Genomic DNA, 57,471 nt, shown 5'->3' with positions numbered 1-57,471 from the left:
CGGCAGCTCGGTGCAGGGCAGCAACCCCTCGCCGCGCTCGCCGCCGGCCCCGTCGATCAGCAGCAGGCCGAGCCGGTCGGGACGGGCCCCGGCGCACAGGGAGGCCGCGATCGAACGGAGCAACTCCGTACGCCCGCTCCCCGGCGGTCCCTCGATGAGCAGGTGCGGGCCGTCGTGGACCAACTCCACCCCGACGGGGCCGCGCCGGCCGGCACCGAGCACCGCCTCCGCGAGCCCGCCGACGGTCTGGCCCTGCCCGGTGGCGGCGGCCCAGCGGGCCATCAGGGACGCCGGGGTGGCCCGGGCCAGGCCGAGCTCGTCGAGCAGCCGGCAGGTCTGGGGCAGGCTGGCGGCGGCCGGACGGTAGCCGCCGGCGGCGACCGCCTCGGCGCGCAGCGGGGCCAGGGCGCGGGCGAACCGCTCCGCCCAGGCGGCGGAGACGGCGTCGGCGACGGCCGTCGTGCCGGGGCGGACGGGTGCGCCGCCGTTGACCGGGAAGGTCCGTACGGCGGTGGCGACCTCGCCGCTGAGCACGGCGACCGCCCCGCAGGACCGGAAGGCGGGGGTGCTCGCGCAGGCCGCCTCGTACGTCTCGGCGAGCGGGCTCGCGGGGGTGGCGGCCGGGGCCTCGGCGAGTGCCAGGAGGTGGATGCCGGCGGCGGGGCCGTGCGAGGCGAGCCGCGCGGTCACCTCGCGGAGGGCACCGGTTCCGGGGTCGCCATCGAGGACGACGAGGGTGTACGGGCCCTCGTACGCGGACGCGGCCCGGCGGACCGCGTCGGTGCCGGCCGTGGCCCAGCCGGTGCCGAGGGGGCTGTCGTCGAGGCGCCGGGTCAGCTCGCCGGTGCGGGCGGCGGCCTGCTCGCGGTCGTGGGCGAGCAGCAGACGGCAGTGCTGGCCGTGGGCGGGGCGGACGTGCGGGAGCCAGCCGAGCCAGTCCCAGTCCGTGGCCGGATCCATCGCGAGCAGCACGATCTCCAACTGCGCGGGGGAGTGGAGGGCGGCGAGCTGGGCGATCACGGAGCGGGCCACCCCGGTGAGGCGGGGGCGCGGCCCCGCGATGCCGAGCGCGCCGGCCTCGCGCAGGTCGACGCGGCTGCCGGCGCCGAGGCCGACGTCGAGGGCGCCGGGCGGGCGGGACCAGAGCCGGCCGGTGGGCCCGAGCGCGGCGAGCAGCAGCGCGGCGGGGTCGTCGGTGGCGGGTGGGGCGACGGGCGGCGCCTCGGCCTCGACGGCCGGCTCGGCGATGTCCTCCCCGCGCACCCACTTGCGCGCCCAGGCGCCGATCCCGCGCCGGCGACCGGCTCCGGCGGGCACAGCCGAACCGCCGGGCGTGGGCCACACCGCGGCGGGAGCGCCCACCCGAGGCGTCCCGCCGCCGACGGACAGGTGGTCGGGCCGTCCACCGGCGCCCTGGGTTTCCGGCCCTTGCGGGGCGGGGGAACCGTGAGCGGGGGTGGGCCAGGCCGTACGGGGGGCCTCGCCGTGAGGGACGTGCGCGCTGCCGGGCCGGGCGCCGGGCCCGGCCGGGGCGGACCGAGCGGCCCCACCGTCCGGGCGGGGCCCGGTGCCCGGCGCGGGGACGCCGTGGGCGCCGGGGTAAGAATCTCGGCCGGACCGGCCGTGCGCCGGGTCCGGCGCGGGGACGCCGTGGGTGTCATGGCGCGGGACGCCGCCGGGCTGCGCTCCCGGCCCGTCCGCGAGGTTCGGCGCCGCGGGGCCGTGGGCCCCCGGGTAGGGGGTTTCGCCGGACGGGCCGGGCCCGGGGTCCGACGCCGGGACGCCGTGGGCGCCCGGGTAGGGGGTCCCGCCGGGCCGGGCTTCCGGCCCGCCGGCAACGGCCGACCAACCCGTGCGGGGGGCGCCGGGGTGGTGCGTTGCGGAGGGGTGCGGTGCGCGGGAGGTGTCCGGCCGGTCGGGGTCGGGCCGGCCCGTTCCGGGCACGCCGGGGTGGCTTGCGTCGGAAGCGGCGGGGGCGGCGGCGGGCCGGTCCGAACCGGAGGCGCCGGGGTGGCTTCCGGCTGACGCGTGCCGTGCGCCGGGGTGCCCGCCGGCGGGAGGGCGTGGTGATCCGCCGGACCCCGGCCTGTCGGGGGCGTCGGCCGCCCAGCCCGTAGTGGGCTGCGCCGGAGCGGCGCGGTGCCGGCTCGCGGTGTCCTGCCCGGCGGTGGGCCACGCCGTGCCGGAGGCGCCGGGGTGGACGCCACCGCCCTGGCCGCTCCCCGCGCGCGGGACCTCGGGGTCGTGGGCCGCGCCCCCGCTTCGGGAAGGGGTGGGGTGGGGGATCAGCCCCGCATGGCCACCCCGCCCCGCGCTCCCGACCGCCTCGGCGCGGTGGCCGTACGCCCCCGCCCCCGGAGTGCCCTGACCGCCCGCGGCCGGCAGATCCGCGCCCGGCCCGTCCGCTTCGCCGTAGGCGCCCGCGCCTGGGCCGTCGTAGCTGCCGGTGCTCCTCGTGGACCCCGTACCGGAGTCGCCGTAACCGGCGTATCCCGCGTATCCGGTCGTCCCGGCGGCCGACGCTTCGTACCGCCCATCCGCCTCCGCGCCCGGCCCCCGGACACCGTCGGAGACCCCCGGCAGGGCCAGGTGTCCCTCCATGTCCGGCGTCAGCGGCAGGACGGGCTCCGTGTTGCCCGCGGCCAGTCGGAGGGTCGATTCGCCGACGCGCAGCAGCGAGCCGGGCGCCAGCGACACCGCCCGCGCGCCCACCGGGGCCCCGTCCAGCGTCGTGCCGTTCGTCGAGTCGAGGTCCGCCACCGTCACCCGCCCGTCCGGCAGGACCGTCACCGTGCAGTGCAGCCGCGACACGTCCGGGTCGTCGAGCGGTACGTCCGCGTCCGAGGACCGCCCGATCCGGACCGCCCCCGGGTGCAGCAGGTGGACCCCGCCCGCGTCCGGTCCGGCCACGACCCGTAGTTGCGGGGCGTCCAGACCCTCCTCGGGCAGCACCGGCACGACGTCCGGCACCGGCATGTGCAGCGCCAGCACGGCCCCGTCCACCAGCGGCGGCTCGCCCAGCATCCGGCGCTGGGGGTCGAGCCGTTCTGCGCCCGCGTACAGGACCACCGTGCCGCCCGTGTCGGGGCCGCCCACGGTCGCCGCGAGCGCCGAGGCGACCGCGGCCAGCGCGGTACCCGCGGGCGCGGTGACGAGCACGTCACAGCCGGCGGGCGCGGTCGCGGTCTGGTGGCCGCTGCGCGACCCGAGGACGGTCAGCCGGATCTGCATCGCCGTCAGCGGTCCCTTCTGCGCGGAGCGCAGTGCACGGTGCGCGCGCCCGGGAAAGGGGACGGCCGGGCGAGCCCGCCCGATCACCCCCCGCCCGGCACGGACGCGTCGTCCGGTCAGGTCTGCCGGAAGGCAGGGCTCCCGTCCCGGCCGTTCCGTACGGGTGCATCCTCGCACCTGTCACGGACAACACGCCCGGACCCCGGCAATAAATGATCTTGATTGATCATCGTCCCACGCGCGCATCGCACACATACGGTCAACGGCCTGCCGAAAATCGCCTCCGGCATACCCCGCAAACCTCACCCTTCGCACATATGTGCGGCAACCAACCTCCGCCGCTCGGCGTCTTCCCTCGGTACACCCCCTAGAGTGGGCCGGAAAACACAGCTCGGAATCATCCGAAACCAGACGACAGAAACACGACAGCAGGGGAGCGCGAGACGTGCGGCCAGTGGGCAGCAAGTACCTGCTTGAGGAGCCCCTCGGGCGCGGCGCCACCGGTACCGTCTGGCGGGCCCGCCAGAGGGAGGCCGCCGGCGCCGAGGCAGCCGTCGCCGGACAGCCCGGCGAGACCGTGGCCATCAAGGTCCTCAAGGAGGAGCTGGCCCAGGACCCGGACATCGTCATGCGCTTCCTGCGCGAGCGTTCGGTCCTGCTGCGCCTGACGCACCCCAACATCGTCCGCACCCGCGACCTCGTCGTCGAGGGTGACCTGCTGGCCCTGGTCATGGACCTGATCGACGGCCCCGACCTGCACCGGTACCTCCGCGAGAACGGCCCGTTCAGTCCCGTCGCCGCGAGCCTGCTGACCGCCCAGATCGCGGACGCGCTCGCCGCCAGCCACGCCGACGGCGTCGTGCACCGGGACCTGAAGCCCGCCAACGTCCTCCTCGACGAGCGCCACGGCCAGATGAAGCCGATGCTCACGGACTTCGGCATCGCCCGCCTCGCCGACTCTCCGGGCCTGACGCGCACGCACGAGTTCGTCGGTACCCCCGCCTACGTCGCGCCCGAGTCCGCCGAGGGCCGCCCGCAGACCTCCGCGGTCGACATCTACGGCGCCGGGATCCTGCTCTACGAACTGGTCACCGGCCGCCCGCCGTTCGCCGGCGGCACCGCGCTCGAAGTGCTCCACCGCCACCTCAGCGAGGAGCCGCAGCGCCCGCCGAGCCTTCCCGAGCCGGTCTGGACGGTGATCCGGCACTGCCTGAGCAAGGAGCCGGACGAGCGCCCCAGCGCCGAGAGCCTGGCCCGCGGCCTGCGCGTGGTCGCCTCGGGCATCGGCGTGCACTCCTCGCCCGCCGAGGTGGAGGCCGCGCTGGGCGTGGGCGCGCTGCTGGCGCCCGACCCCTCGCCCGCGCCCGTACCGACGGCGCCGGGGGGCGCCGACGCGACCCAGGTGCTGCCCGCGGGCGCGTCGTCCCCGATGGGCGGCGCCTATGACCCCAACGCCATGACCAGCGTGATGCCCCCCGTCGGCGGGGCCGACGCGACGACCGTGCTGCCGAGCACCGGGGCGCCGGCCGCCGACGCGACGTCCGTCATGCCGCCGGTGGAGCGGCCGGACCAGCCGCACCCGTGGCAGTCGCAGATGCGCGCGGCCCGCGACCGCAACGAGCAGACGCAGATGCAGTACCTCAGTCCCGACGACGACCCCCTGCGCCGCCGCCCGCAGCGGCAGGCGCCCCCGCCGCCCCAGCAGCCCCCGTACCGGCAGCAGCAGCAGTACCAGCAGCCGCAGCAGTACCAACCCCAGCCGCCGCAGTACCAGCAGCCTCCCCAATACCAGCCCCAGCAGCAGCAACCCCAGTACCGGCAGCCCCAGCACCAGCCCCAGGCCCCGCAGCAGCCCCAGTACCGGCAGCAGCCGGTCCGGCCGCAGGCGCCGCCGCCGCAGCAGCCGGCCCCCCGGGAGCCGCGCGAGCCGCGCCGCCGCAGCGCCAACCCGGTCCGCATCCCCGGGCTCGGCTGCCTCAAGGGCTGCCTGGTGATGATCCTGCTGTTCTTCGTCGCGGGCTGGTTGGTGTGGGAGCTGACCCCGCTCCAGGAGTGGATCGGCACCGGCAAGGGGTGGTGGGACCAACTGTGGACCTGGGGCCGGGACGCCGCCGACTGGGTCTCCACCCTCGGCGACTCCACCGGCGGCCAGGGCTCCTGATCCACCGTCACGACCGGCTCGGCACCGACTTCGTGGATTTGTCGACTTCTGGGACGTGATTTCGCCCGCAGAAGTGAAGGTCGCCGCGAATCGGACCCCCTACTGGCCTAAAACCCGCACCCGGCCGCGTAGCTTTGGTGCGTACGCCAGCCGCTGAGGGAGCAGTCGTGGCACGGAAGATCGGCAGCCGGTACACCGCGCACCAGATCCTTGGGCGCGGCAGCGCGGGCACGGTGTGGCTGGGCGAGGGGCCGGACGGGCCCGTCGCCGTCAAACTGCTGCGCGAGGACCTCGCGTCCGACCAGGAGCTGGTCGGACGCTTCGTCCAGGAGCGCAGCGCGCTGCTCGGCCTGGACCACCCGCACGTCGTCTCCGTCCGCGACCTCGTCGTGGACGGCGACGACCTCGCCCTCGTCATGGACCTCGTCCGCGGTACGGACCTGCGCACGCGCCTCGACCGGGAGCGGCGGCTGGCCCCCGAGGCGGCCGTGGCCATCGTCGCGGACGTCGCCGACGCGCTGGCCGCCGCCCACGCGGCGGGCGTCGTGCACCGCGACGTCAAGCCGGAGAACGTCCTGCTGGACATGCAGGGCCCGCTCGGCCCCGGCGGCGCCCACCCCGCGCTGCTGACCGACTTCGGCGTCGCCAAGCTGATCGACTCGCCGCGCCGGACCGCGGCGGGCCGGGCGTCGGCGCCCAGCACCCGGATCATCGGCACGCCGGACTACCTGGCCCCGGAGATCGTCGAGGGGCTGCCCCCGCGGGCGGCGGTCGACATATACGCCCTGGCCACGGTGCTCTACGAGCTGCTCGCCGGGTTCACCCCCTTCGGCGGCGGCCACCCCGGCGCAGTGCTGCGCCGGCACGTCACCGAGACCGTCGTGCCGCTGCCCGGCATCCCGGACGAGCTGTGGCAGCTGATGGTGCAGTGCCTGGCCAAGGCCCCGGCGTCACGGCTGCGGGCGTCCGAGCTGTCGGCCCGGCTACGGGACCTGCTGCCGCTGCTGGCGGGGATGCCCCCGCTGGACGTGGACGAGCCGGACGACGCGGACCAGGAGCCCGTGGAGGCCGAGGAGACCGTCCCCGCCGACCTGACGCGGCGGCGGGGCGTGGTGCCGCTCGTCCCGGGCTCGGCCACCGACTCCAACCGGGACACCCACACCTCGATGCGGGTGCCGGGACCGGAGGAGCTGGCGGGCGGCGCGCTCGGCACGGCCCGGGTGCCGCGCCCGGCCGGCGGCCACCGGCCGGGCTCCGCGCGGCACCGGGCCGAGGCGGTGCGCAGGCGCCGGCTGATGCTGTCGGTCTCGGCGGTGACACTGGCCGCGGCGGTCGGCGTCGGCACCTGGCTCGCGGTGTCGGGCGACTCCGACGGCGCCCCGGCCCCTCAGGACGCCAAGCACTCCGCGCCGGCCCGGCCGTAACCTCGGGGCCGCCCTTAGCCGGCCGCCGGCCGCCGCCGGTAGACCGGGCCCGGCCGTCAAGCCACGGGCCGGCCGTAGGACCGACCGGCCCGTGGGACCCGGCCTACGCCGAGACCAGCTCGGGGTGCCAGCGGCGCGCCACCTCGGGGTGGGCGCGGACCCAGCCCTTGAGCTCGTTGCGGCCGTACTCCGCGTGCAGCGGGTTCGACGCGTCGTGCGCCACGCCCGGCGCCGCCCGCAGGTAGTCGCCCGGCACCGTCTCCACCACCGCGTCCAGCCGCGGGTTGTAGAAGAACGGCACCGAGAACCGCTCCACCGCCCCCGGCGGGCTCACCACCCGGTGGTCGGTGGCCGTGAAGTAGCCCTCCGTCGCGATTTCCAGCAGCTCGCCGAGGTTGACGACGAACGCCCCCGGCCGCGGCGGGATGTCGACGTAGCCGCCGTCCCGCACCACCTGGAGTCCGCCCACCGAGTCCTGGAGCAGCAGCGTCAGGAACCCGTAGTCCTTGTGCGCGCCGACTCCCTGGTCCGCGCCGGAAGGGTCCGACCCCGGGTAGCGGATCAGCTTCGTATGCAGGTGCGGCCGGTCGGCGAAGGCCGCGTCGAAGAAGTCCGGCGGGGCGCCGATCGAGGCCAGCAGCTCCTGGAGCAGTCGGTGGGCGACGGAGGCGAGCCGCGCCTGCCAGTCCAGCACCACCTCGCGCAGCTCCGGCAGCGCCTCGGGCCACTGGTTGGGCCCCTCCAACCACAGGTACGCCGGGTCGTCCGGCCCCAGCTCCGGCGCGGGCCGCTCCGCGCCGACGTCCAGTTGGTCCCGCCAGTCCGAGGCCCCGCCGGTCAGCTCGTGCCCGATCCGGGTGTAGCCGCGGAAGTGGGGCGAGTTCAGGTTGCTGACGGCCAGCCGGTCCGCCTCGGGAAGCTCGAAGAAGGCCCTGGTCAGCTCCAGGATGCGGGCCGTCTCGGCCTCACCGATGCCGTGCCCGGTCAGGTACAGGAACCCGGTGTCGCGGGCGGCGGCGTGCAACTGCTTGAGGAAGTCGGCGCGCTCGGCGGGGTCGTCCGCCCGGGACAGGTCGATGACCGCGAGCGAGGGGACGGAGGAGGCCGGGGAAGCGGAGGAAGACGAAGGAGAAGGGTGCGCGGACGGCATGACGGCTCCGTTTCGGATGTCACGGGGTCCTGTTCCCCGGAGGTGGCGGGGGCAGCGGGTGGGGAAGGCCGTCGGCAAGGGTGGCGCCGGGAGGCCGCGTAGCCGCGTACAGGACCGAAGTCGGATCGGGTTTGATCAGGCTTGTGCGAGGTCCGGCGGCAGACAGCTCGTGGTGGTGACACGCATGTGATCCACATGGCGGCGCTTCACGAGTAGAACGGTCATACGGTGAGCGTACGCCCGTACCCACCGTGATCTGTACGGGCCGATCCGGCCTGGCCGGAGAGTGCCGCCGGCGGACCGGCTACGCTGGACCCGTGGCAGTCGTCGATGTTTCCGAAGAGCTGAAGTCCCTCTCCTCGACCATGGGGTCGATCGAGGCCGTCCTGGACCTCGACAAGCTGAGGGCAGATATCGCCGTGCTCGAGGAGCAGGCAGCCGCGCCGTCCCTGTGGGACGACCCGGAGGCCGCCCAGAAGATCACGAGCAAGCTTTCGCACCTCCAGGCCGAGGTGCGCAAGACCGAGACGCTGCGCGGGCGCATCGACGACCTCGCCGTGCTGTTCGAGCTCGCCCAGGAGATGGACGACGCGGAGACCCTCGCGGAGGCGGAGGCCGAGCTGGTCTCCGTGCGCAAGGCGCTGGACGAGATGGAGGTCCGGACCCTGCTCTCCGGCGAGTACGCCGAGCGCGAGGCCCTGGTCAACATCCGCGCCGAGGCCGGCGGCGTCGACGCCTCCGACTTCGCCGAGCGCCTCCAGCGCATGTACCTGCGCTGGGCGGAGCGGCACGGCTACGCCACCGAGGTGTACGAGACCTCGTACGCCGAAGAGGCCGGCATCAAGTCGACCACCTTCGTGGTCAAGGCCCCGTACGCCTACGGCACCCTCTCCGTCGAGCAGGGCACGCACCGCCTCGTGCGGATCTCGCCCTTCGACAACCAGGGCCGCCGCCAGACGTCCTTCGCGGGCGTCGAGGTGCTGCCGGTCGTCGAATCGAGCGACCACGTCGAGATCGACGAGGGCGAGCTGCGCATCGACGTGTACCGCGCCTCCGGCCCCGGCGGCCAGGGCGTCAACACCACGGACTCGGCGGTGCGCATCACGCACCTGCCGACCGGCATCGTCGTCTCCTGCCAGAACGAGCGCTCGCAGATCCAGAACAAGGCCAGCGCGATGAACGTGCTCCAGGCCAAGCTGCTGGAGCGGCGCCGCCAGGAGGAGCAGGCCAGGATGGACGCCCTCAAGGACGGCGGCAGCTCCTGGGGCAACCAGATGCGGTCCTACGTCCTGCACCCGTACCAGATGGTCAAGGACCTGCGGACGGAGTTCGAGGTCGGCAACCCGCAGGCGGTCCTCGACGGCGAGATCGACGGCTTCCTGGAGGCCGGCATCCGCTGGCGCAAGCAGCAGGAGCAGACCGCGTAACCCACCCGGACGTGGCGAGGGCCCGGACACCCGACGGTGTCCGGGCCCTCGTCGTTCGCACGGTGCGGTGACGTCCGATCGGGACGCGGCGCGGCTACGCGGCCTTGGCCACCACCGCGAGGGCGGCGACCAGCACCACCAGCAGCGCGATGAGCGCCATCGGGTTCATGCCTGCGAAGGGGCTCTCCTGCTGGAGGCGCTCCCGGTTCGCCCGGCACACAGGGCAGCGGCCCTGGCTCACGGGTGCGGCGCAGTTCGCGCACACGAGCCGGTCATATGTCATGCGCTCCTCCTCTCGTCCCCTGGTACAGCCGGTACGACCACCGGTACGACGCTCACCGGTATGACCACTACCGGTACAACGGCGCGGGGAACGAGTCCGTTCCCCCTACCACTGTGCCGGCTCCGGCGACATTCGGCGCGGCCCGTCCGGGCAATCACCGTCCCGCCCGCCCCGCGACCCGTGGACATATCGGGCAACTGTGGTGGCCGCGCCCACACCCCGCGCCCGTTCGCGTATGGTCACGCACACCTACTCCCGGCGACCGTGGTGCACCCGTGATCCGATTCGACAACGTCTCCAAGTCCTACCCGAAGCAGAGCCGCCCCGCACTCAGAGATGTCTCGCTGGAGATCGCGAAGGGCGAGTTCGTCTTCCTCGTCGGCTCCTCCGGCTCCGGCAAGTCCACGTTCCTGCGGCTGGTGCTGCGCGAGGAGCGGGCCAGCCACGGACAGGTCCACGTCCTGGGCAAGGACCTCGCCAAGCTCTCCAATTGGAAGGTCCCGCACATGCGGCGCCAGTTGGGGACCGTGTTCCAGGACTTCCGGCTGCTGCCCAACAAGACGGTTGCGGAGAACGTCGCCTTCGCGCAGGAGGTCATCGGCAAGCCGCGCGGCGAGATCCGCAAGGCCGTCCCCCAGGTCCTGGAGCTGGTGGGCCTGGGTGGCAAGGAGGGCCGGATGCCCGGTGAGCTGTCCGGCGGCGAACAGCAGCGCGTCGCCATCGCCCGCGCCTTCGTCAACCGCCCGGCCCTGCTGATCGCGGACGAGCCGACCGGCAACCTCGACCCGCAGACCTCCGTCGGCATCATGAAGCTGCTCGACCGGATCAACCGGACCGGCACCACGGTGATCATGGCGACGCACGACCAGCAGATCGTGGACCAGATGCGCAAGCGCGTCATCGAACTCGAACAGGGCCGTCTCGTGCGCGACCAGTCGCGCGGCGTCTACGGCTACCAGCACTGAAAGGACGCCATGCGCGCCCAGTTCGTCATGTCGGAGATCGGCGTCGGTCTCCGTCGCAATCTCACCATGACCTTCGCGGTCATCATTTCCGTGGCCCTGTCGCTGGCCCTGTTCGGTGGCTCCCTGCTCATGCGCGACCAGGTCAGCGCGATGAAGGGGTACTGGTACGACAAGGTCAACGTCACCGTCTACCTCTGCAACAAGAGCGACGCGGAGAACGCCGCCGAAGCGCAGAAGGACGCGGAGGCGCAGAAGAACGACCCGGGGAAGTCGGGGAGCGGCGGGACCGCCGGCGGGAGCACCACGTGCGCCAAGGGGGCGGTGACCCCCGAGCAGCGGCAGCAGATCGGGGCCGACCTCAAGAAGCTGGACGTCGTGCAGAGCGTCACGTACGAGTCCTCGGACGAGGCGTACAAGCACTACAAGGAGCGGTACGGGCAGACCGCGCTGGCCTCGGTCGTCACCCCCGACCAGATGCCGGACTCCTTCCGGGTCAAGCTGAAGAACCCGGAGAAGTACCAGGTCATCACCTCCGCGTTCGCCGGCCGGGACGGTGTCCAGTCGGTGGCCGACCAGAGCTCCGAGGTGGACAACCTGTTCAGCCTCCTCGGCACGCTCAACATCGCGGCGCTCGGCATCATGCTGATCATGCTGATCGTGGCGCTGCTGCTGATCGTCAACACGGTGCGCGTCTCGGCGTTCAGCCGTCGGCGCGAGACCGGGATCATGCGGCTCGTGGGCGCCTCCGGCTTCTACATCCAGGTTCCCTTCATCATGGAGGCGGCCGTCGCCGGCGTGATCGGCGCGGGTCTCGCGTGCGTGATGCTGGGCCTGGTGCAGTACTTCGTGATCGACCACGGGGTGGACCTGCGGCACAAGCTGGAACTGATCAACTTCATCGGCTGGGACTCCGTCTTCACCAAGCTGCCGCTGGTGTTGGTCGTGGGCCTGCTCATGCCGTCGCTGGCGGCCTTCGTCGCGTTGCGTAAATATCTCAAGGTGTGACGAGCCTGAAGGTGTGACGAGCGCCCCGTGTGAGGTGCGCCCAACGCGGCGTGCGCGCGCGGGCCTTGTCCTAGACTCGGGCCATGCCGGGTCCCCCCGTCCACTGTCCCCGGCCCCGCGACCTGCGTCGCGGGGCCGCTTTGACGTTGGCCTTCCTCGCGGCGGTCACCGTGGGCGCCGGTACCGGGTGTTGGGGTGCGGGCGAGGCCGCCCCGCGGTCGCCGGCCGACACCCGCCCCGCGGCCGCCGCCGCCGAAGTCCCCCGGGACGGGCCACCCACCGCAGACCGGGACGCGGTGGCCCGGGCCGTCGCCGAGGCGGTGGCCGGGGGCAGGTCGGGCAAGCGGGCCGCCGAGGAGGAGGTCAGCCGCAGCGGTGACCGCTGGGGCGCCGTCTACGACCCGGACGAGTACGCCGCCTTCACCGAGGACCTCGACGGCCACTGGACCGGCGTCGGGGTGTGGGCCGGGCGCCGCCGCGACGGCCGCATCGAGGTCGACAGGGTCCAGCCCGCAAGCCCCGCCGCCCGGGCCGGCCTGCGCGCCGGGGACCTGCTGCTCGACGTGGACGGCCGGGCCGTCACGGGGTGCTCCGTCGCCGAGGTGGTGGCGATGCTGCGCGGCACGGCGGGGACCCCGGTCGTGCTGCGCGTGGGCCGGGACGGCGTCGAGCGCACCGAGACGGTCCGCCGCGAGGAACTGAGCGCCGACCCCGTGACCGTACGGCGCCTCACCGACGGCACCACCGTCATCAAGGTCGCCTCCTTCACCCGGGGCTCGGGGGACCGCGTCCGGGACGCCGTCCGCGCGGCCCCGCCCGGCGCGGGCGTCCTGCTGGACCTGCGCGGCAACCCGGGCGGCCTGGTCGCCGAGGCCGTGACGGCCGCCTCCGCCTTCCTGGACGGGGGGCTCGTGGCGACGTACGACGTACGGGGCTCCGAGCGCGCGCTGTACGCCGAGCCGGGCGGCGACACCGCGCGGCCCTTGGTGGCGCTGGTCGACGGGGGCACGATGAGCGCGGCCGAGCTCGTCACCGGCGCCCTCCAGGACCGGGGCCGGGCGGTCACGGTCGGCACCCACACCTTCGGCAAGGGCGCGGTGCAGATGCCGACGCGGCTGCCGGACGGCTCGGTCGCGGAGCTGACCGTGGGCACGTACCGCACACCGGAGGGCCGCAGCATCGACGGGAACGGCATCGCGCCCGACCTGACGGCGGGCGACGGCGTCGAAGACCGGGCCCGTCGGGTATTGGGTGGCCTCGGGGTGGGTCCGTAGTGCGAAAATGACCGCACTATGGCAAAGGAAAAAGGGCGGAAGCTGATCGCCCAGAACAAGAAGGCGCGGCACGACTACACGATCATCGACACCTACGAGTGCGGTCTCGTGCTCACGGGCACCGAGGTCAAGTCCCTGCGCCAGGGCCGGGCCTCGCTCGTGGACGGCTTCGTGTCGGTGGAGGGCAACGAGGCGTGGCTCTACAACGTCCACGTGCCGGAGTACAGCCAGGGGACGTGGACCAACCACAGCGCCCGGCGAAAGCGCAAGCTCCTGATGCACCGGGAGGAGATCGACAAGCTGGAGCGCAAGGCGGACGAGTCGGGTCACACGATCGTGCCGCTCACGCTGTACTTCAAGGACGGTCGGGCGAAGATCGAGATCGCGCTGGCGAAGGGCAAGAAGGAGTACGACAAGCGCCAGACGCTGCGCGAGAAGCAGGACACCCGCGAGACGAACCGCGCGATCTCGGCGATCCGCCGCAAGCAGCGCGGCACGGTGTAGGCCGCCCGGCGGTCGTGTGGTGGGGCGTGCGGCGGCGCGGGTTTAATCACCTGGCATCCCGTGGTCCACTTCGCGTACCATGGGGTTCAGCACCGCACCGCCCCCGGGTGGCGCGGTTTGTCAAAAAAACATGGGGATGATCGGTTTCGACAGCGGATGTCGATGCAGGGGAAGCGAGCCGAGGAAGCGGCAATGATCTCGTTAACCCTATGTCGCAAAAAATAATCGCCAACACCAAGAGCGATAACTCCCGCTTCACCCTCGCTGCCTAATAACAGTGAGCTGAAGCCTCTGTGAGGAGCGTCAGCCCGGAAGTGGTCCCGGTCCGGATCCTGGCGTCAACTAGGGATCTAAACCTCTAGCCCCGGTCACGGGGGCCTGAGGGAAACCAAACAGTGACTGAGCCCGTCGGAGACTTGTCCGTGTGATCTCCGGGGCCGAGAAAAGCGCAGCGGACTGCGCTCGGAGAAGCCCTGCTTCTGCACCGTTGGACGCGGGTTCGATTCCCGCCATCTCCACTCATCCCATGTGGGCGAAGGCCCCGCAGTCATCGGACTGCGGGGCCTTCGTCATGCCATGCCAGCCATGCCAGGCCCGGCCCGGCCCGTCTGCGCCGCGCCACGCGGCAGCCCGACCGCTCCGGCCCAAGGGTCAGTAGTGATAGCGGGCCTTGAGGATCTTCACTTCCTCCTCGTCGGCCCGGTACACCAGACGGTGTTCGTCGTCGATCCGGCGGGACCAGTAGCCCGACAGTTCGCCCTTCAGGGGCTCGGGTTTACCGATGCCGGTGAACGGATCGCGCTGGATCTCCCCGCTCAGGCGGGTGATCCGGCGAGCCATCCTCCGGTCGGAGGCCAGCCAGAAGAGGAAGTCCTCCCAGGCGTCGGCGTCGAAGTGGACACTCCTCACTCCTCGCCCCCGGCCAGCTCGCGCAACTCGTCCATCGTTTTGGCGACGACGGGGGCCGCTGCCCGGTCGCGTGCGACGGCTTCCATCAAGCGCTGGGCGTTGGCCGGCGAGCGCAGGAGGTAGACGGTCTCCTGCCAGGAGTCGTAGTCGTCGGCGGACATGAGGACGGCGTCCCCGTGGCGAGAGGTGATGCGCACCGGGTCGTGATCGGTGTTCACGCGCTCGATGAGCGGGAAGAGGCTCGCGCGTGCTTCGCTGGCGCTTATCGACATGGTCCACACCCCTGGTTCACTCGTACCGGTATGCGGTACAGCTTACGTACCGGAAGGCGGTACGGCTAGTGGGGCCGCTGACGGCGGACCGCGATGAAGAGGGCCGAGAGGGCCGCGGCGGCCGGGAGGGCGTAGGCCGTCGGCGGGCCGAGGTGGTCGATCACCTGGCCCGCGGTGGCCGAGCCGAGGGCGATGCCCCCGAGGATCGCGGTGACGGCGACCGTCATGCCTTCGTTGAGGCGGCCGGGCGGGGTGACGGCCTGGACGCGGGACATCGCCGTCACCATCGTCGGGGCCGTCGCCACGCCGGCCGTCAGCAGGGCCGTCGCCAGCAGCGGCAGCGAGCCCGTCGTGGCCGCCGCCCACGGCAGTGTCATCGCCGCGGCCAGCGCCAGGAGGCAGGCGGTCAGGGACCGCGGGCGCACGGCCCCGTAGCGGAGACCGGCCACGCAGGAGCCCAGGGCCTGGAGGGCCAGGACCGGCCCGGAGGCGGCGCCGAGGCCCAGGGCGCCGAGGTGCGCGATCGAGGTGACCTCCATCGCGCCGAACATCGTGCCGAGCGCGAGGAACAGCGGCAGCAGCGGAGCCACCGCGCGCAGCGCCGAGCCGGGCGGGCGCAGGGCGGACACCGGTGGCTCGGTGGCCCGCCGGGACGTGAAGAGCAGCATCCCCGTGAGCAGCAGGGCGGCCCCCGTGAGGGTGCCGGCCTCGGGGAAGACGGCCGAGCAGAGGAACGCCGCGACGACCGGGCCCAGCATGTAGCACAGTTCGTCCGCGGCCTGTTCGAAGGACATCGCCGTGTGGTGTTCGGCGGGGCGCTCGCGCAGCAGGTGGGTCCAGCGGGCGCGGGACATGCCGCCGATGTTGGGGGTGGTGGCGGTCGCCGCGTACGAGGCGAACAGGGTCCAGGCCGGTGCGTGGGCGCGGACGCTCAGCACCAGGGCCAGCGAGCCCAGCACCGCGATCAGCGTGGCCGGGACGGCGATCCGGGCCTGGCCGTGGCGGTCGACCAGCCGGGCCGTCCACGGCGCGACCAGCGCGGTCGCCGCCATCCCGGTCGCCGTGACGGCCCCGGCCAGCGCGTACGAACCCCGCTGGCCGGCGATCATCATCACCGCGCTGATCCCGAACATCCCCATGGGCAGCCGGGCGAGCAGGTTCCCGGCGGTGAAGGCGCGGGCCCCGGGCACGGCGAACAGCCGCCGGTACGGGCCGGGCCGGCGGGCCGGCCGGGCGGCCTCGGGCGCCCGCGCCCCTCCTTCGACGGACGGAGTCCGGCGCAGCGGCCCGAAGCCCGCGAGGCCCGCCGGGGCCGAGTGGTGCGAGGGGCGCGTCGAGACGGGAAAGCGGTGCGAGGGGCGCGGGAAGGGGGCGTGCACGAGGGTGGAGCCGGAGACGGTCATCAGGGGGCTGCGGGTCGGGGTCGCGTACGGCATGGGAACAGCCTCCGGCCGCCCGGCCCACGGGGTCCAACACCTGTTCCGGGGCCATTCACCGCTTCCTGTTGTTAGTCTCCCGGGGTGATCCCCCGTGATGTGGAACCCCGGCTGCTGCGCGGGTTCGTCGCCGTCGCCGAAGAGCGCCACTTCACCCGCGCCGCGGCCCGCCTGTACGTGGCGCAGCAGGCGCTGAGCCGGGACGTACGACGGCTCGAACAGCTCCTCGGCGCCCCACTGTTCCTGCGTACCACCCGCGCCGTGGAAATCACCGCGGACGGGGAGCGGCTGCTGGCGCCCGCCCGCAAGGTGCTCGCCGCGCACGAGGAACTCGCCGCCGCCTTCGCCGGACCCCGGGCCCTGCTCGTCGACCTGAACACCGACGGCCCGAGCACCGCCCGCACCGTCCTGGAACACGCCCGCGAACTGGCCCCCGCCTGCGAGCTGATGGCCCGCTTCGAGAGCGGGCTCACGCACGCCGCCGCCGAGATCGCCGCCGGGCGCCTGGACGTGTCCTTCGGGTACGCCGACGGCCTGGCCCCCGCGCTGCGGGCCCGCCTCGCCCATCGGCCCGTCCGGTACGAGCCGCTCGCCGTGCTGCTGCCCGAGGGGCACCCCCTGGCCGCGCGCGGCGAGGTGCCGCTCGCGGCGCTGGCCGGGGAGACCGTGTACGCCGGGGCCGGGAACCCCCGCACCTCGGAGTGGACCGGGCTCGCCCGCGAACTCTTCGCCGGGCGGGGCATCGCACTGGCGCCGCCCGCGCCCGCGGCCGTCGGGAAGGACGAGTTCCGCCGGGTCATGGCCAAGACCCGCAACCCCGTCCTGGTCACCGTCGACTTCCCCGACCTGCCCGGCTGCGCGAAACGGCCGCTGGTCGATCCCGTGCCGCTGTCCCCGCTGTCGATGGTGTGGCGCAAGGGCTTCGCCCACCCAGGCCTCGACGCCCTCCGCGAGGCCGCGTCCGCCGGCGCCGCCGCCCGCGGCTGGCTGGAGGTACCCCCCGGCGCCTGGCGCCCGGCCGCGCTCACAGGCGCTCCCGGCGGCGGGTGAGAGCAAGGTTTCCCGGCGGTCATCAGCCGGGGACCGGGGCCGAAACGCGCCGTTCCTACGGTCGTCACCACGGACGCGACAGCTGTGGAGGCGTGTGATGACCACCGGTACGACCGCACCGCGCGAAAGGGGCCGCTGGATCGAGCGGTGGGACCCCGAGGACGAGACGTTCTGGAAGGAGACCGGAGAGAAGACCGCCAAGCGGAACCTGCTCTACTCGGTGTTCTCCGAGCACATCGGGTTCTCCATCTGGTCCCTCTGGTCCGTGATGGTGCTCTTCATGGGACCCGGGTACGGGATCGACCCCGCCGGGAAGTTCTTCCTCATCGCGACCGCCACCGCCGTCGGCGCGCTGGTACGCATCCCGTACACCTTCGCCGTCGCCCGCTTCGGCGGCCGCGACTGGACCGTCGTCAGCGCCCTGCTGCTCCTCGCGCCGACCGTGGCCGCGCTCGTGGTGATGGAACCCGGCACCCCCTACGGGGTCTTCGTCGCCGTCGCCGCCCTGACCGGCGTGGGCGGCGGCAACTTCGCCTCGTCCATGACCAACATCAACGCCTTCTTCCCGCTGCGCAAGAAGGGCTGGGCGCTCGGCCTGAACGCGGGCGGCGGCAACATCGGCGTACCGGTGGTACAGCTCGTCGCCCTGCTGGTCATCGGGACCGCCGGGGCCGGGCACCCACGGCTGCTGCTCGCCGCGTACGTCCCGCTGATCCTCGCCGCCGCGGCGCTGGCCCTCGTCCGCATGGACAACCTGGCGCCGGTGCGCGGCGACGGCGGCGCCGTACGGGACGCGGCACGCGACCCGCACACCTGGATCATGGCGTTCCTCTACGTGGGCACCTTCGGCTCCTTCATCGGCTACAGCTTCGCCTTCGGGCTGGTCCTGCAGACGCAGTTCGGCCGGACCCCCCTCCAGGCCGCCTCCCTCACCTTCATCGGACCGCTCCTCGGCTCGCTGGTCCGCCCGGTGGGCGGGGCGCTCGCCGACCGGCTGGGCGGGGCGCGGATCACCCTGGCGACGTTCGTCGCGATGGCGGCGGCGACGGGGGTGGTCGTACTGGCCTCGGTCCGTGAGTCGCTGCCCGTGTTCCTCGTCGGTTTCGTGGCCCTGTTCGCGCTGAGCGGTCTCGGCAACGGCTCCACGTACAAGATGATCCCCGGGATCTTCCAGGCGAAGGCACTGGCCCGCGGGATGACGGGCGAGGACGCCGCCGCCTGGGGACGCCGGCTCTCCGGGGCGTCCATGGGACTGATCGGCGCCGTGGGAGCCCTCGGCGGGCTCGGCATCAACCTGGTCTTCCGGCAGGCGTTCACGGACGGCGGATCGGGCACCGCCGCCTTCGTCACCTTCCTCGGCTTCTACGCCGTGTGCTGCGCCGTGACCTGGGCGGTATACCTTCGCCGACCGGCCGCCGCGGAACAGCCGGTGGCCGGGACGGCGGCGAAGCAGCAGCTCACCTCGGTGTAACGGCGGTTAACGACCGCGAAATACGGCGGAACCGAGTCCGTCACGGCGATTTGGCAGGCTCGGTTCCCGTTGAGCGACACACGTGACAACCCCATGCGCGAGGCAGGACACCACTATGGACGACGACGCCGCCACGGAAACGGCCACCGGCCCTCTCTCCGGGTTCACGGTCGGGGTCACCGCCGCCCGCCGCGCCGACGAGCTGATCGCCCTGCTGCGCCGGCGCGGCGCGACCGTGCTGCACGCGCCGGCCCTGCGGATCGTGCCACTCGCCGACGACGGTGAACTCATGGAGGCCACCAAGGAGTTGATCCGACGCACCCCGGACGTGGTGGTCGCCACCACCGCGATCGGGTTCCGCGGGTGGATCGAGGCCGCCGACGGCTGGGGGATCGGCGAGGAACTGCTCGATCGGCTGCGGGCCACGGAACTGCTGGCGCGCGGGCCGAAGGTCAAGGGCGCGGTACGCGCCGCCGGACTGGTGGAGGCCTGGTCGCCGGGGTCCGAGTCCCTCGCCGAAGTACTGGACCGGCTGCTCGCGGGGGGAGTGGCCGGGCGGCGCGTCGCGCTCCAGTTGCACGGCGAGCCGCTGCCCGGGTTCGTCGAGACGCTCAGGGCGGCCGGGGCGGAGGTGGTGGTCGTACCGGTGTACCGGTGGATGCCGCCGGAGGACCCGGCCCCGCTGGACCGGCTCCTGGACGCCGTCGCCACCGGCGGGGTCGACGCCCTCGCCTTCACCTCCGCCCCGGCGGCGGCCTCGCTGCTGTCCCGGGCGGACGGGCGGGGAATGCGGGAGGCGGTGCTGGAGGGGCTGCGCGGGGACGTGCTGTCGGCGTGCGTGGGGCCGGTGACGGCGCTGCCGCTCCAGGCGGAGGGGGTGCCGACGGTGCAGCCGGAGCGGTTCCGGATCGGGCCGCTGGTGCAGGTGCTGTGCCAGGAGCTGCCGGGCCGGGCCAAGGTCCTGCCGGTGGCGGGGCACCGACTGGAGATCCGGGGCCACGGGGTGCTCGTCGACGCGGAGCTGCGGCCGGTGCCGCCGGCGGGTATGGCGCTGCTGGGGGCGCTGGCGCGGCGGCCGGGGTGGGTCGTGGGGCGGGCGGAACTGCTGCGGGTGCTGCCGGGGGCGGGGCGGGACGAGCACGCCGTGGAGACGGCGATGGCGCGGCTGCGGGCGGCGCTGGGGGTGCCGAGGCTGATCCAGACGGTGGTGAAGCGGGGGTACCGGCTGTCGCTGGACGCGGGCGGGGACGGGTACGGGGTCCCGCCGGGGGTGTAGCGGGTCCGGCGGAGCCGGGGCCCGCCCGCGGGTCGGGGGCACCGGGATCGGGTGCGGCGCCGGCGCGCTGCGCGGCTCCGGCCGCGCCGCGCTTTCCGGGGCTCGCTCCGCCCCGAGCCCCGCGCCTCGATCACCCCCGTACTCCGGCCGGGGGTGCCCCTACCACCAGGCTGGAACCGTGGGGCTGGTGTCGGGCGGGGGCGCGGGTTAGCGTGCCGGCGTGATGATCAACGGGGTGGAGATGAGGGGCGTCACCATGGATGACGCCGCGGGGTTGGCCGGGGCGCTCGCGCGGAACCGGGAGTACATGGCGCCGTTCGAACCGCGACGGCCCGAGGAGTACTACACCGAGGCCGGGCAGCGGGAGCGGATCGCGGCGCTGCTGGCCGACCGGGACGGCGGCCGGCTCCTGCCGTTCGTCCTCGTCGCGGGCGACACGCCCGTCGGCGTCATCAACCTCGGCGGCATCGCGCTCGGCCCCTTCCGCAGCGGCGGAGTGGGCTACTGGGTGGATCGGGCGCGGGCCGGGAAGGGGCTGGCCACCGCCGCCCTGGAGGAGGTCTGCCGGATCGCCCGTGACGAGGTCGGGCTGCACCGGATCGAGGCGGGCACCCTCGTCGACAACGTGGCCTCCCAACGGGTCCTCGCCAAAGCCGGCTTCGAGCCCATCGGCCTCGCCCCCCGCTACCTGCACATCGACGGCGCCTGGCGTGACCACCGCCTCTTCCAGCGGCTGCTCCACGACAACCCGCCGGACACCCCCTAGCGCTGTGACCGGGAGGGTCTACCGGGTAGCGCCGCCCGGCACGGCACCTGCCCGCGTTGTCGGACCGCGCAAGTACGTCCAGTACGAGCCGCGGCCCTCCGCCTTGCGATGCGCCGCACCGAACACCGCGACCCGGCATACCTTCGCGGCCACAGCACTAGCCGAACCCGCACCTGACGGGCACTCTGGGGAGGCGGCCCACGGCAACCGAGGCGGTGACCGGTATGTGGTTCGACTCCGGGCGGGTCTGCCTGGACCTGGTGGCCACCTTCGTGCCCCGGCGGGGCGCCGAGGGCATCCGGGACGGTGACGAGCTGCGGTTGTGGCTCGTCGGGGCCGGACTGGTGCCCGACCGGACCCCGCTCGGGCGGGTCGGGCCCGACTGGGTGGTGGCCTTCCGGGAGCTGCGGGGCGATGTGGAGAGCCTCGTACGGGCCGAGCTGCGCGGGGCCGCGCCCGACGAGGACGCCCTGGCCCGGGTCAACGCGGCGGCCGCCGGTCCACCCCCGGGGCTGTGTGCGGTGCGGGACCAAGAAGGGCACCTCGTACGGGAGTTGTGCGGCGGGGTCGAGTGCGCCGGGCTGCTCGCCGCGGTCGCCCGGGACGCCGTCGAGCTGCTCACCGACCCCGGCGACCGGGCGCTGTTGCGCGCCTGCGAGGGCGACGGCTGCGCGCGCGTCTACCTCGACACCTCGCGCGGCCACCGGCGCCGCTGGTGCTCCAGCGAGATGTGCGGCAACCGCGAGCGGGTCGCCCGCCACCGCCGGCGCGTCCTGGCGGCCGGATCCGCGTAGCGCGGGGGTCCGGCCGGGACGCCGTTCGCGGTGATCTCCACTGCGATCCGCGAACGGTCCCGGAACGGGCGTGCGGACCCGGCCCCGCTTCGCGTACGGTTGACGGTCGCCCATGCACGTCAGAAGGGGGCCTTGGTGGCCGCGCAGAATGCCGCTGTCGACAGCACGGCGGATTCCGTCCGCGATCGGGAGATCGCGGTCGAGCAGACGCATCTCGACCGGGTGTACCGACGCCTAGAGGAGAAGATCCACGAGGCCGAGTTCCTGATGAACGACGCCGCCCAGCGCGGTCAGGTCGGCACGCCCGGCGCGCTCGCCGAGCGCGACGCGCAGGTCTTCCGCGCCGGGATCCACCTCAACCGGCTGAACAACGAGTTCGAGGACTTCCTGTTCGGCCGCGTCGACCTGGTCCTGGGCAAGGACGGCGAACGCGGCCCCGACGGGGCGTACACCTCCGTCGAGCCCGCCGACGACGCCATCCGCGCCGACCTCACCGCCGACATCGCCGAGACCCTGCACATCGGGCGCATCGGCGTACTCGACTCCGACTACGCGCCGTTGGTGATCGACTGGCGGGCCCCGGCGGCCGCGCCGTTCTACCGGTCGACGCCGAAGGACCCGGGCCGCGTCGTGCGCCGCCGGGTGATCCGCTCCAAGGGGCGCAAGGTGCTCGGCGTCGAGGACGACCTGATGCGCCCCGAGGTCACCGCGTTCCTCGACGGCCAGGAGCTGCCCGTCATCGGCGACGGCGCCCTGATGGCCGCGCTCGGGCGGGCCCGTACGCACTGCATGCGGGACATCGTCTCCTCCATCCAGGCCGAGCAGGACCTGGTGATCCGGGCCCCCGCCGCGTCCGTCGCGGAGGTGGCGGGCGGTCCCGGCACCGGGAAGACGGCGGTGGCCCTGCACCGCGCCGCCTACCTCCTGTACCAGGACCGGCGGCGCTACTCGGGCGGCATCCTCATCGTCTCGCCGACGCCGCTGCTCGTCGCGTACACCGAGGGCGTGCTGCCCTCCCTCGGCGAGGAGGGGCAGGTCGCCATCCGGGCGCTGGGCTCGCTCGTCGACGGGGCCGAGGCGACCACGTACGACGAGCCGGCCGTGGCCCGCGTCAAGGGCTCGTCCCGGATGCCCAAGGTGCTGCGCAAGGCCGTACGGGGCGCCCTGGAGCTCGGCGGTGCCACCGGCCGCGCCCCCGACCGGCTGCGCGTCGTGGCCTTCGGGCGGCGCCAGGAGCTGGAGGCCGACGAACTGAACCGCATCCGGCAGAACGTGCTGGGCGGCACCGCGCCGGTCAACCTGCTGCGTCCGCGTGCCCGCAAGCTGCTGCTGGACGCCCTCTACGCGAAGTCCGGCGCCAACGGGCGCCACAGCGACCCGGAGCTGGCCGCCGAGCTGCGTTCCGCGTTCGACGAGGACATCTCCTCGGAAGACGCCTTCATCGACTTCCTGAACGCCTGGTGGCCCGAGCTGACCCCGCGCGCGGTGCTGGCCGCGATGGCCGACGAACGCAAGCTCGGCCGCTGGTCGCGCCGGGAGCTGAACCAGCGCGAGGCCCGCTCGCTGGCGCGTTCGCTGCGCCGGATCGGCCCGGACGGCAAGGGGCCGCTGTCGGTGCACGACGTGGCGCTGCTGGACGAGCTCCAGCAGTTGCTGGGCGCGCCCGCGCGGCCCCGCCGCAAGCGGGACCTGGACCCGTTGGACCAGCTCAGCGGGTTGGAGGAGCTGATGCCGACCCGCGAGGAGACCCAGTGGGAGCGGGCGGAGCGGATCGCGGCGGAGCGCAACGAGTACGCGCACGTCATCGTGGACGAGGCGCAGGACCTGACGCCGATGCAGTGGCGGATGGTGGGCCGGCGGGGGCGTCACGGCACCTGGACGGTGGTCGGCGATCCCGCCCAGTCGTCCTGGACGGATCCGCAGGAGGCCGCCGCGGCGCGGGACGAGGCGCTGGGCACCCGGCCGCGCCGCCGGTTCACGCTGACCGTGAACTACCGCAATCCGGCGGAGGTCGCGGAGGTCGCCTCCCGCGTACTGCGGCGGGCGATGCCGGGGATGGAGCCGCCCCGGGCGGTGCGTTCGACGGGCCTTGAGCCCCGTTTCACGGCTGCCGAGGGCGACCTCGGCCGGGCGGTGCGGGAGGAGACGCGACGGCTGCTGGAGCAGGTGGACGGCACGGTCGGCGTGGTCGTGGCCATGGACCGGCGCGCGGAGGCCGCGGGATGGCTGGCGGAGCTGGGCGGCAGGGCGGTGGCGCTGGGCAGCCTGGAGGCCAAGGGATTGGAGTACGACGCCACGGTGGTGGTCTCCCCGGCGGAGATCGCCGAGGAGTCGCCGGCCGGGCTGCGGGTGCTGTACGTGGCCCTGACACGGGCGACGCAGCAGCTGACGGTGGTCTCCACCGCCCGCGACACCCCCGACGCCTCGGGCGTGCCCGCGCTGCTGGCGCCGGACGGGGGCTGATCGCGGGCCCCGGCGGGCCCCGGCGGGCGCGACCGGCGGCCGATCCGGGCCACTGGGCCGGATGGCCCGCGGCCGGGGGTGTGGTGGCGTGGACAACCCCCGACAGGGGGATCGCTTTCGGCGATCCTTTGTTAGCCTGGGTTACGGCACCGGCTCGATCCAAGCCCCCGGGCCCAACCTTCGTCGCCTAGAGCGACCACTTGCCGCGAGGCGAGCATGGCGGGTCGGTGTTTCAACGTGAGAAAGCAGGTCTGCCCCTCCGCGGTCGCGGAGGGGCAGACCTGTTTTGCGTGACTCCCGGGGTTTCGCACTACTCTGAAATCTCGTATGGTGGAAGAGTTCTTCCGAAATTTGTAGCTGGTTACCTTGTACCGGCTGGTAGGTGGGACGATCGGACAACAGGTCCTGCCGCACCTGCCATCGTTGGGTGGGCCGCGCGGGGCCCTGTGTACAGAAAAACCAGGGACAGAAGAGGAACACGGCCATGGCAACGGCGCCCAGCGTCTCGTACTCGATGACGGTCCGCCTGGAAGTGCCCGCGAGCGGAACCGCGGTCTCCCAGCTCACCACCGCCGTGGAGTCGTCCGGAGGATCCGTCACCGGCCTCGACGTCACCGCGTCCGGCCACGAGAAGCTCCGTATCGACGTCACCATCGCCGCGACCTCCACCGCGCACGCCGACGAGATCGTCGAGAAGCTGCGCGGCATCGAGGGCGTCAGCCTGGGCAAGGTCTCCGACCGAACCTTCCTGATGCACCTCGGCGGCAAGATCGAGATGTCGTCCAAGCACCCCATCCGCAACCGCGACGACCTGTCGATGATCTACACCCCGGGCGTCGCCCGCGTCTGTACGGCCATCGCCGAGAACCCCGAGGACGCGCGCCGCCTGACCATCAAGCGCAACTCCGTCGCAGTCGTGACGGACGGCTCCGCCGTGCTGGGCCTGGGCAACATCGGCCCGATGGCCGCGCTGCCCGTCATGGAGGGCAAGGCGGCCCTCTTCAAGCGCTTCGCCGGGATCGACGCCTGGCCGATCTGCCTCGACACGCAGGACGCCGACGAGATCGTCGCCGTCGTCAAGGCCATCGCGCCCGGCTTCGCCGGCATCAACCTGGAGGACATCTCCGCGCCGCGCTGCTTCGAGATCGAGGCCCGGCTGCGCGAGGCCCTCGACATCCCCGTCTTCCACGACGACCAGCACGGCACCGCCATCGTCGTCCTCGCCGCGCTGACCAACGCACTTCGCGTGGTGGGCAAGGCAGTTGGCGACATCAAGGTCGTCATGTCCGGCGCCGGCGCGGCCGGCACCGCCATCCTCAAGCTGCTCCTCGCGGCGGGCGTGAAGAACGCGGTGAGCGCCGACATCAACGGCGTCGTGCACGCGGACCGCCCCGACCTCGTCGACGCGGCGCCCGACTCCCCGCTGCGCTGGATCGCCGACAACACCAACCCCGAGGGCTACACGGGCACCCTCAAGGAGGCCGTGGTCGGCGCCGACGTGTTCATCGGCGTCTCGGCCCCGAACGTCCTGAACGGCGACGACGTGGCCGCCATGGCGGAGGGCGCGATCGTGTTCGCGCTCGCGAACCCCGACCCGGAGGTGGACCCCGCGGTCGCCCGCCAGACCGCCGCCGTCGTGGCCACCGGCCGCTCCGACTTCCCCAACCAGATCAACAACGTGCTGGTCTTCCCGGGTGTCTTCCGCGGTCTGCTGGACGCCCAGTCCCGCACCGTGGACACGGGCATGATGCTGGCCGCCGCCACCGCGCTCGCCGACGTAGTCGGCGAGGACGAGCTCAACGCGAACTACATCATCCCGTCGGTGTTCAACGACAAGGTCGCGGGCGCGGTCGCCGGCGCCGTCCGCAAGGCGGCCTCCGCGCCTGTGACGGCAGCCACCTCCGCCTGATCCCGGCGCGTCGCGGGATGCGGGTCCGGTCGGGCGCCTCTAGGGTTGCGGGGATGCCCGCGGGGCCCGCGGTCCGCATCCACCGGAACGACGGGTGCGGACGGAGCGTCACCGCGGCGTGACTGTGGAGCTTTTCGTGTGACCCTGGCGGGTGCCGGATTGGCTTTCCCGCCGCTGGTGGGGGCAGGATGCGTAACCGGGCGAGAGGGTCTGACGTTCAGACCCGGGTCCGGGGACTGTCCGAGGGCCCTGGCAGCATCGGCTTCGATCTCACGCCTCTAAGGCAAGTTGAACACGGGAGTACAACATGAACCGCAGTGAGCTGGTGGCCGCTCTGTCCGAGCGCGCCGAGGTGACCCGCAAGGACGCCGACGCCGTTCTGGCCGCGCTCGCCGAGACCGTCGGCGAGATCGTCGCCAAGGGCGACGAGAAGGTCACCATCCCCGGCTTCCTGACCTTCGAGCGCACCCACCGTGCCGCTCGCACCGCGCGCAACCCGCAGACCGGCGACCCCATCCAGATCCCGGCCGGCTACAGCGTGAAGGTCTCCGCGGGCTCCAAGCTCAAGGAAGCCGCCAAGGGCAAGTAGTACCGCCCTTGTGCCGAGGGCCGCGCAGGCCCTCGGGACGGCAGTGGTACGTAGAACGACCAAGGGCGGCCACCCCCGTGCGGGGTGGCCGCCCTTCGGCCTTCCCGGGGCCCCTCGCGGGCCCCGGGACCGGTCGGTGCTAGACGAGGTCGCCGTTCGGCAGTTCGACCTTCGCGCCCAGCTCCACGAGCTTCTCCATGAAGTTCTCGTAGCCGCGGTTGATGAGGTCGATGCCGTGTACCCGCGAGGTGCCCTCGGCCGCCAGCGCCGCGATCAGGTACGAGAACCCGCCGCGCAGGTCGGGGATGACCAGATCGGCGCCCTGGAGCTTGGTGGGGCCGGAGACGACCGCCGAGTGCAGGAAGTTGCGCTGCCCGAAGCGGCACGCCGAGCCGCCCAGGCACTCCCGGTAGAGCTGGATGTGAGCGCCCATCTGGTTGAGCGCGGAGGTGAAACCGAGCCGCGACTCGTACACCGTCTCGTGCACGATGGACAGGCCGGACGCCTGGGTCAGCGCGACGACCAGCGGCTGCTGCCAGTCGGTCTGGAAGCCGGGGTGCACGTCCGTCTCCAGCGCGATCGCCTTGAGCGGGCCGCCCGGGTGCCAGAAGCGGATGCCCTCGTCGTCGATCTCGAACGCGCCGCCGACCCGCCGGAAGGTGTTCAGGAAGGTCATCATCGAGCGCTGCTGCGCGCCGCGGACGTAGACGTTGCCGCCGGTGGCCAGCGCCGCGGAAGCCCAGGAGGCGGCCTCCAGGCGGTCCGGGAGCGCCTTGTGGTTGTAGCCGGTGAGTTCGTCCACACCGGTGATCCGGATGGTCCGGTCGGTGTCCAGGGAGATGATCGCGCCCATCTTCTGCAGGACGCAGATGAGGTCTTCGATCTCCGGCTCGACGGCGGCGTTGCTCAGCTCGGTCACGCCCTCGGCCAGGACGGCCGTCAGGAGCACCTGTTCGGTCGAACCGACCGACGGGTAGGGCAGCCGGATCTTGCAGCCGCGCAGGCGCTGCGGCGCCTCCAGGTACTGGCCGCCCTCGCGCTTCTCGATGGTCGCGCCGAACTGGCGGAGCACGTCGAAGTGGAAGTCGATGGGACGGCCGCCGATGTCGCATCCGCCGAGACCGGGGATGAAGGCGTGGCCGAGGCGGTGCAGCAGCGGGCCGCAGAACAGGATCGGGATCCGGGAGGAACCCGCGTGCGCGTCGATGTCGGCGACGTTCGCGGCCTCGACGTACGTGGGGTCGAGGATCAGCTCGCCCGGCTCCTCGCCGGGGCGCACGGTGACGCCGTGGAGCTGGAGCAGGCCGCGGACGACCCGGACGTCACGGATGTCGGGCACGTTGCGCAGCCGGCTGGGCGAGCTGCCGAGCAGAGCGGCCACCATGGCCTTCGGCACGAGGTTCTTCGCGCCGCGGACACGGATCTCGCCCTCGAGCGGGGTACCGCCGTGGACAAGCAGGACATCGTCAGTGCCGGTCATGGATCTCGCGTTCCGAAGAGGGACTCCCCGGCGAACAGGGGAGTGTGGGCAGGGGCCAGTGAAAAGGGTAAGGGGCAGTACCCCCTTATTCGTATGGCTGACGCGGCCGTAGGACTGTCATCCATTAGGCACGGCACCCGCTTGGCACCCACCGTGCGCGCAGCATTGCGGAGTGTCGCCTTCCGGGCGGTTCGGAGCCGTTCCGGAGCGTGCCCGAGCGTTCCGGACCGTCCGCGACCGTCCGCGACGGTTCTGATCCGCCCGCGGGGGAGCCGTCCGAGGGGCTTTCGGCGGGCGTTCCCGTTGCCGCCGCGATCCGATGCCCTCCTCCGCTCCCCCTCGGGGGCCGATATGCGGGATCATGTCCGCATGACCGAGGTGTCCTCCCTCACAGGGCGGCTGCTCGTGGCCACCCCCGCCCTCGCGGACCCGAACTTCGACCGCGCGGTGGTGCTGCTGCTCGACCACGACGAGCAGGGCTCGCTCGGCGTCGTCCTCAACCGGCCCACCCCGGTGGGCGTCGTCGACATCCTGCTGCCCTGGGCGCCGCTGGCCGGCGACCCCGGGGTGGTGTTCCAGGGCGGCCCCGTGGGGCTGGACTCGGCGCTCGGCATCGCGGTGATCCCGGGCGAGGAGGGACCACTGGGGTGGCGCCGGGTGCACGGCGCGATCGGCCTGGTCGACCTGGAGACGCCGCCTGAGCTGCTGGCGGCCGCCCTGGGCTCGCTGCGGATCTTCGCCGGTTACTCCGGATGGGGCCCCGGCCAGCTGGAAGCCGAGCTGGGCGACGGCGCCTGGTACGTGGTGGACTCCGAACCCGGTGACGTGTCCTTCCCGGACCCCGAACGGCTCTGGCGGGCGGTGCTGCGCCGCCAGCGCAGCGACCTCGCCATGGTCGCCACCTATCCGGACGACCCGTCGCTCAACTGACCCGCGCGCGGGTCGGTACCCTGGATTTCATGAGCACTCTTGAGCCCGATCGCGGGACTGGTACGGGGACCCTCGTAGAGCCGACGCCGCAGGTGTCCCACGGCGACGGCGACCACGAGCGCTTCGCCCACTACGTCCAGAAGGACAAGATCATGGCGAGTGCGCTCGACGGGACCCCCGTCGTCGCGCTGTGCGGCAAGGTCTGGGTCCCGGGTCGCGACCCGAAGAAGTACCCGGTCTGCCCGATGTGCAAGGAGATCTACGAGTCCATGGGCGCCGGCGGCGACAAGGACAAGGGCGGCAACGACAAGTAGGCCCCACCGCGCCGTAGGGGGAGCGCCGCCGCCGCCTGCGGGGCCGCTCCAGGGCGCGTGCGACCACGTAGGCCCACGACGCCCCGGCGCTTCCGGGGGCCCGTCGCATCCCAGTAGGGTCGGCCCGACGGGCGCTCGGCGCGGCGGTGTCGCGCGGGGTGCGACGCGCTGTCGCGAAGGGCCGAGCATGGACCTGATCCCCCTACCCCGGCATGCCGAGTTCCGCGACGGGCCGCGCCTGAGGCTGGGGCCCGGTACGGCCTTGGCCGCCGGGCCCGGCACCGAGGGGGTGGCGGGCTGGCTGCGGCGGGAGCTGGGGGCCGCCACCGGATTCGCCTTCCCGGACGCGGCGCCGGACGCGCCCGGCGCCGTACGACTCGCGCTGGACGGCGGCCTGGCCGGCGAGGAGTACCGGCTGGCGGTCGACGCGGACGGGGTGCGGTTGGCGGGCGGGTCGGCGGCCGGCGTGTTCTGGGCCGCCCAGACGCTGCGCCAACTCCTCGGCCCCGACGCCTACCGCCGGGCCCCGCTGCCCCGGCGGGTGTGGGAACTCCCGTACGGCGCGGTCGAGGACGGCCCCCGGTTCGGCTGGCGCGGGATGATGCTCGACGTCGCCCGGCACTTCATGCCCAAGGACGGCGTACTGCGCTACATCGACCTGCTCGCCGCGCACAAGCTGAACGTCCTGCACCTGCACCTGACCGACGACCAGGGATGGCGGGTGGAGATCAAGCGCTACCCGCGGCTCACCGAGGTCGGCGGGTGGCGGCCGCGCAGCAGGTGGGGTCACCGCGCCTCGCCGCTGTGGAACGAGACGCCGCACGGCGGTCACTACACCCAGGACGACATCCGCGAGATCGTCGCGTACGCGGCGCGGCGGCACGTACGGGTGGTCCCCGAGATCGACGTACCGGGGCACTCGCAGGCGGCGATCGCCGCCTACCCCGAGTTGGGGAACACCGACGTGGTGGACACGGCCGCGCTGGGCGTGTGGGACGACTGGGGCGTCAGCGAGAACGTCCTGGCGCCCTCCGAGGACGTACTGCGCTTCTACGAAGGGGTCTTCGAGGAACTGCTGGAGCTGTTCCCGGCGGAGGTCTCGCCGTTCGTGCACGTCGGCGGCGACGAATGCCCCAAGGACCAGTGGCGGGCCTCCCCGGCGGCGCAGGCGCGGATCCGGGAACTCGGGGTCGAGGGGGAGGACGGCCTCCAGTCCTGGTTCATCCGGCACTTCGACCGCTGGCTCGCCGAGCGCGGCCGGCGCCTGATCGGGTGGGACGAGATCCTGGAGGGCGGCCTCCCACCCGGCGCGGCCGTGTCCTCCTGGCGCGGCTACGCGGGCGGCGTCGCCGCGGCCGAGGCGGGCCACGACGTGGTGATGTGTCCCCAGGAGCACGTGTACTTGGACCATCGCCAAGCGGGCGGTTCCGAGGAGCCGGTACCGATCGGATACGTGCGGACCCTGGCCGACGTGTACCGCTTCGAGCCGGTTCCGCCGAAGCTGTCACCGGAGGCGGCGGCGCACGTGCTGGGCGCGCAGGCCAACGTGTGGACCGAGGTGATGGAGGACCAGGGCCGCGTCGACTACCAGGTGTTCCCCCGCTTGGCGGCCTTCGCGGAGGTGGTGTGGTCGCCGCTGCCGGAGCCGGCGGAGCGGGACACGGCGGCCTTCGAGGCGCGGATGACCGGTCACTACGCGCGGCTGGACGCGCTCGGGGTGGACTACCGGCCGCCCGGCGGGCCGTTGCCCCGACAGCGGCGCCCCGGTGTGCGGGGGCGGCCGATCGAGGGGGAGCCCCCGATCGTGTGACTCGGGCAACCGGTTGGGTCCCCGGGACGGACGGGGTGCTTCGCGGCGGTTCGCAATCGTTGCGACGTGTTCGGAAACCTTGCGTTGATTGTCGGAATTCTTTCCTGATTCGGTCGAAACCCGGCGAAAGCGGGGGACTTGACGGGGTGGGACGAGGGCGGTGGGGGCACGGGGGTGACGAGGGCGACCCTCGCGCCGGGAGACCCGGAAGATGTGCCAGAGTTGCCACGTCCCGGCGGTGAGCACGTACCGTACGGCGGACAGGCGTGAGCGCCGGGACCGGGACATCGGGAAGGGGCAGCTGGGTTGACCACGCACGCACCGCATGCACTGCACACACCGCATTCACCTCAGGCGCCTCAGGGGCCTCAGGCGGGGCAGTCCGTCACGCTGCCCACCTCGCTCGACGAGGCCGTCGCGGCACTCACCGCCATGCCCGCCGCCGTGCCCGTGGCCGGCGGCACCGACCTGATGGCCGCCGTCAACGCGGGACTGCTGCGCCCCGCCGCGCTCGTCGGGCTCGGCCGGATCAACGAGATCCGCGGCTGGCAGTACCAGGACGGCCACGCGCTGCTCGGCGCGGGCCTCACCCACGCCCGGATGGGCCGACCGGACTTCGCCGCGCTGATCCCCGCCCTGGCGGCGGCCGCGCGGGCCGCCGGACCGCCGCAGATCCGCAACGCGGGCACCCTCGGCGGCAACATCGCCTCGGCCGCGCCGACCGGTGACGCGCTGCCGGTGCTGGCGGCGCTGGAGGCGGTCCTGGTCATCGTCGGGCCCGGCGGCCTCGGCGAGTCGGGCGTGGCCCGGCGGGAGATCCCGGTCTCCCACCTGCTGGCCGGGCGCGAGATGCTGCGGCCGGGCGAGCTGATCGGCTTCGTACGCGTGCCGCTGCTGCACGCGCCGCAGGTGTTCTTGAAGGCGACGGGGCGGACGGGCCCGGGGCGCGCGGTGGCGTCCGTGGGGCTCGTACTGGACCCCGCGCGCCGGGGCGTGCGCTGCGCGATCGGCGCGGTCGCGCCGATGCCGCTTCGGCCGCTGGAGGCCGAGCAGTGGGTGGCCTCGCTGATCGACTGGGACGGCGAACGCGGTCTGGCCCCCGAGGCGCTGGAGGCGTTCGGCGAGTACGTCGCCGCCGCCTGCGTGCCCGACCAGGGAGAACCGGTGGCCGCCGGGGTACTGCATCTGCGGCGGACGGTGGCCGTACTGGCACGGAGGGCCCTGGGGAGGGCGCTGACCTCATGAGTGAGAACGAGAACGTGAGCGGAACGACCGGTGCCGCCTGGGGCTGGGAGCCGGTGCCGCAGGGCGGCGAGTACGACTCCGAGGCCACGGCCTTCGTGAAACTGCCGCAGGACATGCTGGACGCGCTCGACGGCGGGGAACCGCTGGCCGCGCCCGGGCACGGGTACGTGCCGCCGCCGATGATCGTGCCACTGGGCTCGGCCAGTGCGGATCCCTCGGCCACCGGTACGTGGACCATGCCGACGCCGTGGCCCGAGGCGGGCGACACCGGCGCGCCGGCGCGCGGGCCGATCCCGGCGTCGATCCCGCTCCCGGCGTCGGTCGCGGCGGCGTTCGCCGACGCCGCGCAGGGCGGTGAGGCGGGGACCGGGCAGCACCCCGCGTACCAGCCGGACCCGGGACACCAGCCGGACTCCGGCGCCACGGCCGAGTGGCACTTCCCGGAGGCCGGACGGGCCGAGGAGCCGCAGGCCACCGGTCAGTGGGCGTTCGGGGCCGGTACGGCGGGCGCCGACTGGAGCCAGGCCCCCGCGACCCTGCCGGGCGGGGCGGCGGCGCCTTGGGCGACGCCGGCGTACGACACCTCGATGAGCTCGGGCGTGCTGCCGGGCGCGGAGGACCCGGGGGCGGCCCCGGGTGCGCCGGGGCGCGGTCCCCGGGTGCTGGGCGGCCCCGGCGTGGGTACCCCGCTGCCGGAGTCGGCGCTGCCGGAGTCGGAGCCGGGGGCGGTCCCCGGGACGGAGTCGGTGGGTGGGCCCGAGCCGGAGCCGGCCGTGTACGCCGCCCCGGACATCGAGGCGGCCCACGGGGCGGCACGGATGCCGGTCGAGGAGGAACGGCCGCGTCCGGTGGGCGCGGAGGCCGACTCGGGGGACGGGCACGGTTTCGCTGAGGTGGTGGCCCGGGCAGAGGCCGCTTCGGAGCCGCAGCCCGGGCCCGGGCACGGTTCGGAGCCGCAGCCGCAGCCGCAGCCGCAGCCGCAGCCGCAGCCGCAGCCGGGGCCCGGGTCGGAACCTGAGCCCGGGCACGGGTTCAGCGCGCAGGGGCCCGGGTCGGAGCCCGGGCACGGGTTCGGCGGGGCCGCGCAGGAGCCGCTCGGCGAAGCCGCCGGGTCGTTCGCGCCGGGTGCGGGAAGCGCCGACAGCGGCGAGGCACTTCCGGGTGCGGACAACACCGCGGCTTTCCCGGCCGGGGATGCGACGTACGACGAAACGCTCCTCGACGCCCCCGCCCCGCATCACGAGCACCCGCTCGCCTCGTACGTGCTGCGCGTCAACGGGGCAGACCGGCCCGTCACCGGTGCGTGGATCGGCGAATCCCTCCTCTACGTGCTGCGCGAACGGCTCGGGCTGGCCGGCGCCAAGGACGGCTGCTCGCAGGGCGAGTGCGGGGCCTGCGCCGTGCAGGTCGACGGACGCCTCGTCGCGTCCTGCCTGGTCCCGGCCGCGACGGCCGCGTCCAGCGAGGTCCGGACCGTCGAAGGACTCGCGACGGACGGGGAACTCTCGGACGTCCAGCAGGCGTTGTGCAGGTCGGGCGCGGTGCAGTGCGGATTCTGCGTCCCCGGCATGGCCATGACCATCCACGACCTGCTGGAAGGCAACCACGCCCCCAGCGAGTTGGAGACCCGGCAGGCGCTCTGCGGCAACCTCTGCCGCTGCTCCGGCTACAAGGGCGTCATCGAAGCGGTCCGCGAGGTCGTCGGCCGGCGCGAGGCCGCCACCGCGGACGGCTCGGCGGCCGGCGAGCCGCGCATCCCGCACCAGGCAGCCCCGGGCGAGGGCGGCATCCACCACAACGGAGGCATGGCGTGAGCGGGCACGACGCGGCCACGACCACCCTGATGACGACGACGGTGACGACCGGCGCCGGCAGCGGGGAAGAGGCACCGGAAGTCCTGCGCGGCATCGGGGTCTCCGTCCCCTCCGCGCACACCCGCGCCAAGACCGAGGGCACCTTCCCCTACGCCGCCGACCTGTGGGCCGAGGGCCTGCTCTGGGCCGCCGTCCTCCGCTCCCCGCACGCCCACGCCCGCATCCTCTCCATCGACACCGCGGCCGCCGTCGCGATGCCCGGCGTGCGCGCCGTCGTCACCCACGCCGACGTGCCCGGCGCCACCACCCACGGCCGCCGGATCGCCGACCGGCCCGTCTTCGCCCACGACGTGGTCCGCCACCACGGCGAGCCCATCGCCGCCGTCGCCGCCGACCACCCGGACACCGCCCGCCTCGCCGCGGCCGCCATCACGGTCGAGTACGAACTGCTGGACGCGGTCACCGACCCGGAGCAGTCCTTCGGCGCGCCCGCCCTGCACCCCGACGGCAACCTGATCCGGCACATCCCGCTGCGCTACGGCGACCCGGAGGCGACCGGCGAGGTCGTCGTCGAGGGCCTCTACCGGATCGGCCGCCAGGACCCCGCGCCCATCGGCGCCGAGGCCGGCCTGGCCGTGCCGCGACCCGACGGCGGCGTGGAGATCTACACCGCCTCCACCGACCCGCACACCGACCGCGACCTCGCCGCCGCCTGCTTCGGACTGGAGCCGGACCGGGTACGGATCGTCGTCACAGGCGTCCCGGGCGCGACGGCCGACCGCGAGGACCCCGCCTTCCAACTCCCGCTGGGCCTCCTGGCGTTGCGTACGGGCTGCCCGGTGAAGCTGGCCGCCACCCGCGAGGAGTCCTTCCTCGGCCACGCCCACCGCCACCCGACGCTGCTGCGCTACCGCCACCACGCGGACGCGGAGGGCCGGCTGGTCAAGGTCGAAGCCCAGATCCTGATGGACGCGGGCGCCTACGCCGACGCCTCCGCGGAGTCCCTCGCCGCGGCGGTGGCCTTCGCGTGCGGCCCGTACGTGGTGCCGCACGCCTTCGTCGAGGGCTGGGCGGTGCGCACCAACAACCCGCCGTCGGGACACGTGCGGGGCGAGGGCGCGATGCAGGTGTGCGCCGCGTACGAGGGCCAGATGGACAAGCTGGCCGCCGCGCTCGGCATCGACGGTGCGGAACTGCGGATGCGCAACGTGCTCGCCACAGGCGACCTCCTGCCGACCGGCCAGACGGTGACCTGCCCGGCGCCGGTCGCCGAACTCCTGCGCTCCGTACGGGACTTCCCGCTGCCCTCGCTCCCCAAGGACACCCCCGAGGAGGAGTGGCTGCTGCCGGGCGGCCCGGAGGGCGCGGGCGAGCCGGGCGCGGTGCGGCGGGGGGTCGGGTACGGCGTGGGCATGGTGCACATGCTCGGCGCCGAGGGGACCGACGAGGTCTCCACCGCCACCGTGAAGGTCGTCGACGGCGCGGCGACCGTCATCTGCGCGGCCGTCGACACCGGCCAGGGCTTCTCGACGCTCGCCCGCCAGATCGTCCAGGAGATCCTGGGCGTGGAGGAGGTCGTCACGGCCCCGGTCGACACCGACCAGCCGCCGGCGGGACCCGCGGCGCACGGCCGCCACACGTGGGTCTCCGGCGGCGCGGTCGAACGGGCCGCGAAGATGGTCCGTACGCAACTCCTGCAGCCGATGGCCCACAAGCTCGGCATGTCGACGGAGCTGCTCCAGATCCAGGACGGCCGGATCACGTCGTACGACGGCGCGTTCTCCACCACGGTGGCGGAGGCGATGGCCGGCAAGGAACTCTGGGCGACGGCCCAGTGCCGCCCCCACCCGACCGAACCCCTGGACGAACACGGCCAGGGCGACGCCTTCGTCGGCCTCGCGTTCTGCGCGATCCGGGCGGTGGTGGACGTCGACGTGGAACTCGGCTCCGTGCGCGTGGTCGAACTGGCCGTCGCGCAGGACGTGGGCCGGATCCTCAACCCCGGCCAGCTGGAGGCCCGTATCGAAGCGGGCGTCACGCAGGGCGTGGGCGCGGCGCTGACCGAAAACCTCCGCTCGGTGGCGGGGGTGATCCGACACCCCGACCTGACGGGCTACGCCCTGCCGACGTCGCTGGACGCCCCGGCGGTGCGGATCGTCAAGCTGGTCGAAGAGCGCGACGTGGTGGCCCCGTTCGGCGCGAAGGCGGCGAGCGCGGTCCCGGTGGTGACGACCCCGGCGGCCATCGCCTCGGCGGTGCGCTCGGCGACGGGCCGCCCGGTGAACAGGCTCCCGATCCGGCCATCGGCGGCGGTGGCGGCACCGAACTCGTGACACGCTGACCGGGGTTGGGGTTGCGGTCGACCTCTGCTTGCAGTCGCAACCCGGCGCTTGGGGGTGTCGGTGCCGGTCGCTAGAGTGATCGGAGCGGGGGCGCACGGGGGCGTGCACGCGACGCGGCGTCGCTCCCGAGGGGTTTCACGGGGTAACGGGGATGACGGGGAGTCGGGGAGGCCATCGTGGCGGAGGAGAACGGCGGGCTGGCAGGCATCGTCGGCGCGAGCAACGGCCTGGCGGACGCGATCATGCGCCAGGCGAAGGCGCTGGAGGTCGAGTACGAGACGCTGAACGGCTTCAAGAAGCTGGTCGACGCCCAGCTCAAGAAGCTCGGCGGCTCCCAGGCGGACCCGAACAAGCTGCAGGACGGCACGCTGCCGTCGGGAACGCTGGGCACGGGCTTCGCGGAGGCGGATGCGCTGTTCAAGGCGTACGGGACGGTACACACGCAGCTCACGGCCCTGTCGAAGGGCCTGGCGGACCAGATCGAGGGCCTCGGGATCGCGATCCTCACGGGGGGCAAGGGGTTCGCGACCGTGGATGAGGAGACGCGCCAGCGGATGCTGGCGATCGCCCAGCGGGCGAAGGAGGAGTACGTCCGGGAACGCGACCCCTCGGCGAAGGACGAACAGCCGCAGCAGCCGCCGCAGGGCGGCCAGACACCCACGCCGGCGCCGAGCAAGACTGAGGTCGATTTCTGATGGTGACTAGCTTCGACGGCTACAGCCACGAACAGTTGATGGCGATGATCGCCTCGATCAAGCCGGAGATCGTCCGGACGCGGGCGACGCAGCTTGAGGAAGCCGCCGCTGCCATTAAGGAAATCGGCGAGAACCTCAAACACCACAAGGTGTCGGGCTGGGAAGGCGAGGCCGCGACGGCCTTCCAGACTTGGGTGAATTCGGCGGGCAATGCGACGCTGCGTCTGGCGGACTACAGCAAGGACGCCTCGAAGTGGATGACGATCGCGGCGCAGCACATGTTCGAGGCTCAGAGCACGCCGGGCGTCGACGCGTCGGCGAAGGAGAATCTGGCGGCCGCGCGCAAGTTCCACAACGACCCGGACTCGGCGAAGATCGGCTCACTGGCGGCGCAGAAGCTGGAGGCGGACCGGCTGCAGGCGGTGCAGCAGCTGAAGAAGCTGGCGGAGTCGTACGACGAGTCGTCGCGGAACATGAACGCGGCGCAGGCCCCGACGTTTCCGCCGCCGCCGGCGGCCTTCGTGCCTCGTGACCGCGATGACATCGCTGACAGGGCACGTTCCAGCGGCGGGAATACACCCGCAAATGTCACGACCTCCGCGTACACAGCTCAGAGCTCTGCCGGTCCTTCACCAAGCGCCCCTAATTCGGTACCGGACGTTCGTTCGCCGTCTGATCCTCCGGTAACTGGCGGTTTGGGGACCGTGACTCCAGGGCCCCTTCCGGCCCCCCCGGACCGCAACGTCGGTGTGGACCTGAACACGGTCGGGACGCTCCCCGACAAGACGCTGCCCACTCCTTCCGGCATTCCAGCTACCGGCCCGATCGGTGGCGGCCCAACCCCCGTTCAGGTGGTTCCTCCGCTGACGCTCCCCCCAACCAGCGGGTCGGTCAAGACGGGCGGTGGCGGGACATTCCCGCGCCCCACAACGCCTCCCGGCAAGGTCGGCGGTGTCAACGGGCTGACCCCGCGCGAGACCGGCATCGTCGGCGGACGCCCGGTGACTGCTCGTGGACCGAGTGCGGGTATCCCGCGCGGTACGGTCATCGGCGCGGAGGTTTCCCCAACAGGACGCGGGATGATGGGCGGTGGCATGGGGAGTGGCCTGGGAGGTGGTTCCCATGGCGGTCCTGGCTCGGCTGCGGGCCGTCGACTGGCCATGGAGCCGGGCGGTGTGGTCGGTGGCCGGCAGGCCGGAGTCGGCGGTCAGTCGGCGACAGACGGTCGGCCGTTCACCCAGGGCGGTTCTGGCCTCGTACGCAACGGGACCTCTACCGGTCCAGTCGGCGGCGCGGGCTCCCACGCCCCGGGCAAGCGGCGCGATGGTCGTGGAGGTGAACGTCCCGACTACCTGGCCGAGGATGAAGAGACCTGGCAGGCGGATCGTCCTGTTGTGCCGCCAGTGATCGACTGAGCAGAACGGACATTGCACGGGATGCGCATGCGGAAGGCGACCTCAGCCCTGGTGGGTCTGTTGCTGGCCGGGGTCGCCGCGACCCCGGCCCAGGCGCAGACCATCCGAGAGCAACAGTGGCATCTCGACGCGATGAAGGCTGATGACATTTGGAAGATCAGCACGGGCAAAGGTGTGACAGTCGCAATCATTGACACTGGAGTCGGCAGCCTCCCGGAGTTGGAAGGGCAGGTCGTTCCCGGGAAGAACTTCGCTACATCAGATTCCGGGGATGAGCGCACCCCGCTTGGTAATCACGGAACGACGATGGCTGCCCTGATTGCTGGAACTGGTAAGCATCCGAGTGGCGATGGTGCCTTCGGTCTTGCGCCCGGTGCAAAAATTCTGCCGATCCGGGTCCCGCACGAGTTCAATTCGACGAGTCCGCTGTGGACGGAGGCTATCCGCTACGCAGCTGACTCGGATGCAAAGATCATCAATATCTCCATGGGGGCAGAAAAGGACGATCCTGCGCGGGCGGATGCAGTGAAATACGCCCTGTCTAAGGGAAAGCTGATCTTCGCTGCAGTCGGAAATTCCGGAGATTCGACTAACGAGGTCGAGTACCCATCCGCAACGCCGGGCGTGGTGGGCGTTGGGGCAGTCGACGCCACAGGCGTTGCGACCGGCGAGTCGGAGCACAATGCCTTCGTGGATCTATCTGCCCCTGGTGCAGACATGGTTACGGCTTGCCTAGGTAAAACGGGACTGTGCACCAGCCACGGCACAAGCGACGCCACCGCCCTCGCCTCCGCCTCCGCCGCGCTGCTCTGGTCCGTCCACCCCGACTGGACCAACAATCAGATCCTCCGCGTCCTCCTGAACACCGCCGGGAAGCCCAAGGACGGCGCGCAGCGTAACGACTACGTCGGCTACGGCGTCGTTCGCCCGAGGATCGCCGTCCCCACGCCCGGCGACCCCGGGCCGGCCGACGTGTACCCGCTGCCGGACCTCGCGGCAGCCGCTTCCCCCGCACCGGCCCCCGCCGCCCCCGGTGGCAAGGCCAGCCCCCCACCCAAACCCGAGGCGAAGAAGGGCGGCAGCGACACCGGCAGCGCCCTGCCCTGGATCGCCCTCGGACTCGGAGCCTGCCTCATCATCGGGGGTGCCGTCACCGCGGTCGTCATCCAGCAGCGCTCGCGACGCTGAGGGTCCCGACACCCCACCCAAGGAGAGCACGGCATGTCCTTCGACGAAGAGTGGGCCACCGCGCGCGCCACGGCCGCGGCCAACGTCTCCATGCGGCTCAACCACGTCCCCACCGAACCCGGCAGCGCCGGAGCTGGCCCCGGCGGCGGGGACCTGGAACTCAACCACGACCACATCGGCGCCATCGGCACCGAAGCCTTCACGCTCCACGGGCGGCTGTCCACCGACGGCAAGCACGCCGACACCTCCACCGCCACGGCCGCAGGCGCATTGTCGAAGGAGGGGTTCGCCAGCGGGGCGGCCCTGCTCAAAGCCGGCCACCGGTGGGAGAGCCAGGTGAAGACCCTCGTCGCCGCCTGCGCCATCATCTCCAACGGCCTCAACTACTCCCTCTCCTCGCACAACAAGGAGGAGAAGCAGCTCTACGCCGAGTTCACCAGCTCCAAGATCGACGAGTACCTCAACTAGCGCATCCCACACGCTGGAAGGTGACGTAGACACGTGTTGTCGTACGAGAACGTCCTGAACGCCCCGGTCGACCAGCTCGCGACCGCGATCATCGACTGGGCGGCGATGGTCACGAAGCTGGAGGAACTCGCCGAGGCGGCCCGCAACGGCATGAAAGCCAAGGCCGACAAGGCCGAATGGCGTGGGGTCACCGCGAGCGTGGGGCGGTCGTTCGTCGACAAGACGGCCAAGGAGTTCGAGGACGCTGCCAAGGAAGCCAAGGGCATCCAGCAAGCCCTTTCCCAGGGCCATGCCACCTTCAAGAGCTGCCGCGAGCAGCTCAAGAAGATCGCCGACCAGGACGCACCCGCCGCCGGCTTCCAGGTGGACGGCAAGGGCAAGGTCACACCGGCACCGCTTCCCGAAGCCGAGCGCGGCGCGGCGCTGCACGACCCCGACTACCGACAGTCCGTCCGCGAGAACCAGCCGCTCTGGCAGGCGAAGATCGACGCGATCATCGACACCTGCGACGACGCCGACCAGTCACTGTCCCGCCTCCTCGGCGCGAACGTGGCGGAGGACCACAACTTCAGCGCCCCCAAGTACGCCGGCCTCGTCGCCGAGCAGGCCGGACACGCCATCGACCTGGCGCGCAAGGGCCGGGGCCTCAGCCACGCCGAGCTCACCGAGCTGAACGAACTGCTGGCGGACAACGCGAAGGACGCGACGTTCTCCACCGCCTTCTACGGGGCGCTCGGTCCCAAGGGGGCGCTGGAGTTCTACGGGCAGTTGTCCACGGACACCTTCGACTACGCGAAGCAGGACCCGCAGCGCCTCAAGGACGTCCAGCAGCTCCAACAGAACCTGGGCCTGAACCTCGCGACGGCCACCCGCTCCACGTCCGAGCCGCACCTGCCGCCGAGCTTCGCGCAGGAGTTGCGCAAGCTCGGCACGGAGCGCATTCCGTTGGGGAGGTACGAGCAGAACCCGCCCTTCGGCTACCAGTTGCTCGGCGGCATCATGCGGTACGGGAACTACGACCCCAAGTTCCTGCTGCCGATCGCCGAGCACGCGACCCAGATCCACGCCAAGGACCCCGACTTCTTCAACCAGTCGCGGCAGCTCAACGGCTACGGCAAGAACATGCTCAACCCCTCCGGCATCAACGGCGCCGGCTACGACCCGGTGGTCAGCTTCCTGGAGGCGCTGGGCCACAGCCCGGACGCGGCCTCCCAGTTCTTCGACCCGGAGCGCCCTCCACACGCCTACAACCAGGACGGCACGGAGAAACCGGGCCTTCCGGACCTGGGCGCGGGGGCGGACAAGAAGCCGATCAGGAGCTACCTCGACTTCTTCGGCAACGCGAAGTACGCCCCCACCATCGACATGGAGGGCTTCAACCCCGATGACCTCCCCAAGGTCCAGAAGTACATGCCAGACGCCCTGGGCCACGCCCTCGAAGCCGCCACCCTCGGCCACGCCTGGGACGACCCCCAAGCACACCTCGAACGCAGCGATGCGGGCTCGCGCATCATGCAGCAGGTGGTGCTCAAGTACGGAGGCGACGCCGAACTGCTCAAGGAGCAGGAGACGCTCGCGGACAGCCTCGGACGCATGGGGGCGGGGTACATCGACGACCTCAACCACTCGCTGCGCGACAACCTGCCAGACAGCGTCTTCGCGCCGGGCGCGGAGGGCCATGCGAAGTTCGAGCAGGACGACGCCCGCAAGTTCCTCAGCAGCCTGGGCCAGTACCCCGACTCCTATCTCACGATGTCACGGGCCGAGTCGGTCTTCTCGTCCTCGATGCTGGAGGCCCAAGTCGGGGCGGATGGCGAGATCAACAAGAGCAGTCTGGAAGAGATCGCACGGACGGGTGGCGAGTTCCAGGGGGTCCTGGACGAGTCTCGCGCCAAGCAGATCCAGCAGAACGCCGACAAGTGGAACGACGACTACGAACGGGCCTTGGAGAAGAGGAGTGGTTGGGTGGAGTTCGCGGCGGTCGGAGGGATCGCGGCCGGCGTCGCGTTCCTTCCCGAAATCGCCGTCGCCGGAGCCGCGGCAGTCGCTCTGGTGCCACTCGGAGTCGACTTGAGCACCGGGGCGCTGGAGCAGGTGGCCGGTAACGTCGTCGGTGACTGGTCTCATGCCGAGGCCGAGAGGCAGAAGGACCTCGCTGACGGCAAGACCCATGACGCGAAGGCGGCCGTGTACCGGCAGGGCGGGATGATGGCGTCCGCGCCGGTCGAAAACTTCCTGACGCGACACCCGGTGGATGCAAGGGACACCTTCGATGAGGACCTTCGGCAGGCGCTCATCGTCGGTTACGGCTACGGCTGGGGCAATGAGCAGCACATGGGCAATGATCCTGTGAAACCGAAGAAGGCAGGTGAATGACTACCGCTCGCCCGGCGATCCGGACGCTCTCGGGCTTGCTGGTGGCGGGGGTCCTGGCTTCCGGGTGCAGTGGTGGCAAGGAGCCTGACCGCGGGCCGAGTGCAGTATTCGCCGCCGATGTCTGTTCCGAGGGGCTGCTCAACCAGGATGCCGTGCACGCACTGGCGCTGCTCACCGGCGGTGCCACGGCGTTCAAGCCGCCCAAGAACGTCGGAGACGTGGCTTGGGTGGCGGGTGTGCTGGAGCGCGGGTACGCGAAAAACGGCGGGTCGCTCGGCGGTGTGGTGTGCAGGGCCACTCCGGTTGACATCAAAAACCGGCACGATCTTTCGGTGCATTTCGAGATCGAGAGCGAGCTTCAGCGCACTGGTGAGCAAAGCGAGAGCGGCAAGGCCTACTACTGGGAGTACGACCTGGGCCGCAACGCCCTCGTACTACCCGACAGTGGGCGGCTCTACTTCGACTGCGCGAGCGCTCGACTCGCAGGGTCCGACAAGGCCGTTCCGATCATGGCGGCCGTGAGCCTCGGAGAGGCGCCGACCGACGTCGATCCCCGCGCGTTGCGCGAGGCGAACCTCACCATCGTGCACTCCGCCGCGCGGGCCCTCGCCAAGGAGCTCGGCTGCAAGGACGGCGGGGGTCTGCCGGAACGGTTGGTGGTGAAGGAGAAGGCCGCCCCCACCCGGTAGCGGAGCGGGCATGACCGCCGGCCGCCCGGGGATGGGATTCCCCGGGCGGGCCGCATCGGAAGCCGTGACCGGAATCGAACCGGCGTAACTCGCTTTGCAGGCGAGTCCCTCAACCACTCGGGCACACGGCTGGGTGGTGGTTCTGAGATGACCGTACGGGGGTGGCGGGGGTGGGGAAGGGGGTGGGCGGGGGTGCAATGTGACCGCCATGCTCCGTTCACAACCGGCGGGGCGTAGGTCCGGAGGCGGAGCGGGGGATCCGTCAAAATGACAGGGTCGAGACGCGGCTACGAACCTTACTCTGGGGCGATGAGCGTCCTGAAACCCCGTGTTCCGCAGACAGCCGACGCGTCCCTTCCGCCCCCGCCGCGGGGTGGGGTCCTCGCGCCGCCGTACCGGACGCTGAGCATCGGGATGGTCTCCGTCATCTTCCTGATCGCGTTCGAGGCCACCGCCGTCGGCACGGCGATGCCCGTCGCCGCCCGCGAGTTGGACGGGATCGGGCTCTACGCCTTCGCCTTCTCCGCCTACTTCACCACCAGCCTCTTCGGCATGGTGCTCGCCGGTCAGTGGGCCGACCTTCAAGGCCCGCTGCGGCCGCTCGCCGTCGGGATCGGGGGCTTCGCCGCCGGGCTGGTGGTGTCGGGGACCGCCCGCGTGATGTGGGTGTTCCTGATCGGGCGGGCGGTGCAGGGGTTCGGGGGCGGGCTGGTGATCGTCGCCCTGTACGTCGTCGTCAGCCGGGCCTACGAGGAGCGGCTGCGGCCCGCCATCATGGCGGCCTTCGCCGCGAGTTGGGTCGTGCCGTCCATCGTGGGGCCGCTGGCCGCCGGGACGGTGACCGAGCGGCTCGGGTGGCGCTGGGTGTTCCTCGCCATCCCCGTGCTGGTCGTCGTACCGCTGGTCGTGGCCCTGCCTGCGATCCGGAGGACCGCGGGCGGCCCCGTACGGACGGCGGACGGGCCCGAGGGGACGGCGGACGGCCCCGAGCCGTTCGACCGCCGCAGGATCCGGCTCGCGCTCGGGATCTCGGCGGGTGCGGGGCTGCTCCAGTACGCGGCCCAGGACCTGCGGTGGCTGTCGCTGCTGCCGGGTGTCGCGGGAGTGGCCCTGCTGGTGCCGGCGGTACGGGGGCTGCTCCCGCGCGGGACGTACCGGGCGCGGCGCGGGCTGCCGTCGGTGGTGTTGCTGCGCGGGGTCGCGGCGGGGGCGTTCATCGCGGCGGAGAGCTTCGTACCGCTGATGCTGGTCACCCAGCGGGGGCTCAGCCCGACCATGGCGGGGTTCTCGCTGGCCCTGGGCGGGCTGACCTGGGCGATCGGCTCGTGGGTGCAGTCCAAGGGGCGGGTGGAGCCGTACCGGCAGCGGCTGATGGTGGCCGGGATGGTGATGGTGGGGGTGGCCATCGCGACGGCCCCGGCCGTGCTCGTCCCGTGGGTGCCGGTGTGGACGCCGGCGCTCGCCTGGGGGCTCGGGTGCTTCGGCATGGGCCTGGTCATCGGGCCGACCGGCGTGCTGTTGATGAAGCTGTCGCCGCCGCAGGAGGCCGGGGCCAACTCCGCCGCCCTGCAGATCTCGGACGCGCTGGCGAACGTGGTGCTGCTGGCGGCGGGCGGGGCGGCGTTCGCCGCGCTGGGTGGCGGAGCGGTCGGGGCCGGGCACGGCCTCGCCGAGGGCGCGACCGCCTCGCACCCCGCCGCCTTCGTGGCCGTCTTCCTGCCGATGGCCGTCGTGGCGTTGGTGGGCGCGTGGGTCGCGACCCGGCTGGATGCACGGTCGGCGACCCAAGCGCCGCAAAGCGGCTGACACCACGTGGTACTACGCGGTACCGGGTACCTCATGGCTGGTCTCAATGTCAGGTTCACCGAAGAAGAGCTGGACGCCCTGCGCGAGCGCGCCGAGGCGGAGGGCCGCAGCATGCAGTCCTTCGCGCACGAGGCGGTGATCGGGGCCGTAAACGAACGTTCCCGGCTGTTCGACGAGGCAGCCGAGCATGTCCTGAAGGTCAGCGGTGAGCTGAACCGGAGGCTTGCGTGACCCACTACCTGACGCTGCCCGAGGTGTTGAACCTCGCGGAGCGGCTCGGGACCGGCGAGGTGCGTGACTACGGGCTGCTCGACTCGGCGCTGGCGCGCCCCCAGTCGAGCGTGTTCGGCCAGGACGCCTACCCGGACATCCGGGAGAAGGCCGCGGCCCTCATGGAATCGCTCGCCCGCAACCGCGGGCTGGGAGACGGGAACAAGCGCATCGCCTGGTACGCGACCTGGGTCTTTCTCCACATGAACGGGCACCCGCTCGACGCGGACTTCGACGTGGACGAGGCTGAGCAGTTCGTGCTGGACGTGGGCCAGGGGGCTCTCGACGTGCCCAAGATCGCGGCGCACCTGGGGAAGTTCGCCGGCTGACCCCTGGCTGCCGGCTCCATGTGTGACGCTCGCCGCACCCGCCGAGGTCGCGGGCCTGTCCCTCCCCGGGGGGCGGGCCGGCACCGGTAGGGTGGCCCGGTTGTCCTACGTACGACTGCCGAGAGCGACGAACCGGAGACCGTGACTACTACCGCCTCCCACCACCTCTCACCCGCCTTCCCCGGCCGCGCGCCGTGGGGTACCGCCAGCAAGCTGCGTGCCTGGCAGGAGAGTGCGCTGGGCCGATACCTGGAGACCCAGCCGCGCGACTTCCTCGCCGTCGCGACCCCCGGCGCCGGCAAGACGACCTTCGCGCTGACGCTCGCCTCCTGGCTGCTGCACCACCACGTCGTCCAGCAGGTGACCGTCGTCGCGCCGACCGAGCACCTCAAGAAGCAGTGGGCGGAGGCCGCCGCGCGGATAGGTATCCGGCTCGACCCGGAGTACTCCGCCGGGCCGCTCAGCAGGGACTACCACGGCGTCGCCGTCACCTACGCGGGCGTCGGCGTACGCCCGATGCTGCACCGCAACCGGTGCGAGCAGCGCAAGACCCTCGTGATCCTCGACGAGATCCACCACGCGGGCGACTCCAAGTCCTGGGGCGAGGCGTGCCTGGAGGCGTTCGACCCCGCCACCCGCCGACTCGCGCTGACCGGCACGCCCTTCCGCTCGGACACCAACCCGATCCCGTTCGTGACGTACGAGGAGGGTAACGACGGCATCCGGCGGTCGTCGGCGGACTACACCTACGGCTACGGGAACGCCCTCGGCGACGGCGTCGTCCGGCCCGTCATCTTCCTCTCCTACAGCGGCAACATGCGCTGGCGCACCAAGGCCGGCGACGAGATCGCGGCCCGCCTCGGCGAGCCGATGACCAAGGACGCCATCTCGCAGGCGTGGCGCACCGCGCTGGACCCGCGCGGCGACTGGATGCCCAACGTGCTGCGCGCCGCCGACCAGCGGCTGACGGAAGTGCGCAAGGGCATCCCGGACGCGGGTGGTCTCGTCATCGCCTCCGACCAGGACTCGGCGCGCGCGTACGCCAAGCTGATCCGGGAGATCACCGGGACCAAGGCGACCGTCGTGCTCTCCGACGACACCGGCGCCTCGAAGCGGATCGACGACTTCAGCGCGGGCGACGACCGCTGGATGGTCGCGGTCCGGATGGTGTCGGAGGGTGTCGACGTACCGCGCCTGGCGGTGGGGGTTTATGCCACCACCATTTCGACGCCGCTGTTCTTCGCGCAGGCCGTCGGGCGTTTTGTACGTTCGCGCAGGCGCGGCGAGACCGCTTCAGTGTTCCTTCCGACGATTCCGTACCTGCTCGGTTTCGCCAATGAGATGGAAGTCGAACGGGATCACGTTCTCGACAAACCGAAGAAAAAGGGCGAGGAAGACCCTTATGCCGAGTCCGAGAAGGAAATGGACGAGGCCAACAAACTGGAGGACGAGGACACCGGCGAGGACGAGCAGATGTCCTTCGAGGCGCTGGAGTCCGACGCCGTCTTCGACCGGGTGCTCTACGACGGCGCCGAATTCGGCATGCAGGCGCACCCGGGCAGCGAGGAGGAGCAGGACTACCTCGGCATCCCCGGACTGCTGGAGCCCGACCAGGTGCAGATGCTGCTGCAGAAGCGGCAGTCGCGGCAGATCGCGCACAGCCGGCGCAAGCCGGACGCGGAGGCGGACCTGCTGGAGCTGCCCGCCGACCGACGTCCCGTCGTTTCGCACAAGGAACTGCTGGAGCTGCGCAAGTCGCTCAACACGATGGTCGGCGCGTACGTCCACCAGAGCGGCAAGCCACACGGGGTGATCCACACGGAGCTGCGCCGCGTGTGCGGCGGGCCGCCCAGCGCGGAGGCGACAGCGGGACAGCTGCGTGAGCGGATCAAGAAGGTGCAGGAGTGGGCCACCCGCATGCGGTGACCGCGCCGCGATGACCCGGGCGCGGTGAGTTCCGACGGCTCCCGAAGTCGTCCCCGAGGCCGTCCCCGAACGTCGAGCGGGCCCCACGCGCCGATGCGCGCGGGCCCGCTCTCACGTGACGCCTGCTACCAGCCCCGCCTTGTCGGCCGCCCGCTCACGCGGTGGTGCGGCGACGGCGGCCGGTACCTGCGACCAGGGCCGCGCCCATGGCCAGGGCCACACCACCGGCGCCGAGGGCCCACGTGGTGGCCGCGTCCGTGCCCGTCTCGGCGAGTTGGCCGCCGGTCTGGGTGGAGCCGTTGTTCCCGCCGGTACCCGTGGTGCCGGTGCTACCCGTGCCCGTGCCCGTGCCGTGGTCCACGATCGGGGTGGTGCTGTTGCCGCCGTTCGGCTTGGTCTCGTTGCCACCGTTGTCGTGGCCGCCGTTGCCGGTGCCGCCGTTGCCGGCGCCGCCCTTGACGATCTTCGCCTCAGCCCAGACGGTGTCCGACCAGACGCCCTCGTCCGCGTTGCTGCCGCCGGCGGCGGCGATCGCGATGTCGCCCGCCGGGGCGCCCGCGTTGAACTTGACGCGGACCTGGAGGTCGAAGGTGCCCTTGGGGATGTCCAGGTCGTCCGTCAGCAGGGCGACGAGCACGCCGCCCTCGTCCTCGATGGTGACGTTGTGCCACTGGCCCCCGAAGCGGACCTCGACCTGGGCGTCACCGGAGTCCAGCTCCGCGCGCTGGTGGGCGACGGCGAGGACCAGGACGTAGCTCTTCTGGGCCTTGCCCTGGGCGTTGTCCACGGCGAGGCTGAACTCCGTCCACTCGCCGCCGGCCTTGAACGTACTCGGGACACCGTTCAGGCCGAGCTTGGGGCCCGTACCGTGCTCGAAGACGTCGTCGTCGCCCGCGCCCGGCTGCTCCGCAGCGGGCGGGCCGATCGGGTCCGGGGTCTCGCCCTTCGGGGTCTCCTTGGCCGGGGTCTCGGCGGCCGGAGCTCCCGTTACCGGAGCCGGCGTCTAGGCCGCGGGGGCCGGGGTCTCGGCGGCCGGGGTGGTGTCGTCCTTCGGGGCCGTGTCCGGAGTCGTCACCGCGGGGTTCTTCACCTCGTCCGCCATCGCGGGCGTGGCCATGAGGACAGTCGGGCCGACCACGGCGGCCGCGGCGACGACGGCCATGCGCTTGAGCTTCATTATTTCTTTTCCCCTCCGCGTGCTCCGGGCGATCTGCCCGGCCACCCCCAGCGTTCTTTTGAACGCGATCAGCCTAGGTGCGAGTAACGCCAATTCGCGTCGGGGAACATTACGAATTGACACACGGGCAAGAAAAAAACGGAACAAACCGGCGCTAGGCGCCCGGATTGTGGACGAGGTCTTCCGCTGAGCGGAGCTGCTCGCTACTGTCCCCGCATCGAACGCCCCGTGGCAGCGCCGCCGCGGGAGCGCAGCCGGAGCCATGCCATGGCCGCAACCGGCGGCCTCTCCGTGCGTCGCCGAGGGACCGGCAGCGCTCCACCCCGCGAGAGTCACCGCCGCCCAGTGAAAGAGGGAGAGGCGTCGTGACTGCGGAAACCTCCCAGACCCTCGACCGAGGGCTCAGGGTTCTCAAGCTGCTCGCGGACACCGACCACGGTCTGACCGTCACCGAGCTCTCCAACCGCCTCGGTGTCAACCGCACCGTCGTCTACCGTCTGCTCGCCACGCTCGAACAGCACGCCCTGGTCCGCCGCGACCTCGGCGGTCGGGCCCGGGTCGGGCTCGGCGTGCTCCGGCTGGGGCGTCAGGTCCACCCGCTGGTACGCGAGGCGGCCCTGCCCGCGCTGCGCTCCCTCGCCGAGGACATCGGGGCCACCGCGCACCTGACCCTCGTCGACGGCACCGAGGCGCTCGCGGTGGCCGTCGTGGAACCGACCTGGACGGACTACCACGTGGCCTACCGGGCCGGCTTCCGCCACCCGCTGGACCGCGGGGCCGCCGGTCGGGCCATTCTGGCCGCTCGTCAGGGGGCGCTCACCGAGCCCGGGTACACCCTGACCCACGGGGAGCTCGAAGCGGGCGCCAGCGGTGCCGCCGCGCCCCTCGTCGGCATCACCGGGCTGGAGGGCAGCGTCGGCGTCGTCATGCTGGCCGACGCCGTGCCCGAGCGGGTCGGCCCGCGCGTGGTCGACGCGGCCCGCGAGGTCGCCGACGCCCTGCGCTGACGTCGGCGCCGACGCCCGCGCTCGCGGCGCCGGCCCGCCGCGTCCATGTCCGCCGGGGCGCGGGCCCTGGCGTGCGCACGATGGCGCTCCACACCGGCCCGATAGATTGACCGCGTGCTCTCTCGCCTCACACGTCTGCCGCGCCCCGCCGCCCTGGCCGTCTGCGCCGTGCCCGTCCTCGGGCTGTTCGTCGCGGCGGCCTTCGCGCCGCTGCCCTTCGTGATCGCCCAGCCGGGGCTCACCGCCGACGTGCTCGGCGCCCTCGACGGCAAGCCCGTCACCGTCGTCAGCGGCGCCCCGACCCGTGAGACCAAGGGCCAGCTGCGGATGACGACCATCCAGGCCACCGGGCCCTCCTCGACGGTGCGCCTGCCCGAACTCGTCTCCCGCTGGTTCGACACCACCCGGGCCGTCATGCCCCGGGGCTCCGTCTACCCGTCGGGCGGAAGCGACAAGGAGATCGAGCGGCACAACCTGGAGGAAATGGCCACCTCCCAGTCGGCCGCCTCCGAGGCCGCCCTCGGTTATCTCCACAAGGACCCCAAGACGGTGAAGACCGAGCTGCACCTCGCCGACGTCGGCGGTCCCAGCGCCGGCCTGCTGTTCTCCCTCGGCATCGTCGACAAGCTCGACGGCGACGGCAGCGGCGGCGACCTCACCGGAGGCCGCGTCATCGCCGGTACGGGAACCATCACCGCCGGGGGCGAGGTCGGCGCGGTCGGCGGGGTCGCGCTCAAGACGCAGGCCGCCAAGCGGGACGGGGCGAGCGTGTTCCTCGTCCCGAAGGCGGAGTGCTCCGACGCCCGCTCCGAACTCCCCGAGGGACTCCGGCTGATCCCCGTCACCTCGCTGACGGGTGCGGTGAACGCCCTTCGCGCGCTGAACCGGGGGGATCAGGTTCCGTCCTGCTGACCGGTACGGGCGCACCCGCCGGTACGGGCGCACCCGCCGGTACGGGGGCACCCGTCGGTACGGTCGCGTCAGCCGGTACGGGCGCACCCGCCGCCACCATTGCGCGGTCCAAGCCGCGCCAGGCCGGGAACACCAGGGGGCTCAGCGTCGCCAGCAGGTAGACGCCGCCGAAGGCGAGGAGCGCCGGGGCGGCGCCGACACCGTCGACGAGCATGCCCGCCGCGAGGCCGCCCAGCGGCATCGTCAACTCACAGCCCGCCGTGGTCACCCCGGTGACCCGGCTCCGCAGCGCGTCCGGCACCTGCTCGTAGACCACCGTGGACAGGATCGGGTTGAGCACGCCCGCCCCCAGCCCCGAGAGCGCCATCGTCACCGCGAGCGGCAACGGGGTGCCGGTGACGGCGGCCATTACGTACCGGGGCGCCCCGCACAGCAGGAACGCCACCGCGAACACCGTCCGGCGCCCCAACCGCTCGCCCCACATCCCGTAGAGCAGGGCGCCGAGCAGCGCGGAGCCGCCGAAGAGGGAGACGACCAGGCCGATCGCGGCGGGACCGCCGAGGGCCTCCCGGCCGTGCACGGGCAGCAGCACCGAAGACCAGCCCTGGTCCAGGCCGTTCGTCGTCATCACCATCACGGTGATGCCCAGCAGCAACCGCGACCGGGTCACGAAGGCCCAGCCTTCCGCGAGTTCGGCCCGGTAGCCGGCGAACGAGATCCTCCCGGCGGCCCGCTGCGGTTCGGCCGCCGGTACGCCCCTCAGGAAGGCGGTGACCAGCAGCGCCGACGCGGCGAAGGTGGCGGCGTCCACGAGCAGGATCGACTCGGTACCGAACGCGGCGATCAGCAGTCCGGCCAGCGCGGCGCCGATCATGCGGGCGCCGCGCGAGACGGCGTCGTAGAAACCGGCCGCGCGCGGGAGGCTGGTACCGGCTTGCTCCGCGAGGTCCGGGAGCAGGACGCCGCGGGCGGTCAGGCCCGGGGTGTGCACGAGGCCGCTCAGCGCCATCAGGGCGCACAGCATCCAGAACTCCAGCAGCCCCGCGTGGTGCAGGAGCGGGATCGAGCCGACGGACAGCGCGCAGATCAGGTCGGAGGCGGCGGAGACCCGTCGGCGCCCGATCCGGTCGATGACGGGACCGCCGACGAGGGCCGCCAGGATGACGGGCAGCGTGGCGCAGAAGGCGACGACCCCGGCCCGGCCGGCGCTGCCCGTGGTCTGGAGCACGAACCAGGGCACACCGATGACGGTCAGCGAACTGCCCGCTATGGAAATGGTGTTGGCGGCCAGGACCGCCGCCAAGGGTCGTCTGCTCATGACGTGCTCCGGCCCGACCCCGCCGACGGGGGCGTGGGGCTCTCGCGCGGGAAGGCGTGCGTGTGGACGCGGACCGGAATCCGACCTTCCGTGGGCGGCAGGTCTCGGAAGCCGTTGACCAGGTCGTGCATCTTGTGGATCAGGTCGAGGCTCTCCTCGGCCGTCAGGTGCAGCGTGAAGTCGCTGAGGTCGTAGGCGTGTCGCCATTCGGCGGGCAGGGTGTCGGCGTTGCCGAGCCAGGTGCCCACCTCCTGGGCGTGGATCGTCGCGACCTCGTGCAGGAAGAGGTCCGCCGCGCCCCGGGTGGCCGAGTCGTCGTCGTAGAGGAGGGACTCGTCGAACCGCAGGCCGTCGTGGACGGCCCTCCACCAGCGTTCGCGGCCCTTGCCCTGCTCGGGCGCGTCCTCGACGAACCCGTAGGCGGCGAGTCGGCGCAGGTGGTAGCTGGTGGAACCACTCGACTCGCCGAGTCGCTCGGCGAGTCGGGAGGCGGTGGCCGGCCCCTCGTGGCGCAGCTCGGCCAGCATGCGCATGCGCAGCGGGTGCGCGAGCCCGCGCAGTGAGCGGGCGTCAAGGGCGTGGAGTCGAGGCTCGGTTCGGGGCTCGGTTCCTGGCTCCGGCCGGGGCTCGGGCTGTTGCCGAGGCGGGGGCTGCGGGACTTCCGGGGTCTCGGACATGGGCCCACCGTAAAGTTGCAAAGGTTTCTCTGCAAGGGTTTCTTTGCACTCTGCGGTGGGCCCGTCCGGAAGCCGTGGATCAGTCGTCCACGGCCGCCTGTTCGACCAGTGGGATGATCCGCAGCGGCACCGGGTTCTCCATGACGATCGCCGTCGAGGCCCGCACGATCCCCTCGAAGCCGACCACCCGGTCGATCACCCGTTGCAGGTCGGCGTTGGAGCGGGCCACCAGCCGACACAGCATGTCCCCGTGGCCGGTCGTCGTGTGCAGCTCCAGCACCTCCGGCACCCCGTCCAGGTGGGCCCGTACGTCGGCCCCCTGGCCCTGTTTGATCTCCAGCGTGGCGAACGCGGTCACCGGGTACCCGAGCGCCGCCGGATCGACCTGCGGGCCGAACCCCCGGATCACCCCGTTCGACTGGAGCCGGTCCAGCCGCGCCTGCACCGTGCCACGCGCCACGCCGAGCCGTCGGGACGCCTCCAGTACCCCGATCCGGGGCTCGCGCGCCAGCAGCACGATCAGCCGCCCGTCCAGTTCGTCGATTCCCATGGATGCCTCCGGACCACTCGCGAGGTGGTCATAGTGCACAGATCTCTCAGTCATCCTCGGGCTTTGCTGGTCATCCTGTATAGCCGAAACGGAAACTATTGCGCAGCTTGTGGATCGGCGGGAATCTGCGCTCATGACTGAGTTTTTGGCGAACCTCGAAACCACCCCGGCCACCGCGCGTGAGGCAGACCCCTTCCCGGTGAAGGGCATGGACGCCGTCGTCTTCGCCGTGGGCAACGCCAAGCAGGCCGCGCACTACTACTCCACCGCGTTCGGCATGAAGCTCGTCGCCTACTCCGGACCGGAGAACGGCGTCCGCGAGACGGCCAGCTACGTCCTGACCAACGGCTCCGCCCGCTTCGTCCTGACCTCCGTCATCAAGGCGGCCACCGACCACGGCCGGTTCCTCGCCGAGCACGTCGCCGAGCACGGCGACGGCGTGATCGACCTCGCGATCGAGGTCCCGGACGCCCGGGCGGCGTACGCGTACGCCGTCGAGCACGGCGCGCGCGGGCTGGACGAGCCGTACGAGGTCAAGGACGAGCACGGCACGGTCGTGCTCGCCGCGATCGCCACGTACGGCCAGACCCGCCACACGCTGGTCGAGCGCAAGGGGTACTCCGGCCCCTACCTGCCGGGCTTCGTCGCAGTCGACCCGATGGTCGAGCCGCCGGCCAAGCGGACCTTCCAGGCGATCGACCACTGCGTGGGCAACGTCGAGCTGGGCCGGATGAACGAGTGGGTGGCGTTCTACAACAAGGTCATGGGCTTCACGAACATGAAGGAGTTCGTGGGCGACGACATCGCGACCGAGTACTCGGCGCTGATGTCCAAGGTGGTCGCGGACGGCACCCTGAAGGTGAAGTTCCCGATCAACGAGCCGGCGATCGCGAAGAAGAAGTCGCAGATCGACGAGTACCTGGAGTTCTACGGCGGCGCGGGCGTCCAGCACATCGCGCTGGCGTCGAACGACATCGTGGCGACGGTGCGGTCCATGCGGGCGGCGGGCGTGCAGTTCCTGGACACCCCGGACTCGTACTACGACACGCTGGGGGAGTGGGCCGGCGAGACGCGGGTGCCGGTGGAGACGCTGCGCGAGCTCAAGATCCTCGTGGACCGTGACGAGGACGGTTACCTGCTGCAGATCTTCACGAAGCCGGTGCAGGACCGGCCGACGGTGTTCTTCGAGATCATCGAGCGGCACGGGTCGATGGGGTTCGGCAAGGGCAACTTCAAGGCGCTGTTCGAGGCGATCGAGCGGGAGCAGGAGAAGCGGGGCAACCTGTAGGTTGCGTTGACGTGTGGTGCGCGGCCCCGCCGGGCCCCTGCGGGGGGCGGCGGGGCCGTGGCGTTCGCGGCGGGGCCGGGGCCGGGGCCGGGGCCGGTGCCGGGGTCGGGGTCGGTGTTGGTCGGCCGGTGCGGCGCCGTTGCGCGGAGCGGCCCCGGCTGCGCCGGGCTTTCGGGGCTCCGCCCCGGACCCCGCGCCTCAATCGCCGGCGGGGCTGGGTTGGCCCCGCGCCTCAATCGCCGGCGGGGCTGGTTCGGCTCCGCGCGTCAGGTGCCGGCGGGGGCGGGCGTGGGGGGTGGGGTGGGGTTGGGCGGCTGGGGGGTTTTGGGTTTGGGGGTGGCCTTGGGGAGGTCCGGGGCGACCCAAGGCGTGGCCGGTTGCATGTTCTCCGGGCCGCCCGGTGGGGGTTGGGCCAAGGCGGCGAGGGCTTCCTTGGCCAGCGGGCCCCGCAGCGGCGAGAAGCCCGGGTTCGTCCGCAGGGCCTCCTGCAAGTGCCGCCGCGCCCCCGCCTCGTCACCCAGACCGCGCTCGATCATCGCCCGGTGGTAGGAGAACTCCGCGCTGCGCAACCCCGGTTCCGTCGCCTTCTTCGCGTACTCCAGCGCCATCGCGTCATCACCCGTACGGTGCAACGCCCACCCCAGCGCGTCGGCGACCTCCATGCTCTTGTGCCGCCCCCACTCCTGCGTCAGCCTCCGCACCGCCGCCTCCGGGTCGCGGTGATCGGCCTCGTACAGCCCGAGCACCACGTTCTCGTCCACCGGCTGCGCCCCCTCCGCCGCAGCCGTCGCCCCGAGCGCCTCGTACGCCACCCGGGCCTCGTCCGCCCGCCCCAGAGACTCCAGCAGCTCACCCAGCTCCAACTGCAGCCGCGGTACCGCCGCCCGCCCCAGCGCCATCCGGTAGTCCCGTACCGCCTCCCCACCCCGCCCCAGCGAGGCCAGCGCCCGGGCCCGGCCGCCCAGCGCCTCCGCCTGCGCCGGGTCCGTCCGCAGCGCCGCCTCGTACTGGCCCAGGGCCTCCTCCGCGTCGCCCCGCTCCCAGGACAGCTCCCCGAGCCGGAACAGCGTGTACGCCTTCTCCACCGGCGCCTTCGCCGCGCCCGCCGCGTGTTCCATCGCCATCACCGCGTCCTCGCGCCAGCCGCGGTCCCGGTACACCTGCGATGCCTTGACGTACGCCGCCAGCCCCGAGTGCAGCTCGTCCAGCCGCTCCAGCGCCTTCTGCGCGGCCTTGTAGTCGCCGAGCCCGGAGTACGCGTCCACGAGCACCGGGTACGCCGTCCAGCGCCGCGGCGCCTGCGCCCGTACCAGCTCGCCCCACTTCTTCGCCGTCCCGAAGTCGCGCCGGGCGTTGGCCAGCGCGCCCATGCCCGTCATCGCGTCGAAGTTGCCCTTCTCGGCGGCCCGCAGCTCCAGCGAGCGTTTCAGTGCCACCTCCGCCTTCGGGAACCAGTCCGCGGCGGCCGTGCGCCGCGCCTGCTCCAGATAGGCCGAGCCGAGCACCGCCCACGAGGCGTCGTCGTCGGGGTGCTTCGCGAGCCACTTCTCCCGGTCGGTGACCAGCGCCGTCAGGTCCACGGCCGCCGCCGGGGCGCCCAGGCCCATCGCCGAGGCCGCCCGTTGACTGGGCCCGGGCGGGCGCGCGTCGTCCCCCGTCCGGGCGGGCCTGATCACCAGGGCCCCGACGATCAGGACCACCGCTACCGCGGCCGCCACGAGCGTCTTGCGGCCGGTGAACGTCACGGCCGGCTCGGCCTGCTCCGATGCGTAGTCGATACGGTCCATGCGTTCACTGTGCGTCAATATGAAGAGTGCGCCGGGGTGTCCGAAGAGGGTCGCGTCCGTGTTCACACCTATGGCCCCAGGTGCCACGCTGACCCCATGGATGATGACCTCTCCACCTCACCCCGGGCGAACCTCCCCCAAGCAGCACCCCACGAGGCACCCCAAGCCGCACCCCAAGTCGCACCCCAAGCCGCACCCCACGACACGCTCCTCGGGGCGCTGCTCGACGGGCTGCCCGCCGAAGCGGTCCTGACCGACCCCCAGGTGACCGCCTCCTACGCCACCGACATGGCGAGCTTCTGCGCCGCCGGCACACCGGCCGCCGTCGTCCTGCCCCGGACCGTGGAGCAGGTGCGGCACGTGCTGCGCACCGCGACCGCCCTGCGCGTCCCCGTGGTCCCCCAGGGTGCCCGTACGGGCCTGTCCGGGGCCGCCAACGCCTCCGACGGCTGCATCGTGCTCTCCCTGGTGAAGATGGACCGCATCCTGGAGATCTCCGCCGTCGACCGGATCGCCGTCGTCGAGCCGGGCGTGGTCAACGCCGTCCTCTCCCGCGCCGTCGCCGCACAGGGCCTGTACTACCCGCCGGACCCCTCCAGTTGGGAGCAGTGCACCATCGGCGGCAACATCGGCACCGCCTCCGGCGGCCTGTGCTGCGTCAAGTACGGGGTCACCGCCGAGTACGTCCTCGGTCTCGACGTGGTCCTCGCCGACGGGCGGCTGCTGCACACCGGCCGGCGCACCGCCAAGGGCGTCGCCGGTTACGACATCACCCGCCTGTTCGTCGGCTCCGAGGGCAGCCTCGGCGTCGTCGTGCGGGCCGTGCTCGCACTGCGCCCGGCGCCGCCCCGGCAGCTCGCGCTCGCCGCCGAGTTCCCCTCGGCGGCGGCGGCCTGCGCGGCCGTCTGCGCCGTCATGGAGGCCGGCCTGACGCCCTCGCTGCTGGAACTGATGGACCGTACGACGATCAGGGCCGTCAACGCCCTCGGCAAGATGGGCCTGCCCGAGAGCACCGAGGCGCTGCTGCTGGCCGCCTTCGACACCCCGCACGCACCCGACGACCTGGCCGCCGTCGCGGACCTCTGCACGGCCGCCGGGGCCACCGCCGTCGTGCCGGCCGAGGACGAGGCGGAGTCGGAACTGCTGCTCCAGGCCCGGCGGATGTCGCTGACCGCACTGGAGGCCCTGCGGCCGGCGACGATGATCGACGACGTGTGCGTCCCGCGCTCGCGGCTCGCCGAGATGCTGGACGGGACCGCCGAGATCGCCCGTACGCACGATCTGCTCATCGGGGTCTGC

Annotated in this window: 48 protein-coding genes, 1 tRNA gene and 1 other RNA gene (2 of these 50 running past the window's edge); 36 read left to right on the top strand and 14 right to left on the bottom strand. The window is 72.5% G+C overall.

All coding sequences use genetic code 11. The features are described 5' to 3' along the window. On the bottom strand, window positions 1-3,231 hold the 5' portion of the coding sequence (locus ABZ934_RS21415) for an FHA domain-containing protein (RefSeq protein WP_361315453.1). 801 nt of this gene lie to the left of the window's left edge; 3,231 of the gene's 4,032 nt are visible here — the first part of the coding sequence; it begins with the start codon at window positions 3,229-3,231; its stop codon lies off the left edge, out of view. A 445-nt stretch (window positions 3,232-3,676) separates the two neighbouring features. On the opposite strand from ABZ934_RS21415, the gene ABZ934_RS21410 reads away from it, so the two are divergent. Continuing rightward, window positions 3,677-5,392: a protein kinase gene (locus ABZ934_RS21410; RefSeq protein WP_361315450.1), complete on the top strand. Its 1,716-nt coding sequence runs from the start codon at window positions 3,677-3,679 to the stop codon at window positions 5,390-5,392. 167 nt (window positions 5,393-5,559) lie between these two features. Further along, complete coding sequence (locus ABZ934_RS21405; protein ID WP_361315448.1) at window positions 5,560-6,816, top strand: serine/threonine-protein kinase; 1,257 nt, start codon at window positions 5,560-5,562, stop codon at window positions 6,814-6,816. A gap of 103 nt (window positions 6,817-6,919) precedes the next feature. Here ABZ934_RS21405 and ABZ934_RS21400 read toward each other — a convergent pair whose 3' ends face one another. Next, on the bottom strand, window positions 6,920-7,966 hold the full coding sequence (locus ABZ934_RS21400; protein WP_361315445.1) for a 2-oxoglutarate and iron-dependent oxygenase domain-containing protein: 1,047 nt from the start codon (window positions 7,964-7,966) through the stop codon (window positions 6,920-6,922). Window positions 7,967-8,283: 317 nt separating this feature from the next. Between ABZ934_RS21400 and prfB the strand changes: the two genes are divergently transcribed. Then, window positions 8,284-9,393: a peptide chain release factor 2 gene (gene prfB, locus ABZ934_RS21395; protein ID WP_361315442.1), complete on the top strand. Its 1,110-nt coding sequence runs from the start codon at window positions 8,284-8,286 to the stop codon at window positions 9,391-9,393. A gap of 94 nt (window positions 9,394-9,487) precedes the next feature. Here the strand turns inward: prfB and ABZ934_RS21390 are convergent, their stop codons facing one another. Then, window positions 9,488-9,676, bottom strand: a complete 189-nt coding sequence (locus tag ABZ934_RS21390) for a hypothetical protein (protein ID WP_361315440.1) — start codon at window positions 9,674-9,676, stop codon at window positions 9,488-9,490. A 275-nt stretch (window positions 9,677-9,951) separates the two neighbouring features. Here ABZ934_RS21390 and ftsE point away from each other — a divergent pair, with 275 nt between their 5' ends. The 5 genes from ftsE (at window position 9,952) to ssrA (ending at window position 13,945) form a co-directional block, all read left to right on the top strand. After that, a complete protein-coding gene (gene ftsE / locus ABZ934_RS21385) occupies window positions 9,952-10,641 on the top strand; it encodes a cell division ATP-binding protein FtsE (RefSeq protein ID WP_136214444.1) in 690 nt (229 codons plus the stop codon). 9 nt (window positions 10,642-10,650) lie between these two features. Then, entirely contained in the window at window positions 10,651-11,646 is a 996-nt protein-coding gene (gene ftsX, locus ABZ934_RS21380) for a permease-like cell division protein FtsX (protein ID WP_361315437.1), read from the top strand. 83 nt (window positions 11,647-11,729) lie between these two features. Next, window positions 11,730-12,920, top strand: coding sequence for a S41 family peptidase (locus tag ABZ934_RS21375; RefSeq protein ID WP_361315435.1), 1,191 nt, complete (start codon window positions 11,730-11,732; stop codon window positions 12,918-12,920). A gap of 18 nt (window positions 12,921-12,938) precedes the next feature. Next, on the top strand, window positions 12,939-13,424 hold the full coding sequence (gene smpB / locus ABZ934_RS21370; RefSeq protein WP_136214441.1) for an SsrA-binding protein SmpB: 486 nt from the start codon (window positions 12,939-12,941) through the stop codon (window positions 13,422-13,424). A 132-nt stretch (window positions 13,425-13,556) separates the two neighbouring features. Beyond that, window positions 13,557-13,945, top strand: a transfer-messenger RNA (tmRNA) gene (gene ssrA / locus ABZ934_RS21365). 130 nt (window positions 13,946-14,075) lie between these two features. Here the strand turns inward: ssrA and ABZ934_RS21360 are convergent. From ABZ934_RS21360 to ABZ934_RS21350, 3 genes are all read right to left on the bottom strand, one after another. After that, window positions 14,076-14,333: a Txe/YoeB family addiction module toxin gene (locus tag ABZ934_RS21360; protein ID WP_361315433.1), complete on the bottom strand. Its 258-nt coding sequence runs from the start codon at window positions 14,331-14,333 to the stop codon at window positions 14,076-14,078. Then, window positions 14,330-14,605, bottom strand: a complete 276-nt coding sequence (locus ABZ934_RS21355; protein WP_361315431.1) for a type II toxin-antitoxin system Phd/YefM family antitoxin — start codon at window positions 14,603-14,605, stop codon at window positions 14,330-14,332. Before ABZ934_RS21355 ends, ABZ934_RS21360 begins: the two co-directional genes overlap by 4 nt. 65 nt (window positions 14,606-14,670) lie before the next feature. Further along, a complete protein-coding gene (locus ABZ934_RS21350; RefSeq protein ID WP_361315429.1) occupies window positions 14,671-16,041 on the bottom strand; it encodes an MFS transporter in 1,371 nt (456 codons plus the stop codon). Window positions 16,042-16,125: 84 nt separating this feature from the next. Between ABZ934_RS21350 and ABZ934_RS21345 the strand changes: the two genes are divergently transcribed. The 8 genes from ABZ934_RS21345 to ABZ934_RS21310 all read left to right on the top strand — a co-directional run bounded on the left by ABZ934_RS21345 (window position 16,126) and on the right by ABZ934_RS21310 (window position 26,359). Then, a complete protein-coding gene (locus ABZ934_RS21345) occupies window positions 16,126-17,091 on the top strand; it encodes a LysR family transcriptional regulator (protein WP_361315426.1) in 966 nt (321 codons plus the stop codon). Window positions 17,092-17,188: 97 nt separating this feature from the next. Further along, window positions 17,189-18,562 carry a nitrate/nitrite transporter gene (locus ABZ934_RS21340; RefSeq protein WP_361315424.1) on the top strand — a complete coding sequence of 458 codons (1,374 nt, stop codon included), beginning with the start codon at window positions 17,189-17,191 and terminating at the stop codon, window positions 18,560-18,562. Between the two features lie 115 nt (window positions 18,563-18,677). After that, entirely contained in the window at window positions 18,678-19,838 is a 1,161-nt protein-coding gene (locus tag ABZ934_RS21335) for a uroporphyrinogen-III synthase (RefSeq protein ID WP_361315421.1), read from the top strand. 223 nt (window positions 19,839-20,061) lie between these two features. Further along, complete coding sequence (locus tag ABZ934_RS21330; RefSeq protein ID WP_361315543.1) at window positions 20,062-20,604, top strand: GNAT family protein; 543 nt, start codon at window positions 20,062-20,064, stop codon at window positions 20,602-20,604. Window positions 20,605-20,828: 224 nt separating this feature from the next. Beyond that, window positions 20,829-21,398 (top strand): ABATE domain-containing protein, encoded by a 570-nt coding sequence (locus ABZ934_RS21325; protein ID WP_361315541.1) that lies wholly within the window; start codon window positions 20,829-20,831, stop codon window positions 21,396-21,398. Between the two features lie 135 nt (window positions 21,399-21,533). Continuing rightward, window positions 21,534-23,861, top strand: coding sequence for a UvrD-helicase domain-containing protein (locus tag ABZ934_RS21320; RefSeq protein WP_361315419.1), 2,328 nt, complete (start codon window positions 21,534-21,536; stop codon window positions 23,859-23,861). 484 nt (window positions 23,862-24,345) lie between these two features. Further along, window positions 24,346-25,770: an NAD-dependent malic enzyme gene (locus tag ABZ934_RS21315; RefSeq protein ID WP_361315416.1), complete on the top strand. Its 1,425-nt coding sequence runs from the start codon at window positions 24,346-24,348 to the stop codon at window positions 25,768-25,770. A 307-nt stretch (window positions 25,771-26,077) separates the two neighbouring features. Continuing rightward, entirely contained in the window at window positions 26,078-26,359 is a 282-nt protein-coding gene (locus ABZ934_RS21310; protein WP_007264399.1) for an HU family DNA-binding protein, read from the top strand. A gap of 139 nt (window positions 26,360-26,498) precedes the next feature. On the opposite strand, the gene murA is transcribed toward ABZ934_RS21310, so the two are convergent. Further along, window positions 26,499-27,839: a UDP-N-acetylglucosamine 1-carboxyvinyltransferase gene (murA, locus tag ABZ934_RS21305; protein WP_361315414.1), complete on the bottom strand. Its 1,341-nt coding sequence runs from the start codon at window positions 27,837-27,839 to the stop codon at window positions 26,499-26,501. A gap of 369 nt (window positions 27,840-28,208) precedes the next feature. Between murA and ABZ934_RS21300 the strand changes: the two genes are divergently transcribed. From ABZ934_RS21300 to ABZ934_RS21245, 12 genes are all read left to right on the top strand, one after another. Further along, complete coding sequence (locus ABZ934_RS21300; RefSeq protein WP_361315412.1) at window positions 28,209-28,769, top strand: YqgE/AlgH family protein; 561 nt, start codon at window positions 28,209-28,211, stop codon at window positions 28,767-28,769. Window positions 28,770-28,798: 29 nt separating this feature from the next. Further along, entirely contained in the window at window positions 28,799-29,083 is a 285-nt protein-coding gene (locus ABZ934_RS21295) for a DUF3039 domain-containing protein (protein WP_361315410.1), read from the top strand. A gap of 187 nt (window positions 29,084-29,270) precedes the next feature. After that, window positions 29,271-30,893 carry a beta-N-acetylhexosaminidase gene (locus ABZ934_RS21290; RefSeq protein ID WP_361315408.1) on the top strand — a complete coding sequence of 541 codons (1,623 nt, stop codon included), beginning with the start codon at window positions 29,271-29,273 and terminating at the stop codon, window positions 30,891-30,893. A 330-nt stretch (window positions 30,894-31,223) separates the two neighbouring features. After that, complete coding sequence (locus tag ABZ934_RS21285; RefSeq protein WP_361315538.1) at window positions 31,224-32,138, top strand: FAD binding domain-containing protein; 915 nt, start codon at window positions 31,224-31,226, stop codon at window positions 32,136-32,138. Continuing rightward, the gene (locus ABZ934_RS21280) at window positions 32,135-33,952 is read left to right on the top strand and encodes a 2Fe-2S iron-sulfur cluster-binding protein (protein ID WP_361315405.1); all 1,818 of its coding nucleotides are present in this window, start codon (window positions 32,135-32,137) and stop codon (window positions 33,950-33,952) included. Before ABZ934_RS21285 ends, ABZ934_RS21280 begins: the two co-directional genes overlap by 4 nt. Window positions 33,953-33,981: 29 nt before the next feature. Further along, entirely contained in the window at window positions 33,982-36,285 is a 2,304-nt protein-coding gene (locus tag ABZ934_RS21275) for a xanthine dehydrogenase family protein molybdopterin-binding subunit (RefSeq protein WP_361315535.1), read from the top strand. Window positions 36,286-36,470: 185 nt separating this feature from the next. Continuing rightward, complete coding sequence (locus tag ABZ934_RS21270) at window positions 36,471-36,989, top strand: DUF2563 family protein (RefSeq protein WP_361315402.1); 519 nt, start codon at window positions 36,471-36,473, stop codon at window positions 36,987-36,989. Further along, window positions 36,989-38,404 carry a hypothetical protein gene (locus ABZ934_RS21265; RefSeq protein ID WP_361315399.1) on the top strand — a complete coding sequence of 472 codons (1,416 nt, stop codon included), beginning with the start codon at window positions 36,989-36,991 and terminating at the stop codon, window positions 38,402-38,404. Before ABZ934_RS21270 ends, ABZ934_RS21265 begins: the two co-directional genes overlap by 1 nt. A 21-nt stretch (window positions 38,405-38,425) precedes the next feature. After that, the gene (mycP, locus tag ABZ934_RS21260) at window positions 38,426-39,592 is read left to right on the top strand and encodes a type VII secretion-associated serine protease mycosin (protein WP_361315397.1); all 1,167 of its coding nucleotides are present in this window, start codon (window positions 38,426-38,428) and stop codon (window positions 39,590-39,592) included. 33 nt (window positions 39,593-39,625) lie between these two features. Continuing rightward, window positions 39,626-40,060 carry a hypothetical protein gene (locus ABZ934_RS21255; protein ID WP_361315394.1) on the top strand — a complete coding sequence of 145 codons (435 nt, stop codon included), beginning with the start codon at window positions 39,626-39,628 and terminating at the stop codon, window positions 40,058-40,060. A gap of 33 nt (window positions 40,061-40,093) precedes the next feature. Further along, a complete protein-coding gene (locus ABZ934_RS21250) occupies window positions 40,094-42,436 on the top strand; it encodes a hypothetical protein (protein ID WP_361315391.1) in 2,343 nt (780 codons plus the stop codon). Beyond that, window positions 42,433-43,125, top strand: a complete 693-nt coding sequence (locus tag ABZ934_RS21245; protein WP_361315389.1) for a hypothetical protein — start codon at window positions 42,433-42,435, stop codon at window positions 43,123-43,125. The genes ABZ934_RS21250 and ABZ934_RS21245 overlap by 4 nt, the downstream gene beginning before the upstream one ends. Before the next feature lie 59 nt (window positions 43,126-43,184). Here the strand turns inward: ABZ934_RS21245 and ABZ934_RS21240 are convergent. Further along, window positions 43,185-43,256: transfer RNA gene (locus tag ABZ934_RS21240), tRNA-Cys, on the bottom strand. 178 nt (window positions 43,257-43,434) lie between these two features. Between ABZ934_RS21240 and ABZ934_RS21235 the strand changes: the two genes are divergently transcribed. The 4 genes from ABZ934_RS21235 (at window position 43,435) to ABZ934_RS21220 (ending at window position 47,456) form a co-directional block, all read left to right on the top strand. Further along, entirely contained in the window at window positions 43,435-44,931 is a 1,497-nt protein-coding gene (locus ABZ934_RS21235; RefSeq protein ID WP_361315387.1) for an MFS transporter, read from the top strand. 33 nt (window positions 44,932-44,964) lie between these two features. Then, a complete protein-coding gene (locus tag ABZ934_RS21230; protein ID WP_361315384.1) occupies window positions 44,965-45,162 on the top strand; it encodes an Arc family DNA-binding protein in 198 nt (65 codons plus the stop codon). After that, window positions 45,159-45,530, top strand: coding sequence for a Fic family protein (locus ABZ934_RS21225; RefSeq protein WP_361315381.1), 372 nt, complete (start codon window positions 45,159-45,161; stop codon window positions 45,528-45,530). The genes ABZ934_RS21230 and ABZ934_RS21225 overlap by 4 nt, the downstream gene beginning before the upstream one ends. Window positions 45,531-45,671: 141 nt before the next feature. Next, window positions 45,672-47,456, top strand: coding sequence for a DEAD/DEAH box helicase (locus ABZ934_RS21220; RefSeq protein ID WP_361315379.1), 1,785 nt, complete (start codon window positions 45,672-45,674; stop codon window positions 47,454-47,456). Window positions 47,457-47,610: 154 nt separating this feature from the next. On the opposite strand, the gene ABZ934_RS21215 is transcribed toward ABZ934_RS21220, so the two are convergent. Both ABZ934_RS21215 and ABZ934_RS21210 read right to left on the bottom strand, forming a co-directional pair. Then, window positions 47,611-48,243: an LPXTG cell wall anchor domain-containing protein gene (locus ABZ934_RS21215; RefSeq protein ID WP_361315376.1), complete on the bottom strand. Its 633-nt coding sequence runs from the start codon at window positions 48,241-48,243 to the stop codon at window positions 47,611-47,613. A gap of 216 nt (window positions 48,244-48,459) precedes the next feature. Next, window positions 48,460-48,633 (bottom strand): hypothetical protein, encoded by a 174-nt coding sequence (locus tag ABZ934_RS21210; RefSeq protein WP_361315374.1) that lies wholly within the window; start codon window positions 48,631-48,633, stop codon window positions 48,460-48,462. 365 nt (window positions 48,634-48,998) lie between these two features. Between ABZ934_RS21210 and ABZ934_RS21205 the strand changes: the two genes are divergently transcribed. Both ABZ934_RS21205 and ABZ934_RS21200 read left to right on the top strand, forming a co-directional pair. Continuing rightward, window positions 48,999-49,640, top strand: a complete 642-nt coding sequence (locus ABZ934_RS21205) for a helix-turn-helix domain-containing protein (RefSeq protein WP_136214423.1) — start codon at window positions 48,999-49,001, stop codon at window positions 49,638-49,640. Between the two features lie 114 nt (window positions 49,641-49,754). Further along, window positions 49,755-50,552 carry a S16 family serine protease gene (locus ABZ934_RS21200; RefSeq protein WP_361315371.1) on the top strand — a complete coding sequence of 266 codons (798 nt, stop codon included), beginning with the start codon at window positions 49,755-49,757 and terminating at the stop codon, window positions 50,550-50,552. Here the strand turns inward: ABZ934_RS21200 and ABZ934_RS21195 are convergent. The 3 genes from ABZ934_RS21195 to ABZ934_RS21185 form a co-directional block, all read right to left on the bottom strand. After that, window positions 50,482-51,870, bottom strand: a complete 1,389-nt coding sequence (locus ABZ934_RS21195; protein WP_361315368.1) for an MFS transporter — start codon at window positions 51,868-51,870, stop codon at window positions 50,482-50,484. The two genes, ABZ934_RS21200 and ABZ934_RS21195, sit on opposite strands and share 71 nt — an antisense overlap. Further along, window positions 51,867-52,547, bottom strand: coding sequence for a helix-turn-helix domain-containing protein (locus ABZ934_RS21190; RefSeq protein WP_361315366.1), 681 nt, complete (start codon window positions 52,545-52,547; stop codon window positions 51,867-51,869). The genes ABZ934_RS21195 and ABZ934_RS21190 overlap by 4 nt, the downstream gene beginning before the upstream one ends. Before the next feature lie 79 nt (window positions 52,548-52,626). Then, a complete protein-coding gene (locus tag ABZ934_RS21185) occupies window positions 52,627-53,097 on the bottom strand; it encodes an Lrp/AsnC family transcriptional regulator (RefSeq protein WP_361315363.1) in 471 nt (156 codons plus the stop codon). Between the two features lie 133 nt (window positions 53,098-53,230). Between ABZ934_RS21185 and hppD the strand changes: the two genes are divergently transcribed. Next, window positions 53,231-54,385: a 4-hydroxyphenylpyruvate dioxygenase gene (gene hppD / locus ABZ934_RS21180; RefSeq protein ID WP_361315361.1), complete on the top strand. Its 1,155-nt coding sequence runs from the start codon at window positions 53,231-53,233 to the stop codon at window positions 54,383-54,385. Between the two features lie 266 nt (window positions 54,386-54,651). Here the strand turns inward: hppD and ABZ934_RS21175 are convergent, their stop codons facing one another. Further along, window positions 54,652-56,172, bottom strand: a complete 1,521-nt coding sequence (locus tag ABZ934_RS21175) for a tetratricopeptide repeat protein (RefSeq protein ID WP_361315358.1) — start codon at window positions 56,170-56,172, stop codon at window positions 54,652-54,654. Between the two features lie 96 nt (window positions 56,173-56,268). Between ABZ934_RS21175 and ABZ934_RS21170 the strand changes: the two genes are divergently transcribed. Next, window positions 56,269-57,471, top strand: partial view of an FAD-linked oxidase C-terminal domain-containing protein gene (locus ABZ934_RS21170; protein WP_361315355.1) — the 5' portion only. It continues 267 nt past the right edge of the window; only the first 1,203 of its 1,470 coding nucleotides appear in the window; its start codon is at window positions 56,269-56,271; its stop codon lies beyond the right edge, outside the window.

Source organism: Streptomyces sp. NPDC046557 (assembly GCF_040645975.1).
Lineage (GTDB): Bacteria > Actinomycetota > Actinomycetes > Streptomycetales > Streptomycetaceae > Streptomyces.
Note: the sequence above shows the minus strand (reverse complement) of the source record. Positions and strands in the feature narration are given on the sequence as shown.

Bases quoted from the DNA above. Each gene is read 5' to 3' on its own strand.
- ABZ934_RS21400 (WP_361315445.1), bottom strand. From the start codon at position 7,966: ATGCCGTCCGCGCACCCTTCTCCTTCGTCTTCCTCCGCTTCCCCGGCC.
- ABZ934_RS21390 (WP_361315440.1), bottom strand. From the start codon at position 9,676: ATGACATATGACCGGCTCGTGTGCGCGAACTGCGCCGCACCCGTGAGC.
- ftsX (WP_361315437.1), top strand. From the start codon at position 10,651: ATGCGCGCCCAGTTCGTCATGTCGGAGATCGGCGTCGGTCTCCGTCGC.
- ABZ934_RS21375 (WP_361315435.1), top strand. From the start codon at position 11,730: ATGCCGGGTCCCCCCGTCCACTGTCCCCGGCCCCGCGACCTGCGTCGC.
- smpB (WP_136214441.1), top strand. From the start codon at position 12,939: ATGGCAAAGGAAAAAGGGCGGAAGCTGATCGCCCAGAACAAGAAGGCG.
- ABZ934_RS21355 (WP_361315431.1), bottom strand. From the start codon at position 14,605: ATGTCGATAAGCGCCAGCGAAGCACGCGCGAGCCTCTTCCCGCTCATC.
- ABZ934_RS21350 (WP_361315429.1), bottom strand. From the start codon at position 16,041: ATGCCGTACGCGACCCCGACCCGCAGCCCCCTGATGACCGTCTCCGGC.
- ABZ934_RS21340 (WP_361315424.1), top strand. From the start codon at position 17,189: ATGACCACCGGTACGACCGCACCGCGCGAAAGGGGCCGCTGGATCGAG.
- ABZ934_RS21335 (WP_361315421.1), top strand. From the start codon at position 18,678: ATGGACGACGACGCCGCCACGGAAACGGCCACCGGCCCTCTCTCCGGG.
- ABZ934_RS21330 (WP_361315543.1), top strand. From the start codon at position 20,062: ATGATCAACGGGGTGGAGATGAGGGGCGTCACCATGGATGACGCCGCG.
- ABZ934_RS21325 (WP_361315541.1), top strand. From the start codon at position 20,829: ATGTGGTTCGACTCCGGGCGGGTCTGCCTGGACCTGGTGGCCACCTTC.
- ABZ934_RS21315 (WP_361315416.1), top strand. From the start codon at position 24,346: ATGGCAACGGCGCCCAGCGTCTCGTACTCGATGACGGTCCGCCTGGAA.
- ABZ934_RS21310 (WP_007264399.1), top strand. From the start codon at position 26,078: ATGAACCGCAGTGAGCTGGTGGCCGCTCTGTCCGAGCGCGCCGAGGTG.
- murA (WP_361315414.1), bottom strand. From the start codon at position 27,839: ATGACCGGCACTGACGATGTCCTGCTTGTCCACGGCGGTACCCCGCTC.
- ABZ934_RS21300 (WP_361315412.1), top strand. From the start codon at position 28,209: ATGACCGAGGTGTCCTCCCTCACAGGGCGGCTGCTCGTGGCCACCCCC.
- ABZ934_RS21295 (WP_361315410.1), top strand. From the start codon at position 28,799: ATGAGCACTCTTGAGCCCGATCGCGGGACTGGTACGGGGACCCTCGTA.
- ABZ934_RS21290 (WP_361315408.1), top strand. From the start codon at position 29,271: ATGGACCTGATCCCCCTACCCCGGCATGCCGAGTTCCGCGACGGGCCG.
- ABZ934_RS21280 (WP_361315405.1), top strand. From the start codon at position 32,135: ATGAGTGAGAACGAGAACGTGAGCGGAACGACCGGTGCCGCCTGGGGC.
- ABZ934_RS21275 (WP_361315535.1), top strand. From the start codon at position 33,982: ATGACGACGACGGTGACGACCGGCGCCGGCAGCGGGGAAGAGGCACCG.
- ABZ934_RS21265 (WP_361315399.1), top strand. From the start codon at position 36,989: ATGGTGACTAGCTTCGACGGCTACAGCCACGAACAGTTGATGGCGATG.
- mycP (WP_361315397.1), top strand. From the start codon at position 38,426: ATGCGCATGCGGAAGGCGACCTCAGCCCTGGTGGGTCTGTTGCTGGCC.
- ABZ934_RS21255 (WP_361315394.1), top strand. From the start codon at position 39,626: ATGTCCTTCGACGAAGAGTGGGCCACCGCGCGCGCCACGGCCGCGGCC.
- ABZ934_RS21245 (WP_361315389.1), top strand. From the start codon at position 42,433: ATGACTACCGCTCGCCCGGCGATCCGGACGCTCTCGGGCTTGCTGGTG.
- ABZ934_RS21235 (WP_361315387.1), top strand. From the start codon at position 43,435: ATGAGCGTCCTGAAACCCCGTGTTCCGCAGACAGCCGACGCGTCCCTT.
- ABZ934_RS21230 (WP_361315384.1), top strand. From the start codon at position 44,965: ATGGCTGGTCTCAATGTCAGGTTCACCGAAGAAGAGCTGGACGCCCTG.
- ABZ934_RS21210 (WP_361315374.1), bottom strand. From the start codon at position 48,633: ATGAAGCTCAAGCGCATGGCCGTCGTCGCCGCGGCCGCCGTGGTCGGC.
- ABZ934_RS21195 (WP_361315368.1), bottom strand. From the start codon at position 51,870: ATGAGCAGACGACCCTTGGCGGCGGTCCTGGCCGCCAACACCATTTCC.
- ABZ934_RS21190 (WP_361315366.1), bottom strand. From the start codon at position 52,547: ATGTCCGAGACCCCGGAAGTCCCGCAGCCCCCGCCTCGGCAACAGCCC.
- ABZ934_RS21185 (WP_361315363.1), bottom strand. From the start codon at position 53,097: ATGGGAATCGACGAACTGGACGGGCGGCTGATCGTGCTGCTGGCGCGC.
- hppD (WP_361315361.1), top strand. From the start codon at position 53,231: ATGACTGAGTTTTTGGCGAACCTCGAAACCACCCCGGCCACCGCGCGT.
- ABZ934_RS21175 (WP_361315358.1), bottom strand. From the start codon at position 56,172: ATGGACCGTATCGACTACGCATCGGAGCAGGCCGAGCCGGCCGTGACG.